A 56,557-nucleotide genomic window follows, 5' to 3' on the forward strand; every position below is an offset into this window, starting at 1 on the left:
GGCTGAACCGCGGGTCCTCCAGGACCTGCTTGCACAGCGCGTACGAGGAGACCAGCCAGGCGTCCGCGCCGGCGATCGTCCGCACCTTCGTCACGGGCGCGGCGCGCAGCGCGTCCAGCTCGGCGGGCAGCCGGGTCCCGTTCCAGTCGAAGGGAAAGGCGCGCGGCTCGCGCGCGGTCAGGGTGCTCATCGCGGATCTCCTTCGACGTCGGCGGTCGTGCCGGCGGGCATGGGCGCGGGCGTCACGATGCCGTGGCCCTGGTTGCGCGAGGCGCGCAGCCCGGAGCCCCGGGCGTACAGCAGATCGGCCAGTGGAAGCGCCTGGTGGTAGCAGTTCAGCGAGGAGGGCACCCCGAGGATCGCGGGCGTGTCCAGGAACAGCGGCACCTCGGCGCAGATGTACGCCCGGCACACCTCCCGCTGCCGCGCGGTGATCTCCTGCCCCGGATCGACCTTCCCCTTCAGGAAGATCCCGGTCAGCGCGTCGCACGTGTCCCGCACCACCGCGTCCCCGGCCACCGCCGCGAGCACCTGCCGGTGCAGCTCCCGGTACGCCGGGATCCCTCCGAACTCCGACATCCCGCGCGACCGCAGCCGCCGCCCGCCGGGATCCACGTCCGCCACGGCGGCCGCGACCTTCGCCCGCACCCCCCGCAGGTTCTTCACGGCCTTCCGCCGCGCCTCGTCGGCCCCGTAGCCGAGCGCCTCGTACATCTCCGCCACGTGCAGATCCGTGTGGACGAAGTCGACCTTCTCGAAGTGGTCCAACCCCCAGCGCGCCAGGTCGCGCAGTCGCTGGGCGGTGAAATAGCTGTTCCCCGGTGAGACGCCGATGACCACGTGCGCGCCCTCGTCGGCGATGACGCGGCAGTGGTCCGTATACGGCTGAAGTCTGAGCGTCTCCACAGGGGCAAGTGCCGCCTGAGTCACGTTCGGCAAATCCTCATCGCGCCACTAGTCCCAGCGGAGCCCTGTGCTCCGGGTGTGGCGGCCACGACGACGACACGTTAGCGATCGGTCGCGGAGGGTGAAACCGGTACTCGTAGGTACCTACGAGAGTTCGTCACCTGTTCGCACTCCTGTCGCATACGGGCGGGCGAGCGGGCGAGCGGGCGAGCGGGCGGGCGGGCACACGGCGAAGGCCGCCACCCCGTGCGGGGCGGCGGCCTTCGGTGCGACTTCGGTGCGAATCCGCGGCTTAGAGGTCGAAGTAGAGCTCGAACTCGTGCGGGTGCGGGCGCAGCTGGATCGGCGCGATCTCGTTCGTGCGCTTGTAGTCGATCCAGGTCTCGATCAGGTCGGAGGTGAAGACGCCGCCGGCCTGCAGGTACTCGTTGTCCTCCTCCAGGGCGGTGAGGACGGCCTCGAGGTTGGTCGGGACCTGCGGGACGCTCGCGTGCTCCTCGGGGGCGAGCTCGTAGAGGTCCTTGTCGATCGGCTCCAGCGGCTCGATCTTGTTCTTGATGCCGTCGAGGCCCGCGAGGAGCAGCGCCGAGAAGGCGAGGTACGGGTTCGAGGACGGGTCCGGCGCGCGGAACTCGACGCGCTTGGCCTTCGGGTTCGAGCCCGTGATCGGGATGCGCATGGCGGCGGAGCGGTTGCGCTGCGAGTACACCATGTTGACCGGGGCCTCGAAGCCCGGGACCAGGCGGTGGTACGAGTTCACCGTCGGGTTGGTGAAGGCGAGCAGCGACGGGGCGTGCTTGAGGATGCCGCCGATGTAGTAGCGGGCGGTGTCCGAGAGGCCCGCGTAGCCCGTCTCGTCGTAGAACAGCGGGTCGCCGTTCGACCACAGCGACTGGTGGACGTGCATGCCCGAGCCGTTGTCGCCGAAGATCGGCTTCGGCATGAAGGTCGCGGTCTTGCCGTTGCGCCAGGCGACGTTCTTCACGATGTACTTGAAGAGCATCAGGTCGTCGGCCGCGGCGAGCAGCGTGTTGAACTTGTAGTTGATCTCGGCCTGGCCGGCGGTGCCGACCTCGTGGTGCTGGCGCTCGACCTGGAGGCCGACGTTCTCCAGCTCCAGGGAGATCTCGGAGCGCAGGTCGGCGAAGTGGTCGACCGGCGGGGCCGGGAAGTAGCCGCCCTTGTAGCGGACCTTGTAACCGCGGTTGTTCTCCTCCGCACCGGTGTTCCAGGCGCCGGCCTCGGAGTCGATGTGGTAGAAGCCCTGGTTCGCGGAGGTCTCGAAGCGCACCGAGTCGAAGACGTAGAACTCGGCCTCGGGGCCGAAGTACGCGGTGTCGGCGATGCCGGTGGAGGCGAGGTACGCCTCGGCCTTCTTCGCGATGTTGCGCGGGTCACGGCTGTACTGCTCGCCCGTGATCGGGTCGTGGATGAAGAAGTTGATGTTGAGCGTCTTGTCGCGGCGGAAGGGGTCCACGCGCGCCGTCGACAGGTCGGCGCGCAGCGCCATGTCGGACTCGTGGATGGCCTGGAAGCCGCGGATCGACGAACCGTCGAAGGCGAGCTCCTCCGCAGGGTCGAAGGCCGTGGCCGGGATCGTGAAGTGCTGCATCACGCCCGGGAGGTCGCAGAACCGGACGTCGACCATCTTGACGTCGTTGTCCTTGATGAACTTGTTGACCTCGTCGGCGTTCTGGAACCCGTGCTTCTCGGACATCCAACTCCTCCTACTCCCGGCCCGGGGAGGGGCGGGGTTGCAGCTCGGTCGTCGTGCGGCCAGTGCGGTGGCTCACGCTGGACCCGACCATAGGCAGGCGGCATTTCTCAAGCATGACCCATTTGTTTCGTCGAAGTTAACCGGGCCGGGGGCATCGCGAGGCCTTCCCGGCGGCCGCGCGCACCCCGCCCACCCAGGCCGAAGTGATCAAAAACGGGCGCAGTACCGTGGTCGGGTGGACAACAGGCAAGCACTCGGATCATGGCTCTCCGGCCCGCGCGCCGCGGCCGAAGAAGCGGGCGTGGACTTCGGCTACCGCGGGCAGCAGCTCGGTCTGCCCGAGGAGGGGCCCGGCTCGATCGCCCGCCCCGGCCGCCGGATCGGCGCCCTCGCCGTCGACTGGGCGCTCTGCATGCTGATCGCATACGGTCTCATCACCCATCACTACGGACAGTCGACCGGCAACTGGGCCGTGCTCATCCTGTTCGTGCTGAGCGCGCTGACCGTCGGCACCGTCGGTGCCACGCCCGGCAAGCTGCTCTTCCGCCTCCGCGTGGTCTCCGTGCGCGGCGGCCGGCTGAACCCGCTCCGCGGGGTGCTCCGCTCCGCCCTCGTCTGCCTCGCCCTCCCGGCGCTCATCTGGGACCGCGACGGGCGCGGCCTGCACGACCGCCTCTCCGGCGCCGTCCAGCTCCGCGTCTGACTCGTATACGACAGCCGCAAGGTCATCGCGCGACCGCCGTACGGCCGCCTCCGCACGACCGCCGTACGGCCTCCGCGCGTCGTGCGCACGACAGCGAAAGGCGCCCCGGACCGATCTGGTCCGGGGCGCCTTTCGCTGTCGTGCGCACGCGTCGCGCGGGCTCAGCGCATCTTTCCGCCGCGCGGCATCCGCATGCCCTTCGGCATCGGGCCCTTCGGCAGCGGCATGTTGCTCATCAGGTCGCCCATCGCCCGCAGCCGGTCGTTGGCCGCGGTCACCTGGGGGCCGGCGAGGACGCGCGGAAGCTTCAGCATCTTCGTGCGGACCTTCTTCAGCGGCACCTGGCCGGCGTCCTCGTCGTTGCCGACGACGATGTCGGTCACCGGCACGTCGACGACGATCCGGGCCATCTTCTTCTTCTCGGCCGCGAGCAGCGACTTCACCCGGTTCGGGTTGCCCTCGGCGACCAGGACGATGCCGGCCCGGCCGACCGCGCGGTGCACGACGTCCTGGCTGCGGTTCATCGCCACGGCCGGGGTCACGGTCCAGCCGCGCCCGACGTTCTGCAGGACCGCCGCGGCGGCGCCGGGCTGGCCCTCCATCTGGCCGAAGGCCGCCTTCTCGGCGCGCCGGCCGAAGACGATCGCCATCGCCAGGAACGCGAGGACGAAACCGAGGATGCCCAGGTAGACCGGGTGACCGATCGCGAAGCCGATTCCGAGGAGGACACCGAGTACGACGATGCCCACGCCCGCGACGACGAGCCCGACCTTGGGGTCGGCCTTCCGGGTCATCTTGTACGTGAGGGCGATCTGCTTCAGTCGCCCGGGGTTCGCGGCGGCGTCAGCGCCGCCCGTGTTTGCCTTCCTCGCCATGTCCAGAAGTCTACGTGGCCCGGGATGTGCGGCAGGCCACGGCCTCCATCACGTTTTGGGCCTCCACGCGGTCCTTCGCGTGCCGCCGGTCCTCCAGGACGGACGTCCAGGCGTTGCGCCGGGCGGTGCGGTGGCCACGGGCGAGGAGCAGGGTCTCGACGGCCCTGAGGGCGTCGGTGACGGAGGGGAGCGCGTGGGCTCGGATGTGCGCGGCCTGCATGGGCGTGTGCCTCCGTGAGCGCTTGGTGGCGATGAGTGAGTACAGCCTCACAGACTGGTGTTACCAGGACGTGACTCATCGGTCAAACACTGATGAAACGTTGATGGGGTCGTCCGTACGGCATACGGACGACCCCATCGCACGAGAGCGGACGGCTCGGGCGGCTCAGACCGCCTGGGTGGCGTTGTCGACCGCGCCGCGGCGCTCGATCGCCTGCTGGTACAGCCGGCCCGCGCGGTACGAGGAACGGACCAGCGGGCCCGACATCACACCGGAGAAGCCGATCTCCTCGGCCTCCTCCTTCAGCTCCACGAACTCGTCCGGCTTGACCCAGCGCTCCACGGGGTGGTGCCGGACCGACGGGCGCAGGTACTGCGTGATGGTGATGAGCTCGCAGCCCGCCTCGTGCAGCTGCTGGAGGGCCTCGCTGATCTCCTCGCGGGTCTCGCCCATGCCGAGGATCAGGTTGGACTTCGTGACCAGACCGTAGTCGCGGGCCTGGGTGATGACGTCGAGCGAGCGCTCGTAGCGGAAGCCGGGGCGGATCCGCTTGAAGATCCGCGGCACCGTCTCGACGTTGTGCGCGAAGACCTCGGGGCGGGAGTCGAAGACCTCCGCCAGGAGCTCCGGCACCGCGTTGAAGTCGGGCGCGAGCAGCTCGACCTTGGTGCGGCCGGCGGCGCGCTCGGCGGTCTGCTGGTGGATCTGGCGCACGGTCTCCGCGTACAGCCAGGCGCCGCCGTCCTCCAGGTCGTCGCGGGCGACGCCGGTGATGGTGGCGTAGTTCAGGTCCATCGTGACGACGGACTCGCCGACGCGGCGCGGCTCGTCACGGTCGAGGGCCTGCGGCTTGCCGGTGTCGATCTGGCAGAAGTCGCAGCGGCGGGTGCACTGGTCGCCGCCGATGAGGAAGGTCGCCTCGCGGTCCTCCCAGCACTCGAAGATGTTGGGACAGCCCGCCTCCTGGCAGACCGTGTGCAGGCCCTCGCTCTTCACGAGACCCTGGAGCTTGTTGTACTCCGGTCCCATCTTCGCCCGGGTCTTGATCCACTCGGGCTTGCGCTCGATGGGGGTCTGGCTGTTCCTGACCTCCAGGCGCAGCATCTTGCGTCCGTCGGGTGCGACTGCGGACACATCGGCTCCTGTAGCTTCGATTCTTCGGCGTACACCAGGGTACGCCCGTTGCTTCCTATGCCTTCACCGTTGGCCAACCCGTGGCCATGGGTGGGCATTCCTCAGGCCGAGGCCCGCTCCGTCTCCGGCGCGCGCTCCGGGGCGGGGGCCGCCTCGCGCTCGATCTCCCGCGGCTTCAGCTCCGCGTTCTCCAGGACGTCCTTCAGGTGCTTCTCGACGACCGGGAGCACGTCCTCGATCGTGATGTCCCGGCCCAGCTCGTTCGCGAGCGAGGCGACGCCCGCGTCGCGGATGCCGCACGGGATGATCCGGTCGAACCAGGTGTTGTCCGGGTTCACGTTGATGGCGAAGCCGTGCATCGTCACGCCCTTGGCGACCCGGATGCCGATGGCCGCGAGCTTGCGGTCCTCGCGGCGCTGGCCGGCGTTGGACGGGGCGTACTCCGGGCCGTTGAGCCGCGGGTCGAACTCCTCGTCGGTCAGCCGCGGGTCGAAGTCCAGCGACAGTCCGCCGAGCTTCGGCCGCTCCTCGACCGGGTCGCCGAGCACCCACACGCCGCTGCGGCCCTCGACCCGGGTGGTCTCCAGACCGAATTCGGCGGCGGTGCGGATCAGCGCCTCCTCCAGACGGCGGACGTGGGCCACGACGTCGACCGGGCGGGGCAGCTTCATGATCGGGTAGCCGACCAGCTGGCCGGGGCCGTGCCAGGTGATCTTGCCGCCGCGGTCGACGTCGACCACCGGCGTCCCGTCGAGCGGGCGCTCGCTCTCCTCGGTGCGCCGGCCCGCGGTGTAGACGGGCGGGTGCTCCAGGAGCAGACAGGTGTCCTCGATCTCGTCCGCGAAGCGGGCGGCGTGCACCTCGCGCTGCTTGTCCCACGCCACCCGGTACTCGACGGCGTCCGCGCCGAAGCCCAGACGGACGAATCGCAGCTCACTCACGGCAATGCCTCCTCCTGGGTGCCGGAGCCGGGTTCCGGGGATCGTCCCGGGGCGGGAGCCGGCTCGGCACCATGCGTCAATCGCGCCCATGCCACTGTACGGCGGTACGCCGGACGGTCCTCCGGCAGGTGCGTGAGGGTCCCTACGTCCGCTGCGTCAGCGACCAGCCAATCCTCACACGATCGGATGAATGTAGGGCGAAGGTGGCGGTAAGGGCGGCTGGTGCCGCTAAATTCACGCCGTTCCATGAGGGCCACGAGGGTCCGTACGGGCTGCCACCCCGGGCCCGGAAGGCAGGAGACCGCACAGCTGATGACGGAACGACCCTCGCAGCGCATGCCGAACCGCCAGCTTGCCGCGCTCATCGCCGAAGCGGGCTTCTCCAACGCCGGGCTCGCCAGACGCGTCGACCAGCTCGGCCTGGAGCACGGGCTCGACCTGCGGTACGACAAGACCTCGGTGACCCGCTGGCTGCGCGGCCAGCAGCCGCGCGGCACCACCCCCGCCCTGATCGCCGAGGTCTTCACCCGCCGCCTCGGCCGCCGGCTCTCCGCCCAGGACCTCGGGCTCGACGCCTGCGCGCCGGTCTACGCGGGCCTGGAGTTCGCGGCGACGCCCGAGGAGGCCGTGGACATCGTCAGCGGCCTGTGGCGCAAGGACTCCGGCAGCCACGCCGAGCTGCGGAAGATCGCCTTCACCCCGGCCGGGCTCGTCGTGCCCAGCCGCGACTGGCTGATCGGGCGGGCCGACGAGCGGGTGGCGCGCGGCGACGCGGGCGCCCCGGACCCGCGGGTGCCGCTGCAGGGGCGCTACAGCGTGCCCCGCCAGCGCGGTACGGAACGCGGCGCCGGGCAGCGGGTCTCCGCCGGCGACATCGCCGCGCTGCGCTCGGTCGGCGAGCTGTTCCGCACCCTCGACCACGCGTACGGCGGCGGGCACGCCCGGCAGGCCCTCGTCCGCTACCTGGAGCACGAGGCCGAGCCGATGCTGCGCGGCACGTACGGGGAGACCGTCGGGCGCCGGCTCTTCGGCGCCGTCGCCGACCTCACCCGGCTCGCCGGCTGGACCTCGTACGACATCGCCGCGCACGGCCTGGCCCAGCGGTACTTCGTCCAGGCGCTGCGGCTCGCCCAGGCGGCCGGGGACCGGGCCTACGGCTCGTACGTCCTCATCACCATGAGCCACCAGGCCGTCTACCTCGGCCACGGCCGCGAGGCCGTCCAGCTCGCCCGGGTCGCCCAGCAGGGCGTCGGCGCCGCCGCCCCGCCCGTCGTCCAGGCCCTGCTGCACTCCGTCGAGGCGCGCGGGCACGGCGTCCTCGGCGAGTCGCGCGCCTGCGGGGCCTCGCTCGCCCGCGCCGAACGCGCCCTGGAGGCCGCCCGGCCCGGCGACGAGGTGCCCTACTGGGCCCGCTCCTTCGACGAGGCGCAGCTCGCCGACGAGTTCGGCCACTGCCACCGCGACCTCCAGCAGTACCGCGCCGCCGCCCAGCACGCCGAACGCGCCCTCCAGCTCCGCGGCCCCGGCTTCGCCCGCAGCCGCCTCTTCTGCCGCGTCGTCCTCGCCTCCGCCCGGCTCGCCCTCGGCGAGCTGGACCAGGCGTGCGCGCTGGGCGCCGAGGCGGCCCAGCAGGCGTCCGAGATGCGCTCGGCCCGCGCGGTCGAGTACATCCGCGACTTCGAACGCCGCCTGGAGCCGTACCGTGACGCACCGGCGGCCCGGACGTACCGGGACAGGGTGGCGGCGCTGGGATGAGCGGCACGGGGGCGGCGCCGGCGCGCGGTGCGCCGCGCGCTACGCGGCTTCCGCGCGTCGTGGCGCGGGTGCGCACGGCGTTCGCCCCGTGCCGCTGTACGGCCCACCCGCCCCGTGCCGCGGGTGCGCACGGCGCGGCCCCGTGCCGCTAAGAGGCCACCCCGCCCCGTAGCCGCGGGTGCGTGCGGCGCCACCCCGCCCCCTGGCCGCGGGTGCGCGCGCCGCCGCCCCGCCCGCTACGCGGCCTCCACGCCCCGCGCCGTGCTCCCCGTACCCACGCCCAGGTCCGCCAGCAGCGCCGTCGCCGCCCGGCGTGCCGTCGCCAGCGCGCCCGTCGGGGTGCCCGTGCCGCGGTGGTCGCCGCACACGTAGAGGCCGGCGAGGAGGCGGACGGGGCGCTCCGGGTCGAAGGGCGGGCGCATGAGGGGGAAGGCGTGCGGGGTGTGGTGGAGCGCGAGGAGCTCCCAGTCGTCCGTCGATACGCCGTAGAGCGTGGCCAGGTGCTTGCGGACGCGGCGCTCGGTGTCGTCGTCGGCCGGCGGGCCGCCGAGGACCGTCGAGGTGACGAGGACGCGGCCGGCGGGGGCCCGGGACGGGTCGACGGTGCTCATCACGGCGGTGTGGGCGACGGGGCCGGCCACGTCGGACTCCAGGAGCAGCACGGGATCGGCGGCCGGCGCGAGCGGCGCGGTGTGGTGCAGGACGGTCGCCGCGCGGTAGTCGGGCACGCACAGGCCCGGCACGAGCTCCGCCGCCGTCCGCCCGCCGGTCGCGACCACCACGGCGCGACAGCGGAAGACGCCGTGCTCCGCCGTCGTCACGCGCGAGATGGACGCCTCCGTGACCTGTACGCCGGTACGCACCGAGCCGGGCGGCAGCGCCGCCGCCAGCCGCTCCGCCAGCGCGCCCGAACCGCCCTCCGGCACGCCGAGCCGGCCCCGCGCGAAGGAGCGCAGCGCGAGGTCGGCGCGGCGGCTGGAGGTCGTCAGGTCCAGATCGCCGAGCAGCGCGGCGAGCAGCGGGCGGAGCACGCCCTGGACGGTGCGGCCGGGCAGCCGGGCGGTGAGCGCCTCGCGGGCGGTCCGCTCGGTGCGGGTGAGGAGCCGCTGGGCGGGCGTCGTGGCCAGCCGCACCAGGGACGCGCCGAGCCGCGCCTGGTCGAGCGAGACGGCCGGGTTGCGCGGGGCGCCGGCCAGCGCCCGCGCCACGCCGCGGGCCCCCCGTGGACTCCAGGGCGCGTGCGGCGCCCCCCACCTCCCGTACCGCCCGTCGCTGTGGACGAGGACCCCAGGGGCGAACGGGCGCAGCGGTACGCCCGCCGCCTCCGGTGCGGTGAACAGCGGGCCGACCCGGTCGAGCCGGAAGCCGTCCACGGTGTCGGTCGCCATCCGGCCGCCGACCCCCGGCTCGGCCTCCAGGACCGTGACCGAGAGCCCGGCCCCGCTCAGCTGATGAGCCGTCGCGAGACCCGCGATCCCGGCTCCCACGACGACGACGTCCGCGTTGTCGAGCACGTGCCCCTCCCCAGGTCGGTCGCTTCGTGTGGGGGCCTATGCCCCCAACACGCCCCCGGAATGCCAGAGTTCGCAAGAGACTAGGCAGCGCTCCCACGCGGGGAAGCCGCGCGTGCCCGGCGTGCACGCAGCACGGGGGAGCGCACGCCCCGGGCGCGCGCACGGACGCACACCACCCGGCCGGAACCGAACGCCCGCCGCGACCAGCGACGTCAGCGGGCGGCGGCCCGCACCGCCTCGTCGATCGTCGGGAAGGCGAAGTCGAAGCCGGACTCCAGCAGCCGCCCCGGCAGCACCCGCTGACTGCCGAGCACGTCCCCGGCGAACTCCCCGAGCGCCAACCGCAGCGCCGCCGCGGGCACGTGGCAGACCGTCGGACGCCGCAGCACCCGCCCCATCGCCGCCGTCACCTCGCGGTTGGTGACCGGCTCGGGCGCGGTCAGGTTCACCGGCCCGGCCAGCGAGGGCGTGTCGAGGACGTGCCGCAGCGCGGCCACCTCGTCGTGCAGCGCGATGAAGCTCCAGTACTGGCGGCCGTCGCCCATCCGCCCGCCGATCCCGGCCCGGAAGACCGGGAAGAGCCGCCCCCAGGCCCCGCCCTCACGGGCCACCACCAGGCCGGTGCGGGCGTACGCCACCCGGATCCCGGCCGCCTCGGCCGGCGCGGCCGCGGCCTCCCACTCCACGCACACCGACGGCAGGAAGCCCTCGCCCGCGGGCGCGCTCTCGTCCACGGCCCGGCTGCCGGTGTCGCCGTAGTAGCCGAGCGCCGTGCCGCAGACCAGCACCGCGGGCGGCTCGGCGAGCGAGGCGAGCGCCTCGGCGACCGCCCGGGTGCCGAGCACCCGGCTGTCCCGGATCTCCTTCTTGTACGCCTCGCTCCAGCGCCGCTCGCCGACGCCCGCGCCCGCCAGGTGCACCACCGCGTCGACGCCGGCCAGGCCGGCCGCGTCCACGTAAAGCCTGGCCGGATCCCACTCCACCTCGTCGGCGCGGCCGGCCGGCCGGCGCACCAGCCGCAGCACCTCGTGGCCGTCGGCGCGCAGGGAGCGCACGAGGGCGGAACCGATGAGTCCGGACGCGCCGGTGACGGCGATGCGCTGACGAGCCTGTCGCTTCATACGGCCATCCTGCCCCCACCGGCCCGGGCCGTGGCACAGTGGCCCGCATGATCGCGCCGGAGAATCCGCAGCACCCGGAGACACCCCGAGATCCGGAGATACCCCGAGATCCCGAGATGCCGCAGCACCCGGAAGCGCCCCGGCGGGGCGGGATCCGCGTCCGCGCCGCCACGGCCGCCGACGAGCCCGTGCTCGCCGCCCTCGACCGGGCCGTCTGGTCGCCGCTGCACGCCGTGCTCCCGGCGCCCGGGCCCGGCGAACCCTTCTTCGGCGAGGGGCACCCGCCCGAGCACTACCAGGTCGCGGAGGACCGGGGAACGGTGGTCGGCTACGTCCGGACCGTCCCGCCCACCCCGCTGTCCTGCAACGCCCACGTCCGCCAGATCCAGGGCCTCGCCGTCGCGTCCGCCGCTCGCGGCCGCGGGGTCGCCCGCCTCCTGGTGCGCGCCGCGATGGACCGGGCCCGCGCCGAGGGCGCCCGCCGCATCACCCTGCGGGTCCTCGGGCACAACGCCCCGGCCCGCGCGCTCTACGCGACCGAGGGCTTCACGGTCGAGGGCGTGCTGCCGGGCGAGTTCCTCCTGGACGGCGGATACGTGGACGACGTCCTGATGGGCCGCTCACTGCTCGGCTGACGCCGCGTCCGGCGCGAGCAGCCGCATGCCGCCCATGAGTTCGCGCAGGCACCGCACCGCGAGCTCGGCCGGCGCGCCCGCGCCCCGCAGCGGCGCGTCCGTCTCGGCCCAGGTCTCCAGGGCGAGCCGGATCGCGTCGGTGGCCGCGGCGGCGGCGAGCCGCAGTTCGAGCGGGTCCGCGCCGGGGCCGGCGAGCCGGGCGAGGACCTCGCGCAGCCGGTCCTCGGACTCCTGGTTGACCCGGTACCAGACGGCCCGCAGGGCGGGGTCGTGGTCGGCCGCGCGCAGCAGCCCGCGGGTCCAGCGCAGTCCTTCCTCGGCCTCCGCGCCCTCGGCGGCGAGCGACTCGGCGATGGACCGCTCCAGGGCGGTGGGCAGCGTGGTGCCGGGTCCGGTCGCGGCGAGGGCGTCCCGCCAGCGGTCGGCGCCGCCCGCGAGCAGCGGGGCGACGGCGTCCTGCTTGGAGCGGAAGTAGCGGTAGAAGGTGCGCAGCGCGACGCCGGCCCGCTGGGCGATGTCCTCGGCGGTGGTGTCGTCGGGCCCGCGCTCGGTGAACAGCTCGGCCGCCGCGCGGGCGATGTCGAGCTGGGTGGCGGCCTTGCGGCGCTCGGTCAGCGTCAGCGATCGGGGCGATCGGGGCTTCGTGCTCACCGACCCAGCGTACGCCCGCGACTGCCATGAGTGCACGTCGCGCAGGTGTGGCAAAACGTGCCACTTAGGCGTACGGTGGCCATACCCCCGGAAAGCTCGACATCGAGAGGTTGCCGTCATGAACGAGCCGAACCAGCCCACCCAGCTGACCCGCTACGAAGGACGCCGCGCGCTCGTCACCGGCGGTGGCTCCGGCATCGGCCAGGCCACCGTGCTCCGCATGCTCGCGGAGGGCGGCCGGGTCGTCGCCGCCGACATCAGCGAGGCCGGCCTCAAGGACACGATCGCCAAGGCCGGCGCCGCCGCCGACCGCCTCACCACCCTCGTCGTCGACATCGGCGACGAGACCTCCGTACGCGAGGGCGTCGCCGCCGCCGTCGAGGCCCTCGGCGGCCTGGACGTGCTGGTCAACGCGGCCGGCATCCTGCGCTCCTCGCACACCCACGAGACCAGCCTCGACGCCTTCGAGCAGGTCGTCCGCGTCAACCTCACGGGCACGTTCCTGATGATCCGCGAGGCGATCCCGGCGCTCCTGGAGGGCAACGGCTCCGCCGTCGTCAACTTCTCCTCCACCTCCGCGATGTTCGCCCACCCGTACATGGCGGCCTACGCGGCCAGCAAGGGCGGCATCCAGTCCATGACCCACGCGCTCGCCGCCGAGTACGCCAAGCAGGGCATCCGCTTCACCGCCGTGCAGCCCGGCTCCATCTCCTCCGGCATGACCGACGGCTCCGGCGCCTCCAAGCAGTCCATGGGCCCCGGCCTGCCCGAGGACACCGACTGGTCCCTCTTCGCCAAGCTCGCCCCCGCCCTCGGCCAGGGCTTCGCCGGCCCGGAGACGGTCGCCGGCGTCGTCGCGATGCTCGCGAGCGAGGACGGCCGGTTCATCACCGGCACCGAGATCCGCATCGACGGCGGAACTCACTTCTGATCCCCGCGGCCCCCTGAGCGCCCGCGAAGGCGCTCAGGGCCATGGACCGGTCCGGTTCGGCTCCGGCCCCCCTCCGTTATCCGGGGCCGAACCGGGCCCACAGCCGCGGGAAGCGGGCCGCGAGCACGCCGTCGTCGTCCAGGTCGAAGGGCGTGCCCAGCGGCTCCGGCGGCTGCGGCGGAATGCCCAGGTCCGGTGCCTCGGCGCCGGTCAGCCGCTCGTACGCCTCGTCCGCCGAGAAGCCGAGCTCCTCGCCGTCCCCGTCGATCTCCTCGTCGAAGTCCACGAGCAGCTCCGCCAGCGCGTCCGGCTCGTGCACCGCACCCTCGAAGACCTCCCGGCCCTGGCCGATCAGCCAGCAGCGGAAGTAGTCGAAGGAGTCGTCGCCCGCCCCGCCGAGCAGGACGGCCGCCGCACCCCACAGCTCCCAGGTGTACGCCCGGTTGTAGCGGGCCTCGAAATGGCGGGCGAAGTCGAGGACCGAGTCCGGGTCCAGCTCCGTCAGCCGGTCCACGAGCAGGTCGGCATGCTCCTCCGGGTCGCCTTCCGCGCGCTCCCGGGTGGAGTCGATGATCGCCCAGAACTCCGTCTCGTCCATCACGGGACAAGCATCGTGGGTCACGCGGTGCGACGCACCCGGAAACGGCTGAAATCAATCCGGACAGGAGATGTCGTCTTTCCCTGTCAGGCTGCCCGCATGATCAACGAGACGACCCATGAGACCCTCCATGAGACCTCCCGTGAGACCCCCCGCGGGACGACCCGTGAGGGCGCGCCCCTTGCCGGCCGCATCGCCCTCGTCGCCGGCGCCACCCGGGGCGCCGGGCGCGCCATCGCCGTCCAGCTCGGCGCCGCCGGAGCCACCGTGTACGTCACCGGGCGCACCACCCGCGACCGCCTCAGCGAGGTCGGCCGCGGCACCGAGACCATCGAGGAGACCGCGGAGCTCGTGACGGCCGCGGGCGGCACGGGCATCGCCGTCCCCACCGACCACCTGGAACCCGAGCAGGTCCGCGCCCTCGTCGACCGCGTCGACCGCGAGCAGGACGGCCGGCTCGACGTCCTCGTCAACGACGTGTGGGGCGGCGAGCACCTCATCGGCGCGTCCTTCGGCAAGAAGACCTGGGAGATCGGCCTCGCCGACGGCCTCAGGATGCTCGAACTCGGCGTGAAGACGCACCTGATCACCTCCCACGCCGTCCTGCCGCTGCTCACCCGCCGGCCCGGCGGACTCGTCGTCGAGATCACCGACGGCACCACCGCGTACAACGCCACCCGCTTCCGCGAGAACCTCTTCTACGACCTCGCCAAGAACGCCCCCATCCGGATGGCCTTCGGCCTCGCGAAGGAGCTGGCCGCCGCGGGCGGCACCGCCGTCTCCGTCAGCCCCGGCTGGCTGCGCTCCGAGCAGATGCTCGCGACCTTCGGCGTCACCGAGGCCACCTGGCGCGACGCGACCGCGAAGGTGCCCGACTTCGCCGTCTCCGAGTCGCCGGTGTACGTGGGCCGGGCCGTCGCCGCGCTCGCCGCCGACCCCGGCCGGGCGCGCTGGAACGGGCAGTCCCTGGACAGCGGCCGGCTCGCCAGGGAGTACGGCTTCACGGACGCGGACGGGTCGCGGCCGGACTCGTGGGGCTTCCTGCTCGCGAAGGAGGCCGACCCGGCCGTACGGGCCGAGGACTACCGGTAGAGCCTCAGCCGTAGAGCCCGGCGAGGCCCCGCGCGGCCTCCGCGAACCGCTCGCGGAGCGCCGCCGGGGCCAGCACCTCGACCTCGGGACCGAGCCCGAGCAGCTGCGAGAAGGCGACCTCCTCGCTCTCCACGGCGAGCGTCACCCGCCACCGTCCGCCCCCGCCCGCCCCGCCCGCCCCGCCCGCACCGGCTTCGTTCACCCCGGCCGTCCCGCCTGCCCCGCCCGCCCCGTCCACCCCTGCCGCACCGTGTGCCCCGGCCGCCGCACCGTCTTCGTGCACCCCGGCCGCGAGCGCCGCCTCCGCCGCCGCCCGGTCCGTGACGTACGGCAGTCGCCGCGCCCCCGCCGCCGTGAGCCGCAGCTCCACCTCGGCCCGCAGGATCGAACGCGCGAACTCCGCCGAGCGCTCCGTCCAGAACGCCGCCAGGTCGAACCCCGGGTCCCGCTCGAACCGCTCCTCCTCCACGGCCACCTCGGCGAACCGGTCCACCCGGTAGGTCCGGAACGAGCCGCCCGCGCGGGCGCACACGTACCAGACGCCGGCCTTCAGGACGAGCCCGTACGGCTGGAGCTCGCGCGCCACCTCCGCACCGTCCCCGCGCCGGTAGCGGGCCCGCACCGGGCGGTCGTCCCACACCGCGTCCGCGAGCGGCGCGAGCAGCTCCGGCGTCTGCGGCTCCTGGTACCAGGCCGGCGCGTCCAGATGGAACCGCCGCCCCGCCGCCTCCGGCGCGTCCCGCAGCGACGGCAGCAGCGCCGCCGACACCTTGAGCCGCGCCGCCGAGGCCGCGTCCGCGAGCCCCATGTCCCGCAGCGCCTGCGGCAGCCCGGACAGGAACAGGGCCTCCGCCTCCCCGCGCGCGAGCCCGGTCAGCCGCGTCCGGTACCCGCCGACCAGCCGGTAGCCCCCGGCCCGCCCCCGGTCCGCGTACACCGGAACCCCGGCCTCCGACAGCGCGAGCGCGTCCCGCGTGATCGTCCGCTCGGACACCTCCAGCTCGGCGGCGAGTTCGGCGGCCGTCATCGACGGCCGGGACTGGAGCAGAAGCACCAATTTGATGAGACGAGCGGCACGCATGGGGCAAGACTGCCATCCATACTGTGGCCCTGGAGGCGGACGACCACGGGGGGAGCGGCGATGCGGCAGGGCGCGTTACTCGAAGGCCGGTACGAACTGACGGGCAGCCTCGGCCAGGGCGGGATGGGCGAGGTCTGGGCCGCCCGCGACCAGAAGATGCAGCGCGAGGTGGCGGTCAAGTTCGTCAGCCGGACCGCGCGGGACGAGACGCTCCTCCTGCGCTTCCGCCGCGAGATCCGTGCCGCCGCGCAGCTGCCCGGCCGGTACACGGCCGTCGCCCATGACTGGGGCGCCGCCGAGATCGACGGCGTGCACATGCTCTACATGGTGATGGAGCGACTTCCCGGGCCCACGCTCCAGGAGGCCGTCAAGGCGGAGCGCCCGCGCTGGCGGACGGCCGTCTCCTGGGCACGGCAGGTGGCCGCGGCCCTCGACGGGGCCCACCGGCGCGGCATCGTCCACCGGGACGTCAAGCCCAACAACGTGATGTTCACCGAGGAGGGCGAGCTGAAGGTCCTCGACTTCGGCATCGCCAAGTTCTTCGGCGACACGCTCAGGGAAGGCGGCCTCACCCTCACCGGCCTTCCGCTGGGCACCCCCGCCTACATGTCGCCCGAGCAGGCCAAGGGCGTCCGCACCGTCGACCACCGCAGTGACCTCTACTCGCTGGGCGCGCTGCTGTACTTCCTGCTCACCGGCCGGGCGCCCGTCACCGGCGACAACGCGTGGGCGATCACGTACCAGGTGATCCAGGGCGAGATCCGCCCCGTCCACGAGCTCGTGCCCGAGATCCCGCACGAGCTCGCCGCGCTCGTCATGGAGCTCCTCGCCCGCGAGGCGGACGACCGGCCGGCCTCCGCGACGGTGGTCCTCAAGCGGCTCGACGGTTTCGGTGCCCCGGCCGCCGACCGGCTCCTCGACGACGCGCAGGCCTTCGCGGCCGAGCTGCGGGCCCGGACCGAGCGGGAGGTGGCGGCCGTACGCGCCGCGGCGCAGCGGGACGCCCAGCAGCTGCGCGAGCGTGCCGACCTCCTCTTCGAGGAGACCCGGACCAAGGCCGCCCAGGCCGCCATGGATTTCGAGACCAACCTGGCCAAGCGCCGCCAGCAGGCGGAGCGCGACCTGGCCGCCCGCCAGGCGAAGGCCGAGAAGCGGCTCGCCGAGATCGAGCACCGGGCCGAGGAGCTGCGCCTGGAGGCCGAGAAGCTGCGGACGGACGCGGAGCGCAGGGCCCGCACGATCGTGAACGAAGCGACGGCGCGGGCCGCCGAGCAGGAGGCGGCGACGGAGGGCGTGCGGGTCCGGCTGCACGAGGTCCGCGCGGAGATCACCGAGACCCTGGACCGCAGCATGTACCAGCCGGTCGACGCCCTCGGCGAGCAGCGGGCCCGCATCATCGGCCAGCTGACCGAGCTGGCCGAGATCCTGTCCACCCTGCCCGACCCGGCCTTTGCCGCCCGGCAGGGCGCGGACCCGCGCCAGGGCATGGACCTGGCGCAGGGCATCGACAGGCGTCTGGGGCAGGGCGCACAGCAGGACGTGTGGCCTGACCTTCAGCAGGAGGCGTGGCAGGGCCGACAGCAGTGAAGGGCCGCCGGTCCGTACGCGCGGGCGTACGGGCCGACGGCCCCTCGGACAAGCCGGTCGGGTGCGGCCTTACAGGCCGTACCGCTCCCGCGCCTCCTTCACCGACGTCGCCTGGACCTCGCCGCGGCGGGCGAGCTGGGCCAGGGCGGCGACGACGATCGACTGGGCGTCGACGCCGAAGTGGCGGCGGGCGGCCGCGCGGGTGTCGGACAGGCCGAAGCCGTCCGCGCCGAGCGAGCTGTAGTCCTGCTCGACCCACTGCGCGATCTGGTCCGGGACCTGGCGCATGTAGTCGGAGACGGCCAGGACGGGCGAGTCGACGCCCTCCAGGGCCTGGCGGACGAACGGCACCCGCTCCTCGCCGCGCAGCAGGGCCGCGTCGGCCTCCAGCGCGTCACGGCGCAGCTCGTTCCAGGAGGTGGCGGACCACACGTCGGCGGCCACGCCCCACTCGGCGGCGAGCAGCTGCTGGGCCTCCAGGGCCCAGTGGATCGCCGTGCCGGAGGCGAGCAGCTGGATGCGGGAGGCGTTCGCGGGCAGCTCCAGGCCGGCCGACTCGGCCGTGTTGAAGCGGTAGAGGCCCTTGATGATGCCCTCGTCGACGCCCGCGTGGCCCGGCTTGGCCGGCTGCGGCATGGGCTCGTTGTAGACGGTGAGGTAGTAGAAGACGTTCTGGTCCTCGCCCTCGGCCGCCTCGCCGTACATGCGGCGCAGGCCCTCCTTGACGATGGCCGCGACCTCGTAGGCGAACGCCGGGTCGTAGGTCAGCGCCGCCGGGTTGGTGGCCGCGATGACGGGCGAGTGGCCGTCGGCGTGCTGCAGGCCCTCACCGGTCAGGGTGGTGCGGCCGGCGGTCGCGCCGACGAGGAAGCCGCGGCCGAGCTGGTCGCCGAGCTGCCACATCTGGTCGGCGGTCCGCTGCCAGCCGAACATCGAGTAGAAGATGTAGAACGGGATCATGGCCTCGCCGTGCGTCGAGTACGCGGTCGACGCGGCGATGAAGTCGGCCATCGAGCCGGCCTCGGTGATGCCCTCGTTCAGGATCTGGCCGTTGACGGCCTCCTTGTAGTACATCAGCTGGTCGCGGTCGACAGGCTCGTACGTCTGGCCCTTCGGCGAGTAGATGCCGAGCGACGGGAACAGCGACTCCATGCCGAAGGTACGGGCCTCGTCCGGGACGATCGGGACCCAGCGCTTGCCGGTCTCCTTGTCGCGGACCAGGTCCTTGATCAGACGCACGAACGCCATCGTGGTGGCGACGTTCTGCGAGCCGGAGCCCTTGTCGAAGGAGGCGAAGGTCTTGTCGGCCGGGGCCGGCAGCGGGGCGACCGGGTGGACGCGGCGGGCCGGGGCGGGGCCGCCGAGGGCCGCGCGGCGCTCTTGGAGGTAGCGGACCTCGGCCGAGTCGGCGCCCGGGTGGCCGTAGGGGACCACGCCGTCGACGAACTGCGCGTCCGAGATCGGCAGGTCGAGCAGATCGCGCATCTGCTTGAACTCGTCCGACGTCAGCTTCTTCATCTGGTGGTTCGCGTTCTTCGACGCGAAGCCCTCACCGAGGGTGAAGCCCTTGACGGTCTGCGCCAGGATGACGGTCGGCGCGCCCTTGAACTCCAGGGCCGCCTTGTACGCGGCGTACACCTTGCGCGGCTCGTGGCCACCACGGGAGAGGTGGAAGCACTCGAGGATCTTGTCGTCGGACAGCAGCTGCGCCATCGCGACGAGCGCCGGGTCCTTGCCGAAGAAGTCCTGGCGGATGTAGGCGGCGTCGCGGGTCTGGTACGTCTGGACCTGCGCGTCCGGGACCTCGCGGAGGCGGCGGACCAGGGCGCCGGTGGTGTCGAGCGCGAACAGCTCGTCCCAGGCGTTGCCCCACAGGGTCTTGACGACGTTCCAGCCGGCGCCGCGGAACTGGGCCTCCAGCTCCTGCACGATCTTGAAGTTGGCGCGGACCGGGCCGTCGAGGCGCTGCAGGTTGCAGTTGATGACGAAGGTCAGGTTGTCCAGACCCTCGCGGGCGGCGAGCGCGAGGGCCGCCGTCGACTCGGGCTCGTCCATCTCGCCGTCACCGAGGAAGGCCCACACGTGGGAGGCGGAGACGTCCTTGATGGCGCGGTTGGTCAGGTAGCGGTTGAAGCGCGCCTGGTAGATCGCGGAGAGCGGGCCGAGGCCCATGGAGACGGTGGGGAACTCCCACAGCCAGGGGAGGCGGCGCGGGTGCGGGTAGGAGGGCAGGCCGTCGCCGCCGGACTCCTGCCGGAAGTTGTCGAGGTGCGACTCGTTCAGGCGGCCGTCGAGGAAGGCGCGGGCGTAGATGCCGGGGGAGGCGTGGCCCTGGATGTAGAGCTGGTCGCCGGAGCCGTCCCCCTCCTTGCCGCGGAAGAAGTGGTTGAAGCCGGTCTCGTAGAGCCAGGCCGCGGAGGCGAAGGTGGCGATGTGGCCGCCGACGCCGTGCTTGGCGCCGCGGGTGACCATCGCGGCCGCGTTCCAGCGGTTCCACGCGGTGATCTTCCGCTCCATCTCCTCGTCGCCGTCGATGACCGGCTCGGCGGAGGTGGGGATGGTGTTGAGGTAGTCCGTCTCCAGGAGCTTCGGCAGGGCGAGGCCCGCCGTGTCGGCGTGCTGGAGGGTGCGGCGCATCAGGTAGGCGGCCCGGTGGGGGCCGGCGGCCTTGGTGACGGCGTCGAGGGAGGCCGCCCACTCGGCGGTCTCCTCGGTGTCACGGTCCGGGAGCTGGTCGAGCTCGCTCGGAATCTTGCCTACGGGATCGGTCATGATCGCCGCCTTCCGGACAGATGGGGGTGGAGATAAAGGGGCCTTGTCTGGCAGGACCGGGCCGTGGGCCGGGGTACGGCCCGCCGAAGACTGTAAGCCGCCGATCGATGATCGATCAAAGTGTTCATGGGAAAAACTTTCCCTGAACGTCAAAGTAGGCACAGGGTGCCGCGAAAATGGGCACCGGGTGCCTTGTTTTCGCAGGTGAGCCCACTGATGAGGCCCTCTACGCACGAATGAGCGGGCCCGTCGGACACGGACCCGCTCATCTCCCCGCGTGGCCGGATCACGCCCTCGGCGCGCACCCGAGGACATGCGCCTTCACCAGCGCCCCGATGTTCGGGTCGCCCCGGCGGAACGCCTCCACCAGCTCCTGGTGCTCCTCCGCGTACGACTTCTGCACCGTGCCCAGCCAGCGGATCGACAGCGCCGTGAACACCTCGATGCCCAGGCCCTCCCAGGTGTGGAGCAGCACGCTGTTGCCGGCCGCCTTCACGAGCTCCCGGTGGAAGGCCACCGTGTGCCGCACCTGCGCCGTGCCGTCCGAGGCCGCGTCCGCCTCGTACAGCGCCGCCACGTGCGGCTCCAGGGCCGAGCAGTCGCTCGCGAGCCGGCCGGCCGCCAACTCCGCCGCGATCTGCTCCAGGCCCGCCCGGACGGGGTAGCTCTCCTCCAGGTCCGCCGCGGTGAGGTTGCGCACCCGGACGCCCTTGTTGGGCGCCGACTCGATCAGCCGCAGCGACTCCAGCTCCCGCAGCGCCTCGCGCACCGGGGTCTGCGAGACCTCCAGCTCCGTCGCGATCCGCCGCTCCACGATGCGCTCGCCCGGCTTCCAGCGGCCGCTGACGATGCCCTCCACGATGTGCTCGCGGATCTGCTCGCGCAGCGAATGGACGACGGGCATGGTCATGGGGGCAGCTCCAATAAAAGGGTGCGGCCCGAAGGGCCGCCACCAGGGGCGGCGGTCGGGCGACGGGAGGGCTCGACACCTAGACAATACGGCGGCGCCCCCGCCCGGAAACACATCCGGGCGGGGGCGCCGCTGGTGAGGCTTGTTACGTTGCCAAGCGGCAGCGTGTCCTCGGAGTGCCTTACAGGCCGAGGTCGACCTCGAACTCGCCGGCCTCCAGGATCGCCTTGACGGCCGTCAGGTAGCGGGCGGCGTCGGCGCCGTCCACCAGACGGTGGTCGTAGGAGAGCGTCAGGTAGGTCATGTCGCGGACGCCGATGACGGTGCCCTCGGCGGTCTCGATGACGGCCGGACGCTTGACCGTGGCACCGATGCCCAGGATGGCGACCTGGTTCGGCGGCACGATGATCGTGTCGAAGAGCGCACCGCGCGAGCCGGTGTTGGAGATGGTGAAGGTCGCACCGGACAGCTCGTCCGGCGTGATCTTGCTGGCGCGGACCTTGCCGGCCAGCTCGGCCGTGGCCTTGGAGATGCCGGCGATGTTCAGGTCGCCCGCACCCTTGATGACCGGCGTCATCAGACCCTTCTCGGAGTCCACGGCGATGCCGATGTTCTCCGAGTCGAAGTACGTGATGGTGCCCTCGTCCTCGTTGATCCGGGCGTTGATGACCGGGTGGGCCTTCAGCGCCTGGGCCGCCGCCTTCACGAAGAACGGCATCGGGGAGAGCTTGACGCCCTCACGGGCGGCGAACGCGTCCTTGGCACGGGCGCGCAGCTTCATCAGCTTGGTGATGTCGACCTCGACGACCGAGGACAGCTGGGCCTGGCCGTGCAGCGCCTTCATCATGTTGTCGCCGATGACCTTGCGCATGCGGGTCATCTTGACCGTCTGGCCACGCAGCGGGGAGACCTCCAGGACGGGGGTCTTCGGCGCGGCGGCGGCCGGAGCGGCGGCGACGGGAGCGGCGGCGGCGGCCTTCTTGGCCTCGGCGGCCGCGAGGACGTCCTGCTTGCGGATGCGACCGCCGACGCCCGAACCCTTGACGGACGCCAGGTCGACACCGTTCTCGGTGGCGAGCTTGCGGACCAGCGGGGTGACGTAGGCGCCGTCCTCGGCCGGCTGCGCGGCGGCGACCGGGGCGGGCGCGGCCGGAGCGGCGGCCGGAGCCGGGGTGACCGGGGCCGGGGCGGCCACCGGGGCGGCCGGAGCCGGGGCGGCGACCGGAGCGGCCGGGGCGGCCGGCGCGGGGGCCGGAGCCGGGGCCGGGGCCGGGGCCGGGGCGGCGGCGGGGGCCGGGGCGGCAGCCGGGGCCGGGGCGGCCGGGGCGGCACCCGCGGCACCGATGACGGCCAGCTTGGCGCCGACCTCGGCGGTCTCGTCCTCGCCGACGACGATCTCGAGCAGCACACCGGAGGCCGGGGCCGGGATCTCGGTGTCGACCTTGTCCGTGGAGACCTCGAGCAGCGGCTCGTCGGCCTCGACGGTCTCGCCGACCGACTTCAGCCAGCGGGTCACGGTGCCCTCGGTGACGGACTCGCCGAGCGCCGGCAGGACGACGTCGGTGCCCTGGGCGGCACCGGCGGGGGCGGCGGCCGGGGCCTCGGCGACCGGCGCCGGGGCGGCGGGGGTCTCGGCCACGGGGGCCGGGGCGGCGGCCGGAGCCGGAGCGGCGGCCGGCTCGGCGGCCGGGGCAGCGGCCGGGGCGCCGGTGCCGTCGTCGATGATGGCCAGCTCGGCGCCGACCTCGACCGTCTCGTCCTCGGCGACCTTGATGGAGGCCAGGATGCCCGAGGCGGGGGCGGGGATCTCGGTGTCGACCTTGTCGGTCGAGACCTCGAGCAGCGGCTCGTCGGCCTCGACACGCTCGCCCTCGGCCTTGAGCCAGCGGGTGACGGTGCCCTCGGTGACGCTCTCGCCGAGCGCCGGCAGGGTTACGGAAACCGACATGGTTTCAGTTGCTCCTAACGAATTGCGGAAAGTGGTCGTCGCGCCCTGTGATGACGTGAGCGTCAGTCGTGGGAGTGCAGAGGCTTGCCGGCGAGGGCCAGGTGGGCCTCGCCGAGCGCCTCGTTCTGCGTCGGGTGGGCGTGGATGAGCTGCGCGACCTCGGCCGGCAGCGCCTCCCAGTTGTAGATCAGCTGCGCCTCGCCGACCTGCTCGCCCATGCGGTCACCGACCATGTGGACGCCGACCACGGCACCGTCCTTGACCTGGACGAGCTTGATCTCGCCCGAGGTCTTCAGGATCTTGCTCTTGCCGTTGCCCGCGAGGTTGTACTTCAGGGCGACGACCTTGTCCGCGCCGTAGATCTCCTTGGCCTTCGCCTCGGTGATGCCGACGGAGGCGACCTCCGGGTGGCAGTACGTCACCCGCGGCACGCCGTCGTAGTCGATCGGCACGGGCTTCAGACCGGCGAGGCGCTCCGCGACCAGGATGCCCTCGGCGAAGCCGACGTGCGCGAGCTGGAGCGTCGGGACCAGGTCGCCGACCGCGGAGATCGTGGGCACGTTGGTCCGCATGTACTCGTCCACCAGGACGTAGCCGCGGTCCATCGCCAGGCCCTGCTCCTCGTAGCCGAGACCGGCCGAGACCGGGCCGCGGCCGATGGCGACGAGCAGCACCTCGGCCTCGAAGGTCTTGCCGTCGGCCAGGGTGACCTTGACACCGGTCTCGGTGTACTCGGCCGACTGGAAGAACGTGCCCAGGTTGAACTTGATGCCGCGCTTGCGGAAGGCGCGCTCAAGGATCTTGGAGCTGTTCTCGTCCTCGACCGGGACGAGGTGCTTCAGGCCCTCGATGACCGTCACGTCGGTGCCGAAGGACTTCCACGCCGAGGCGAACTCGACGCCGATGACACCGCCGCCGAGGATGATCGCGGACTCCGGGACCCGGTCCAGGGTCAGCGCGTGGTCCGAGGAGATGATCCGGTTGCCGTCGATCTCCAGGCCCGGCAGCGACTTCGGCACGGAGCCGGTGGCGAGGAGGACGTGACGGCCCTCGACCCGGCGGCCGTCGACGTCGACGGAGGTCGGGGAGGACAGGTGGCCGGTGCCCTCGATGTACGTCACCTTGCGGGACGCGACGAGACCCTGCAGACCCTTGTACAGGCCCGAGATCACGTCGTCCTTGTACTTGTGCACGGCCTTGATGTCGATGCCCTCGAAGGAGGCCTTGACACCGAACTGCTCCGCCTCGCGCGCCTGGTCGGCGACCTCGCCGGCGTGGAGCAGGGCCTTCGTCGGGATGCAGCCGTTGTGCAGGCAGGTGCCGCCGAGCTTGTTCTTCTCGATCAGTGCGACGTCCAGGCCCAGCTGCGCTCCGCGCAGCGCCGCGGCGTAACCGCCGCTACCGCCGCCGAGGATCACTAGGTCGAAAACGGTGCTGGCGTCGTTCGCCACGTCACGTCCTCCATGCATGTGCGCTCGTCGCCGGTCGTCCATGACCGGGCGGCGGCTCCGGGTGTCCGGCCGCATATTTGTCGGCCCTGTGGTGGGGGCCCTGTCCTGCCGAGAACCCATCTTCGCACTTGTTGACGGACGGCGGGACGCGGGGCCGCGCTCTGAGACGGCGGATGGTCCGTCCGGACGGGCTACGGACACGTACGAAGCTACGGATTTCGTCGCGGGCGAACGGGCGGGGAGGCACGGGGAAGGGCCGCGGAACGGGCGGGGCCGGGGGAGGGCCGGGGCGGGGCCGGAACGGGGACGACCCCGGCGGCCGAGGCCACCGGGGTCGTACGCGTCACAGCGGGCGGGTGCCTACAGCTCGCCGTCCGCGGTGAGCTCCGCGAGCCGCACCAGGGTGCGCACCGAGGAGCCGGTGCCGCCCTTGGGGGTGTAGCCGTACGGCGCGCCCTCGTGGAAGGCCGGGCCCGCGATGTCGAGGTGGGCCCAGGTGATGCCCTCGCCCACGAACTCCTGCAGGAAGAGACCGGCGACCAGGCCGCCGCCCATCCGGACGCCCATGTTGGCCATGTCGGCGGTGGGGGAGTCCATGGACTTGCGCATGTCCGCCGGGAGCGGCATCGGCCAGGACTGCTCGCCGACCTCGCCCGCGATCTCGTGGATCGCGGTCCGGTAGTCGTCGTCGTTGGCCATGATGCCGAAGGTGCGGTCGCCCAGGGCCAGCACCATGGCGCCGGTCAGGGTGGCCACGTCGACGATGGCGTCCGGGTGCTCCTCCGAGGCCCTGGTCAGCGCGTCGGCCAGGACCAGGCGGCCCTCGGCGTCCGTGTTGAGGACCTCGACGGTCTTGCCGCTGTACATGCGCAGCACGTCGCCGGGGCGGGTGGCCGAACCGGACGGCATGTTCTCGGCGAGCGCCAGCCAGCCGGTGACGTTGACCTCGAGGCCGAGGCGCGCGGCCGCGACGACGGCGGAGAACACGGCGGCGGCACCGCTCATGTCGCACTTCATCGTCTCGTTGTGGCCGGCCGGCTTCAGCGAGATGCCGCCCGAGTCGTAGGTGATGCCCTTGCCGACCAGGGCGAGGGTCTTCTCCGCCTTCGGGTGGGTGTAGGCGATGCGGACCAGGCGCGGCGGGTTCACCGAGCCGTTGCCGACGCCCAGGATGCCGCCGAAGCCGCCCTTGACGAGCGCCTTCTCGTCGAGCACCTGCACCTTGAGGCTGTGCTCCTTGCCGGCGGCCTGCGCGGCGGCGGCGAACGCGGCCGGGGTCAGGTCGTTCGGCGGCTGGTTGATCAGGTCGCGGGCGCGGTTGATCTCCTCGGCGACGGTCAGCGCGCGGTCCGCGGCGGCCTTGAACGCCTTGTCGCGCGGCTTGGCGCCGAGCAGGGCGACCTCGCCGAGCGGCTTCTTGCGGCCCTCGGCGTCCTGGTACGCGGTGTAGGCGTAGGCGCCGAGCAGCGCGCCCTCGGCGATCGCGGCCGCGTCCTCGGGGGAGCCGATCGGCAGCGCGAAGGCGGCCTTCTTGGCGCCGGCCAGGGCGCGGGCGGCGGTGCCGGCGGCGCGACGCAGCGCCTCGGCGTCGAAGCCCTCGCCGTCCTCGGGCGCGGAGCCCAGGCCGACGACGAGCACGACAGGGGCCTTGAGGCCGGCCGGCGAGGGAAGCTTGGTCGCCTCACCCTCTGCGCCGGTGGCGCCCAGAGTCTCCAGGACGGCGGCCAGACCGCCGTCGAACGCCTGGTCGACGGCCTCGGCGCCGGGGGCCACGACGAGCGTCTTCCCGGACTTCGCGGCGCCGACCACGACGGCGTCGGCGCGCAGCGTCGCCGCGCCGGCGGTGCTGAGAGTGAGAGCAGTCACGGTGGTGATTTCTCGCTTCCGTTGAGTGAGTGTGGCGGTCGAGGGATGGGCCGACCGTGCCCGCCGCATCGTATTTCGGCCCGATGAGCGCCAAGGCACGAGCCTACGCTCGCTCACCGCGTTCGATCACGGCGGCGGTGATTCACTCGTCCGTGGTGTCTCTATCTGGTTTACGCATCGGGGGGCCCGGCCCCGTTCCAGACTCGGCTCGCGTCACCGCACCGCGCCGGCCCGGCGTCCACTCCGCCGCGCCGTCGACCGTGCCATCCACAGCGACATCTCCACAGGTCACGCCGGTCCGGCGGGCCTGCCGAGGGGGGACACCCACCGATGGATTCCAGCCGCTCCCGCACGCCCGGAGCCGCCCGCCCCGCCGCGCGCGGAGCCCGCCCGTCCGCCCGCGGGGCCTCCCGGCTCGCGGCGCTCGCCGCCGCCGCACTGCTCGCCACGGTCGTCCCCTCGGCTCAGGCGGGCGCGGCCCCGGCCGCCCCGCGCGTCGACCTGACCGTGCTCGTCGTCGACGACGGCGGCGGCGCGGTCGAGGCGATCACCGCCGAGCTGGCCGGCTCCGGCGTCCCGTACCGCCGCATCGACCTGAACGATCCGAACCGGCCCGTGCTCACCGCGGCCTTCCTCGGCGACACCGTCGACGGCCGGCCGCGCGCGAAGTACCAGGGCGTCGTCCTGCCGCACGAGGCCGCCTTCGGCCCCGACTCCGCCGAGCAGGCCGCCCTCGCCGCGTACGAGCGGGGCTTCGGCATTCCGCAGGTCGACGCCTCCACCTGGGCCCACCCCGGCGTCGGCCTCGACTACACGACCGACGGCGGCTGGTCAGGCGTCCTCGACGGCGCCCGCGCCTACGTCACCCCGGCCGGCCACGCCGGGCCCTTCCGGGACCTGCGCGGAACCGTCACCTTCGACGACAACGACCCCGGAGTCTCCGAGAGTTACGGCTACGCGGGCCGCCCCCGGGCCGGCTACACCAGCTACCTCGACATGCCCGCCGCCGACGGCGGCCGGATGAGCCTGATCGGCGAGTACGCCCACGACGGACGGCGCGAACTCGTCGTCACCTTCGCCTCCAACCCGTACCAGCGGCAGTTCCGGGTGCTCGCCCGCGGCATCGTCGACTGGCTCACCCAGGGCGTCCACCTCGGCCAGAGCCGCGACTACCTCTCCGTCCACGTCGACGACGTCCTCGCCCCCGACGCCCGGTGGGACACGGTCCGCGACTGCACGCCCGGCGACAACGACTGCCCCGGCGGCGACGGCGCCGAGGAGAATCCCATCCGGATGACCGCCGCCGACGCCGCGTACGCCGCCGCCTGGCAGAAGTCCTCCGGCTTCCTCCTCGACCTGGTCTACAACGGCGGCCAGGGCGAGCAGTGGAAGACCGAGCACGGCGGCAGCGACCCGCTCGCCGCCCGGCTGCTCGCCGACCGGGCGCAGTACCGCTGGATCAACCACACCTACACCCACGCCTTCCTCGGCTGCGTCCAGGACACCACCACCGTCCCCTGGAGCTGCGCCAAGGACGCCTCCGGCGCGGTGAGGTGGACCAGCCGGTCCGAGATCTCCGCGCAGATCCGCGACAACCTCGACTGGGCCTACGGCAAGGGCGTCCCCGTCGACCGCGGCGAGCTCGTCACCGGCGAGCACTCCGGCCTGAAGACCCTGCCGCAGCAGCCCGCCGACAACCCCAACCTCGCCGGTGCCCTCGCCGACAACGGCGTGAAGTGGACCGCGAGCGACAACTCCCGCGAGCCGCGCCAGCGTTCCGTCGGCACCGGCACCGGCGCCGCCCGCACCGTGCCCCGCCACCCCATGAACGTCTACTACAACGCCGGCACCGCCGCCGAGATGACCGACGAGTACAACTGGATCTACACCTCCCGCGCCGACGGCGGCAGCGGCCTCTGCGAGAACGACCCGGCCTCCACCTGCCTGCCCGCCCCGCTCGACCCGGCCACCGGCTACGCCGCGTACATCGCGCCCCGCGAGGCCCGCACCGCCCTCGCCCACGTCCTCGGCAACGACCCGCGCCCGCACTACGTCCACCAGTCCAACCTCGCCGAGGAACGCCTGCTCTACCCCGTCCTCGACCAGGTCCTCGCCGACTACCGGGCCCTCTACGCCGACAACACCCCGCTGGTGAACCTCCGTCAGAAGGACGCCGGGACCGAGCTGAGCCGCCGCGCCGACTGGGCGCAGGCGCTCGCCGCCGGCCAGGTCACCGCCTACCGCATCGGCGACACCGTCACCGTCAAGGCCCCCGCCGGCGTCGCCGTCCCCGTCACCGCACCCGAGGGCACCCGCAGGCAACTCCTGCTCGGCACCGCCGCGTTCGGCACCCCGTACGCCGGCACCCGGTCCGCCTGGACCACGCCCGAACTGCTCCAGAGCGGCATCACGCTCAAGCTCCCGACGACCTGACCAGCCCGCCGTCCGGGGGGACACGCACATGCCGAGCAGCGGCCGTCACGTCACCATGCTCACCGAAGGCACCTACCCGCACGTCCACGGCGGCGTCAGCACCTGGTGCGACCAACTCGTCCGCGGCATGCCCGAGGTCGACTTCCACGTCCTCGCCCTCACCGGAAGCGGCCGCGAACCCGTCACCTGGGACCTGCCGCCCAACCTCACCGCCCACACCTCCTTCCCGCTCTGGGGCGCCGCCCCCGAGCGGGCCCGGTGCGCCCCGCGCGGCCGCGCCGCCCGCCGCTTCCTCGACGCCTGGGAGCGGCTGCTCCTCGCGATCCTCGACCCGGCGGCGGGCTGCGACTTCGGCGACAGCCTCCACGTCCTCGCCGGACTCGCCCGCGAGGGCCGGCTCACCACAGCCCTGCGCTCCGAGCGCGTCCTGCGCTCCCTGATGTGGATCTGGACCATGCCGCACCTGCCGACGGCCGCCGCCCGGCCCACCGTCCACGACGCCCTCACCGCCACCGACCTGCTCGAACACGCGCTGCGCCCGCTCGCCGCCCGGATACCCGAGGGCCGCGTCGCGCACGCCGTCTCCAGCGGACTCGCCACCCTGCCGGCGCTCGCCGCCCAGCACTTCGAAGGGACGCCCTTCCTGCTCACCGAACACGGCATCTACCTGCGCGAGCGCTACCTCGGCTACCGCACCGAGGCCCAGCGCTTCCCCGTCAAGGCCCTGCTCCTCGGCTTCTACCGCGAGCTCAACACCCTCGGCTACCGCAAGGCCGACCTCATCACCCCCTGCAACCGGTACAACCGGCGCTGGGAGGAACGCGGCGGCGCGCCCGCCGACCGCATCCGCACCGTCTACAACGGCGTCGACCCGGCCGCCTTCCCCTGGGCCGGCCCCGAGCCCGCCGCCCCCACCCTCAGCTGGGTGGGCCGCGTCGACCCCATCAAGGACCTGGAGACGCTCATCCGGGCCTACGCCATCTGCCGCGCCGAACTCCCCGAGCTCAGGCTCCGCCTCTTCGGCCCCGTCCCGGCCGGCAACGAGGACTACCGCACCCGCCTGGAGAAACTCGCCGCCGAACTCGGCGTCACCGACGGCGTCACCTTCGAGGGCCGCACCTCCGACGTCGCCGGCGCCTACGCCTCCGGCAACGTCGTCATGCTCTCCTCCATCAGCGAGGGCTTCCCCTTCTCCCTCATCGAAGCCATGTCCTGCGGCCGCGCCACCGTCTCCACCGACGTCGGCGGCGTCCGCGAGGCCGTCGGCGACACCGGCCTCGTCGTCCCGCCCCGCGAACCCGCCGTCATGGCCGCCGCCGTCACCGAGCTGCTGCGCGACGACACGCGCCGCGCCGACCTCGCCCGCCGCGCCCGGCAGCGCGTCGTCGACCGCTTCACCCTGCACCGCTCCGTCGACGGATTCCGCCGCATCTACCTCGAACTCGCCGGCCGCCGGCCCGGCCCGGTGGCGGAACCGGCCGACTGGACGGTCCGCCTGACGGACCCCTGGCGCACCGAACCGGCCGGAGGCGCCTGGGTATGAGCGGCTCCCTCTGGCTGAAGCAGCCCACCACCGGCGACGCCCTCCCGGCGATCCCGCGCCAGCGCACCGACTCCGCGCTCCCGCCCGACCCGCTCGACGCCCTCGCCGCCCGCCTCGACGCGCTCGCCGCCGTCGCCGTGCACCCCGACGAGATAGCCGCGATCCTCGAGTCGGACGGCATGACGGACGACCACATCCGGCTCACCTACGGCCGCGCCGACTCCTTCGCCCTCGCCGAGGACCTCTACGCCCGCACCGAGCGCCGCCACCCCGACCCCGAGGCACCGGCCGCCGGGCCCTGGCACACCGGGCTCGCCGGGTGTCTGCTGCGCGGCCTGGTGTTCGCGCTGCCCGGGCTCGCGTACGTGCTCGGCGCGCCGATCCTGGCCACCGGGCCGGGACGGTACGGGCTGCCGCCGGGGAGCGTGCCGCTGTTCGCGGGGGCGGTCACCGGCTGGGTGTGGAACCAGGCGCTCGCGCACCGCGCCTACGGCTGGCTCGGGCTCGGCGACCGGCCGGCCGCCGTACGGGCGCTGCTCACCGGCGCGCCGGCCGGGGCGCTCGCCGGCGCGGCCGTCGCGGTGGCGGCGGCCGCGCCGGGGGAGGGGGCGGCCGCGCTGTTCGGGGCCGGGCAGGCGGTGTACCTGGCGGCGGCGACCGTACTCCTCGTCCTCGGCCGCGAACGCGCCCTGCTCGCCGCCCTGCTGCCCCTCGCCGGCGCCGTCCCCGCCTTCCGCCACGACCTCCCGCAACCCCTGCGGGCCGCCCTGCTGCTCTGCTCGCTCGCCACGACGACCACCTTCGCCGCGGCCGCACTGGGCCGGGGGTCCGGCCGGGACGGGGGCGGGGGTTTCTCCGTCCTGCGCAGGAGGCTCGGGCGTGCGCGAGGTGGGGGCGTGTCCGTCCTGGGCCGGGGGTCCGGCCGGCGTGACGGGGGTGGGGGCTCCTCCGCACTGCGCAGGGGCCTCGGCCGGCGTGACGGGGGCGGGGGCTGGTCCGTCCTGGGCCGGGGCCCCGGCCGGCCCGCCGGGCGCCGGGGTTCCCCCGCGCCGCGCCCGGGACCGCGGGGCGCGGGCGCCGGGGGCCGCGCCGTGACGGGCGCGGGCCACGGCCGGCGGGCGCGGGGCGGGCCGCCGTTCGCGGCCTCGCTCCCGTACGGACTGTTCGGCCTCGGCAGCGGGCTGCTCGTGCTCGGTGTCGGCGCCGACGCCGTCATCGCGCTCAGCCTCTCCATGGGGCCGGCCGAGTGGCTGCTGCACCGCTTCCGGGGCGCCAGCCTGACCCGGCTGCGGCTGCTGACCACCGCGCGGGAGTTCCGCCGGGCGGTCACCGGCATGCTGGTCCGCTGCCTCGGCGGCTATCTCGTGCTGCTGCTCGCCCTCACGGTCACCGCGGGGGCGCTGTGGCCCGGCGCCGCCGCCGCGTCCGCGGGGCGGACCGGCGCGCTGCTGCTCGTCGGCGCGGTGCTGTGGCTGGGGCTGCTGCTCCAGGCCTTCGGCGCGGTGTCGAGCGCGGCGGTGGTGTGCCTGCTGGCCGCCGTCGCGCGGGCACTGGCCCCGGCGGCCGGGGCGGCCGCTGCGGGTCTGGCGGCGGCCGTGCTGTGCGTGCTGACCTGTGTCCTGCTGGTCCGACCGACCGCCCACCGCTCCTAGGGGACCGGACTGTGAGAAACCCGGAACCACCGCGATCCCTGATCCTGGTGCCGTTCTACGAGCACCCCGCCGACCGGCCCGACGAGTGGGCCGCCGTCGTCGCGGCCGCGCCCGTCCTCTACGGCGTCGTCCTCAACCCGGCGAGCGGGGCGGGCCGCGCCCCCGACCCGGCGTTCGCCGAGGTCGCCGCGCGGCTGCGGGCCGCCGGGGCGCGGGTCCTCGGCTACGCGGACACCGACTACGGCCGCCGCCCGCACGCCGAGGTCGTCGCCGACCTCGTACGGCACCGCGACTGGTACGGCGCCGACGGCGCGTTCCTCGACCAGGTGCCGACGGAACCGGCCGCGCTGCCGCACTACCGCCGACTCACCGTGGCCGCGCGGGCAGCGGGCGCCGCGACCCTGGTCCTCAACCACGGCGCCCACCCGGCCCCCGGCTACGAGGAACTCGCCGACCTCCTCGTCACCTTCGAGGGCCCCTGGGACGCCTACCGGGCCCTCGACCTGCCCGTCGCCGACCACTACTGCCACCTCGTCTACGCGGTCCCCGCCGACGCCCCGCCCCCGGCGACCCCGGTCCACTGCGCGGTCCCGGGCACGGGCGCGCATCCGTGGGGCACGCTGCCGCACACCCTGGAGCCCGTACGGTGACCCGACGCCCGCTGCCCCTGCTCGCCCTGCTGCTCCTGCTGCTCACGGCCTGCACCGCCGCCCCGCCGTCCCCCGACGACCCGGCCCCCGCCGAGCGCTGGCAGCCCCGGCCCGGCCTCGCCTGGCAGTGGCAGCTCAGCGGCCGCCTCGACCCGTCCGTGGACGTCCCCGTCTACGACATCGACGGCTTCGACCATCCGGCCACCACCGTCGCCGCGCTGCACCGCGCCGGCCGCAAGGTGATCTGCTACGTCTCCACCGGCTCCTGGGAGGACTTCCGCCCCGACGCGGCGAGGTTCCCCCGGTCCGTCCTCGGCAAGGGCAACGGCTGGCCCGGCGAGCGCTGGCTGGACATCCGCCGCACCGACCTCCTCGCCCCGCTCATGGCGGCCCGCCTCGACCTGTGCCGGGCCAAGGGCTTCGACGCGGTCGAGCCCGACAACATGGACGGCTACCGGAACGACACCGGCTTCCCCCTCACTGCCGCCGACCAGCTCCGCTACAACCGGCTCGTCGCCCGCCTCGCCCACGACCGCGGCCTCGCCGTCGCCCTCAAGAACGACCTCGACCAGATCCCCGACCTCCTCCCCGACTTCGACTTCGCGGTCAACGAGCAGTGCGCCCAGTACGAGGAGTGCGAGGCGCTCGCCCCGTTCGTGAAGGCGGGCAAGGCGGTCTTCCACGTCGAGTACGAGCTGGAGCCGGCCGCGTTCTGCCCGCAGGCGCGGAGGCTGGGCTTCGGCTCGATGCGCAAGCGGTACGAGCTCGACGCCTGGCGCCGGCCCTGCTGAGGCCCTGGTTCCTGTCCGACCCTGATCCGCCGGGCAGGCCCTAGCCCAGCGTCAGCGCCACCACGGCCACCGTCGCCGCCGTCTCCGCCACCGCGCCGAACACGTCGCCCGTCACCCCGCCGAAGCGGCGCACGCAGCGGCGCAGCAGCAGCTCCGACACGCCGAGCGCGGCGAGGGCCGCCAGGGCGTGGCGGAGGGCTTCGTACGGGGAGAACAGGGCGCCGGCCAGCGCGCACACCACGACGACCAGACCGGTCGTCAGGGCGGCGGACCGGACCGGGACCGTGGCGGCGACGATCGCGCCGAGGCCCTCGGGGCGGGCCGCCGGGACGCCTTCGCGGGAGGCGAGGGTGAGGGCGAGGCGGGCGACGGTGGCGGAGAGGACGGCGGCGACCGTGCCGTACGCCCAGCCCTCGGCGTACAGCCGGGAGAGCGCGGCGACCTGGGCGAGCAGGACGAAGAGCAGGGTGATGACGCCGAACGGGCCGATGTCGGACTGCTTCATGATCCGCAGGGCGTCCTCCGCCGGCTTGCCGCTGCCGAGGCCGTCGGCGGTGTCGGCGAGGCCGTCGAGGTGGAGGCCGCGGGTGAGCAGGGCGGGCACGGCGGCGGTGAGGACGGCGGCGAGCAGCGGGCCCGCGCCGAGGAACAGGGCCACGCCACCGGCCGCGGCCGCGCACATGCCTACGATGAGGCCCGCGAGCGGGGCGCAGAGCATCCCGGCGCGGGCCGCGTCACGGTCCCAGCGGGTGATGCGGGCGGGGAGCACGGTGAGGGTGCCGAAGGCGAATCGCAGGCCGTCCATCCGCGGAAGGGTAGTGCCCCGGCATCGCCGCTAGATTGGCGGCAACGGCAACAAAACGGCAGAAAACTGACCGATCGGCAGAGGGTGGCATGGGTCACTGGTTCTCGCGCAACATCGTCGAACCCGGGAAACTCCCGCTGTTCCTCGCCCTGACCGCCTTCGTGGTGACCTTCCTGGTCACCCGCACCATCACCCGGCTCATCCGGGCCGGCAAGGGCCCCTTCCGCAACGTCTCCTCGGGCGGGCTGCACATCCACCACGTGGTGCCGGGCGTCGTGCTCAGCGTGCTCGGCGGCTTCGGCGCGGTCGCCAGCGGCCGGCACGGGGTGGGGGCCGCCGGCTTCGCGGTGGTCTTCGGGGTGGGCGCCGGGCTCGTCCTCGACGAGTTCGCGCTGATCCTGCACCTCGACGACGTCTACTGGACGGACGCCGGCCGCAAGAGCGTCGAGGCCGTCGTCCTCACCGCCACCCTGGTGCTGCTCGTGCTCACCGGCTTCTCGCCGCTCGGCGTCAACGACATGTCGGCGCAGGAGCGCCAGGACCGCACGACCTTCATCCTGACCCTCGCCGTCAACTTCCTCTTCGTCCTGATGACCCTGGTGAAGGGGAAGATCCGGCTGGCCGTCTTCGGCACCTTCGTGCCGTTCATCGCGATCATCGGCGCCGTCCGGCTGGCCCGCCCGGGCTCCTGGTGGGCCCGCAGGTTCTACTCCCGCCGCCACCGGGCCCGCGCCCGCTCCCGGATCCGCGCCTACCGGCACGACAAGCGCTGGACCCGGGTGCGGCGCAGGTTTCAGGACTTGATCGGCGGCTTCCAGGAGCGCGTGCCCGGCCGCGGCGGCTCCACGTCGTCGAGCTGAGCCAGCGGGCCGCGCCGCGCGTCCCGCCACTCCTGGAAGGCGACCACCAGGAGGACGGCGGTGATGGCGACGATGTGCTCCTTGCCCGCCAGGTTGTTCTTGACCAGGACCTCGACGACCATCGCCACGATCACGGCCGTCCGGGTCCAGCGGGCCCGGTGGCGCCAGCACACGTACACCGCGAGGCCCACCACCGCCGCCGAGGGGCCGGTGTCCACGATCCGGGCGTCGGAGGCGGGCAGCCCCAGCGGGTTGTCGGGTCCGAGGGCAAGGCCGACGCGGGCGTACAGCGTGCCGGCCAGCGTCGCCGTGTAGGCGACGAGCAGGGTCCGCCACCGGCCCAGGCAGATCTCGGCGATCCCGAACACCAGCAGGACCTGCCCGAGCGCGCCCCACACCGGCAGGTCGAGCGCCGGGACGAAGAGGGAGAGCGGGGTGCGCAGCAGCGCCAGCCAGACCGGGTCCTCGGCCCGCACGAAGCCGATGTCGTGGACCGTCTGATAGCCCCAGTCCTGGTTCTGCACGATTTGGAAGAAGGAAATGAGGAAGACGGCGCCGATCGTCATCGGGATCGCGCGCCACCTCCGTAACGCGAGCGTCGTCCGTACGGTCCCGACGAGCGGGACCCACTCACGGCGCGCGAACGCTCTCACGGACGAGAGGTTCAACGTCTGCCCTCCAGATGCTTGCGGTGCAGCCACTTGGGCAGCCCCGGGGCCTCCAGGAAGCCCTCGGCACGGCCCGCGGCGAGGCCGATGCGCAGCAGGTCGGCGCTCTTCTCGAAGAGCATGAATCGGGGCTCCCAGATCGGTCGGTACTTGGCGTTGGCGCGGTACAGCGACTCGATCTGCCACCAGCGGGAGAAGAAACTGAGCAGTGAACGCCACATGCGCAGCACCGGTCCCGCACCGAGCTTCGAGCCACGTTCGAAGACGGATCGGAACATCGCGAAGTTGAGCGAGACCTGAGTGATTCCGATCTCCTTGGCGCGCTGCAGGAGTTCGATGACCATGAATTCCATCAGACCGTTCTCGGACTCCCGGTCCCGGCGCATCAGATCCAGGGACAGGCCCTTCGGGCCCCACGGCACGAACGACAGCAGCGCCCGTAGCTCGCCCTGCTCGTCGGAGCACTCCAGCATCACGCAGCGGCCGTCCTTCGGATCGCCGAGCCGGCCGAGCGCCATCGAGAAGCCGCGCTCGGTCTCGCCGTCCCGCCAGTCGTCCGCCTTGGTGAGCAGCGCGGCCATCTCGTCCGCCGGGATGTCCTCGTGGCGCCGGATCCGCACCGTGTAGCCGGCCCGCTTGACCCGGTTGAACGCCTGCCGGACCGTCCGCATGGCCCGCCCGTCGAGCGTGAACTCGTCGGTCTCCACGATCGCCTCGTCGCCCAGCTCCAGCGCGTCGAGCCCGTGCCGGGCGTAGATCTGGCCGGCCTCCTCGCTCGCGCCCATCACCGCCGGGATCCAGCCGTGCTCGCGCGCCTGGGCCAGCCACGGCTCGATCGCGCCGGGCCACGCCTCCGGGTCGCCGATCGGGTCGCCGGAGGCGAGGGAGACGCCGCCGACCACCCGGTAGGCGATCGCCGCCTTCTCGCTCGGGGACCAGATGACGCTCTTCTCGCGGCGCAGCGCGAAGTAGCCCAGCGAGTCGCGGTCGCCCTGCTTCTCCAGCAGCGCCCGCAGCCGGTCCTCGTCCTCCTCGGTGATCGCGTCGACGGCCCGCCGGGCGCGGAAGGCGGCGAACAGCACCGCGAACAGCAGCAGCGTCGACATCACGTTGATGACGACGTCGACCCAGCCGGGCGTGTTGATCGTCGCGTACGCCTTGTCGTCCGAGGCCAGCGTGATCAGCCGCAGCACGCCGTACTTCCAGCGCTCCAGGAAGGTCGAGGTGCCGGTGGCCGTGTTGGTGACGGTGACCAGGAGCGCGGCGAGCAGCGAGGTGACGAGCAGCCCGCCGACCGCGACCACCGCGGCCGCGAGCGGGTTGGAGCGGTCACCCTTGGCGTAGAACTCCTTGCGGCCGAGCAGCAGTGACGCGAAGAACGCGGCCGTCAGCGCCAGCGACACCCAGTTCTGGGCGTGCTGCCGGATCTCCGGGAAGATCATCACCAGGGCGAAGAGCAGCAGGAACAGCCCGCTCAGCACGACGTTGAGGATCCACGCGGCGCGCTTGCGGCGGCGCATGGTGACCGCCAGGAACAGCGTGAACACGCCGGACGCGAAGCCGGCGGTCAGCATGTACGGGGTGAAGAAGTTGTCCTCGTTGTGCCGGCGCAGGTCGTTGCCCAGCGAGACCCAGACGGCGCTCAGGAAATTGACGAAGGTGACGGCCCGCAGATACCAGACGGCGAAGGCGGCGCTGCGCCGCGATCGGACCGTGCTCTGAGGTGCTCCGGCAGTGGACAAACGGACTTCTCCCATGAAACGCGATGATATGGGGCGACACTCCGCCTGTCCGGGCCGGGGGCCGGGATCGGGCGGCGCACGCCTGCGGAGCGACCCGGACCCCGACCCCGTCGAGATCGAGCCCTAGTCGTTCGTCCCCGAGCCGGCCGCCGCGGGCTCCGCCGGAGCGGAGGCCTCCGGCAGCTCCGCCGCCAGGGCCGCCGCCGCGCGGACCAGGGGGAGCGCGAGCAGCGCGCCGGTTCCCTCGCCCACAGTGACGCCGTGGTCGAGCAGGGGGTTGAGCGCCATCCGGTCCAGCGCCTTCGCCTGGGCCGGCTCGCCGCTCACCTGTCCCGCCAGCCACCAGTCAGGCGCCCGGAACGCCGCCCGCTGCGCCACCAGCGCGCAGGCCGCGCCCACGACGCCGTCCAGGATCACCGGCATCCGGCGCACCGACGCCTGGAGCAGGAAGCCCGTCATCGCCGCCAGGTCCGGCCCGCCGACCGCCGCCAGCAGCTCCAGCTGGTCGCCGAGGACCGGGCGGGCCCGGCGCAGCGAGTCACGGATCGCGGCGCACTTGCGCATCCAGGCCAGGTCGTCGATCCCGGCCCCGCCGCGGCCGGTCACCACCGAGGCGTCCGTCCCGCACAGCGCCGCGATCAGCGTCGACGCCGGCGTCGTACCGCCCACGCTCAGATCGCCGAGCACCACGAGATCGGTGCCCGAGTCGGCCTCCTCGTCGGCGATCGCGATGCCCAGCTCCAGGGCCGCCAGCGCCTCCGCCGCGCTCTGCGCGTCCTCCAGGTCGATCCGGCCCGTACCGCGCCGCACCCGGCGCCGGGTCACCTCGGCCGGCAGCAGCTCCGGATCGCAGTCCAGACCCGCGTCCACCACCCGCACCGGCACGCCCTGCGCCCGGGCCAGCACCGCGACCGGGCTCGCGCCGTCGAGCACGGCACGCACCAGCTCGTACGCGCTGCCCGCGACCCGCCCCGACACGTCCAGCGAGGCCACCCCGTGGTCGCCCGCGAACAGCACCACCTTCGGCTGCTCCACCGGCCGCACCGGCACCCGGCCCTGGGCCGCCGCCAGCCACTCGCCCAGCTCGTCGAGCCGCCCGAGCGCGCCGGGACGCAACGAGAGCCGCTCCCGGCGCTCCTCGGCGTCGCGCCGGATCCCCCCGTCGGGGCGCTCGATCAGATCGGAGAAGTCGTCGAGGTTCAAGGTTGCTTCCGCCTAGTGACGTCAATCGGTCGTGGGGCACACGCATGGGTGGTCGATCGTTCGAACCCTACCGCTAGCCCCTGAGCACCAGGGCCTGTCCCGCGACCACCAGGAGCACCTGCTCGCACTCGTCGCCGAAGGCCGCGTTGAGCCGCCCCAGCTCGTCCCGGAAGCGCCGCCCCGACGCCGTCGCCGGGACCACGCCCGACCCGACCTCGTTCGTCACCGCGACGAGCGTGCGCCGGGTCGCCCGCACCGCCGCCACCAGCTCCGCGACCCGCTCGGCCAGCGCGTCCCGCCCGGTGTCCGCCCAGGTCGCGTCGTCCCAGGCGCCGACCCGGTCCATGGCGTCCGTCAGCCACAGCGACAGACAGTCGACCAGCAGCGGCGGGCCCTCGGCCGCGAGCAGCGGGACGAGATCGGTCGTCTCCTCCGTACGCCAGGAGCCCGGCCGCCGGTCCCGGTGCAGGCCCACCCGGTGCGCCCACTCCGGGTCGCCCTCGCGGGTGCCGCCGGTCGCCACGTACACGACCTCGGGGAAGGTCTCCAGGCGCCGCTCGGCCTCCACCGACTTGCCCGACCGGGCGCCGCCGGTGACCAGCGTGCGGCGCGGCACCTCGGGCACGGCGTGGTACTCGCCGACGTACAGCGTCGTGCCGTCCGGCACCGCCCGCGCGCCCGCCGCCGCGAGCCGCCGGTCCAGCTCGGCGCCGGTCGGCGCGTCGTGGTCCAGGTGCACCGCGACCACGTCCGTGCCCGGGCCGACCGCGCCGGTCGACCGCAGCCGGGCCAGCCCGTCCGGACGGCCCGTCACGTCCGCCACCACCATGTCGTACGGGCGCCGGTGATCGTCCGTCAGCCCGGCCGGGGCGCCGCCCGGCGGCAGGTAGAGCAGCCGCTCGCCGTCCGCCGACGTCACCTCGTACCCGGTGCCCGGCGAGTCCATCGGCACCGCCCGCACCCGGTGCCCGCTGATCAGCGTCAGCTCCCGCCCGTCCGGCACCCGGCCCGCCGCCGGCAGCCCCGCCGGCACCTCCAGGGCCGGACCGTCGTGCGGATGCGTCAGCAGGACCTGACGTACGCCGACCAGCGAATGCCCCGAACGCGCGGCGGCCAGCGCGGCCCCCGGCGTCAGATCGAGCAGCAGCGCCCCGTCCACGAGCAGCGACGTCGCCGCCCGCGCCTGTTTCCCCCGCGACAGCGCGCACACCGCGCAGGGGCAGTCGGGACGGGGGAGTCCGAGGGGCGCTCCGGTGCCGAGCAGAGTCAGTTCCACGTAACGATCCTCCCGTGTCGCCGCAACCCGTGCGCGCCCGGCTACGCTGTGGGCAGGAAACCGATCATCCGGTGAGCCCCAGGATCCCCAGGAGGCGGACATGGCATGGACGTGGCGGTTCGAGAATTCCGACGGCACGGAGGTCGCTCCGTCGGTGGCCCCCGAAGAGTTCACCACCCAGGGCGACGCCGAGTCCTGGCTCGGTGAGAACTGGCGCGACCTGCTGGACGGCGGCGCGGACCAGGTGACGCTGTCGGAGGACGGGGCGAAGATCTACGGCCCGATGCCCCTCAACGCGGAGGGCTAGGGCCAGGGCGCCCGGCGACGGGGGAGGGGGCGCGGGCCTGACGGGCCCGCGCCCCCTTTCCGTGCTGCCGGCGGCGCCGCGCCGGTCACCTCGGCGCCAGGAACTGCGTCGCCGCCAGCTCCCCGTACAGCTCGTCCCCCGCCACCAGCTCCCCGTGCGTGCCCACCGCCCGCACCCGGCCCGCCTCCATGACGACGATCCGGTCGGCGAGCGTGACCGTGGACAGCCGGTGGGCCACGACGAGCACCGTGGTCTCCTTCGCGACCTCCGCCACCACGTCCCGCAGCGCCAGCTCGTTGACCGCGTCCAGCTGCGAGGTCGCCTCGTCGAGCAGCAGCAGCCGGGGCTTGCGCAGCAGCGCGCGGGCGATGGCGACGCGCTGCCGCTCGCCGCCCGAGAGCTTGGAGCCGCGGTGGCCGACGACGGTCTCCAGGCCGTCGGGCAGCCGTTCCACCAGGGCGTCGAGACGGGCCCGTACCAGCACCTGCCCGATCTCCTCCTCACTGGCGCCGGGCGCGGCGAAGGTCAGGTTCTCGCGCAGGGTGCCCGACAGGACGGGCGCGTCCTGCTCCACGTACCCGATGGCGGCCCGCAGCTCGTCGAGCGGCCACTCCCGTACGTCACGGCCGTCGACCAGGACCCGGCCGCCGGTCGTCTCGTAGAACCGCTCGACGAGCCCGAAGAGGGTGGTCTTGCCGGCGCCCGACGGGCCGACGAAGGCGGTCATGCCCCGGCCGGGCACGGCGAAGGAGACGCCCTGGTGCACGGGCGGCAGGTCGTCGCGGTAGCGGAAGGAGACCTCGTCGAAGACGACGGACGCGGGCCCGCGTCCCCTCTCCCGCGCTTCGCCCGGCTCCCGCGCCTCGCCCGCCGCTACGGCCCCCGCCGCCCCCAGTGCCTCGACGTCCAGCGCCTCGGCCTCCAGGATCCGCGCGACCGCCGCCGAGCCCACCTGGAACTGCGTCGCCGCCTCCACCAGCTTCGAGATCGGCTCGATCAGGTAGAACAGGAAGAGCAGGAAGGCGATGAGCGAGGAGATCGTGGTGGCCCCCGACGCCACCCGCGCGCCGCCGATCCCGAGCACCGCCAGGAACGACACCTGCACCGCGAGCCCGATCGAGGAGCCCGCGAGCGACTGCCACTTGGCGGACTTCACGCCGTGCCGCCAGGCCTCCTCCGCCGCCGCGTCCACCACCGCCGTCTCCCGGGCCTCCGCGCCCGACGCCTTGATCGTGCGGAACGCCCCGAAGGCCCGCTCCAGGACCGTGGAGATCTCGCCGACCGCCTCCTGCGAACGCCGGGTCGCCGCCGCGATCCGGGGCATGAGCACGGCCACGGCCCCGCCGATCAGCACGATCACGCCGAGCGTGACGCCGAGCAGCACCGGATCCATGAAGCCCATCAGGACCAGCGTGGCGACGAAGGAGAGACCGCCGGTGGCCGCCGACACGACGGACTGGGTGGTGACGGCCCGCAGCAGCGTGGTGTCCGAGGTGATCCGGGACATCAGATCGCCCGGCTGCGTCTTCTCCACCTCCGCGAGGCGCAGCCGGAGCAGCCGCCCGATCAGCGAGCGCCGGGCGGCGAGGACCACCGACTCGGCGGTGCGCTCCAGGACGTACGAGCCGAGCGCCTCGACCGCCGTTCCGAAGACCACGAGGCCGGTCAGGACGAGCAGCACGGCGGTGATCGGCTCGTCGTGGCCGAGCCGGTCCACCAGCGTCTTCGCGGCGAGCGGCTGCGCGAGCCCGCTCGCCGCGCCGATCAGCGCCAGGAGCGCGCCGAGCGCGACGGCGGCCCGGTGCGGCCGGAAGTGGCCGTAGAGCGCACGCCAGACCTGACGGGCGGGAACGGCGGGCGTGGCGGAGGGGGCGGGGACGGCTTCGGTGCGGGTCACACCGGTCAGGACGCGCGGGAGCGGCGGTCACCTGACCGCCGCTCCCGCGCAATCGTGTTCGTACGAACTGTTCGTACGGGCCGTTCGTACGGGTACTAGCCGCGCACCCCGCACAGGTGCAGCAGCCCGGCGATCCGCCGGTACGGGTCGCTCCGGCCCGCCCGGTCCTCCGCCGTGAGCAGCCGCTCCAGCTCGTCCGCGGCCGGCAGGCCCACGTCGCCCGGGAGGCCGTCGGTGAAGACCCGCACGCCGTACCAGGCGTGCAGTGGGGCCGCGATCCCGGCGAGGGTCGAGGTGAGCTCGTCGAGGCGGTCGGCGCGCACCTTCGTGCCGTTGCGGTCGGTGTACGCGTCGGACTCGAAGGCGCCGAGCGCGCCCGCCCAGTCCCCGGCGAGGCCCGGCCGCATGGCCAGCGCCTCCGCGTTGCGCACCACCAGGGAGAGCAGGCCGCCGGGGGCCAGCATCCGGGCCAGGCCGGCGAGCAGGGCGTCCGGCTGGTCGGCGTACATGAGCACGCCGTGACACAGGACGACGTCGAAGCTGCCGGGCAGGAAGTGCACGCCGGTCTCGCGGCCGTCGCCCTGGAGGAGCCGGACCCGCTCGCGGATGCCGGCCGGTTCGGTGGCGAGGGACTCGCGCGCGGCGGTGAGCAGCTCGGGGTCGGCCTCCAGGCCGGTCACGGTGTGTCCGGCGCGGGCGAGGCGCAGCGCCTGGGCGCCCTGGCCCATGCCCGCGTCGAGGATCCGCAGCCGCTGGCCCACCGGGTAGCGGGCGGCTATCTGCTCGTCGAGCTGGCGGGCGACGAGCTCCTGGCGGATCGTGTCGCGCAGCCCGCCGGGCACCACCGGCCAGTGGCCCACCAGGGGCAGCACCTCGGCGGCCCCGGCGGCGCTCATCGCCCCGGTACCCGCCTCGGCCGTCACCGGCTCGGCGTCCGGCTCCGCGACCGCTGCCGATACCGGCTCCGCGGCCAGGTCCGGGGTCGGTTCCACGGCCGGGATCGGGTCCACAACCGGGTCCGGGATCGGCACCGCGGCCGGGTCCGGTCCCGGACCCGTCACCGGGCCGGGGCCCGAAGGGTCCGCGCTCAGGGCCGCTCTCCGCGCTTGACCTGCGGCTTCGGCAGCCGCAGCCGGCGCATCTGGAGCGAGCGCATCAGGGCGTACGGGATCGCACCGCGCGTCGGCTGGTTCGGGAAGCGCTGCTTCAGCTGCTTGCCGAGCCGGATCCAGATGCCGATCGAGTCGATGACGATCAGGACGATCACCGCGGCCCACAGCAGCAGCGAGATGTTCTGCAGCGCGCGGTTGGTGTTGCCGAACAGCGACAGCACCAGGATCACCACGGCGATCGGCAGGAAGAACTCGGCGACCACGAACCGCGAGTCGATGTAGTCGCGGACGAAACGCCGCACCGGTCCCTTGTCGCGGACCGGCAGGTAACGCTCGTCGCCGCTGGCCAGCGCCTCGCGCTGCTTGGCGAGATCCACACGGCGCGCCTCGCGCTGCCGCTTCATGGCCTCCTTGCGATCGGCCGGCGCGGACTGCGCGCGGCGGCGCTGCGACTGCGCGTCGCTCCGCTTGGGAGTCGGGCGGCCCTTGGGGGCCTGCGGGTCGCGGGGCTGCTTGGAGAGGTCCGCCGTCACCTGCTCGGTGGGGGCCTTCTCATCCTTCGAACGGCTACGGAACACAAGGCCAAGCGTACGGGGTGGATGGTGTGGGACCCAGCACGGGCGGGAACGATCCGCTAACGGCCTGCGTCCCTGGCCTTGGAACACCGTGGAAATCGGTGGGACACCGGGGAATCCACTACTCCCTGGGCGGGAGGAGGGATGATCCTCACTCGTCCTTGGGGAGGAGCACATCGGGCCCCGAACAGTGCGGTAATGGAGACATGAACCGTACTGTGGTTCATGTTGGGTGCTGGAGCCGAGTCCGTCAGAAGGGGGCGCGCGAAGCCCATGAGCGGTGTGATGAAGCGTATGGGGATGATCTTCCGCGCGAAGGCAAACAAGGCCCTCGACCGGGCCGAGGATCCGCGCGAGACCCTCGATTACTCGTACCAGAAGCAGCTGGAGCTGCTGCAGAAGGTGCGCCGGGGCGTCGCCGACGTGGCGACCTCCCGCAAGCGCCTGGAGCTGCAGCTGAACCAGCTCCAGGGCCAGTCCGCCAAGCTGGAGGACCAGGGCCGCAAGGCGCTGGCGCTGGGCCGCGAGGACCTGGCGCGTGAGGCGCTGTCCCGCAAGGCCGCGCTCCAGCAGCAGGTGAGCGACCTGGAGGTGCAGCACCAGACGCTGCAGGGCGAGGAGGAGAAGCTCACCCTCGCCGCGCAGCGGCTGCAGGCCAAGGTCGACGCCTTCCGCACCAAGAAGGAGACGATCAAGGCCACGTACACGGCGGCCCAGGCGCAGACCCGGATCGCCGAGTCGTTCTCCGGCATCTCGGAGGAGATGAGCGACGTCGGCCTCGCGATCCAGCGGGCCGAGGACAAGACCGCCCAGCTCCAGGCACGGGCCGGCGCGATCGACGAGCTGCTCGCCTCCGGCGCGCTCGACGACCAGTCGGGCCTGGCCAAGGACGACCTCCAGGCCGAGCTGGACCGGATCTCCGGCGGTTCGGACGTCGAGCTGGAGCTCCAGCGGATGAAGGCCGAGCTGGCCGGCGGACCCTCCGCGCAGCAGCAGGCCATCGAGGGCGGCAACGGCCAGAGCCAGAACCAGTCGCAGCAGCAGTCCCACCCGCGCTACGAGAAGTAGGCGCCCCTTCGCAGCAGGAGGACGGCACGTCATGATCGTACGGATCATGGGGGAGGGCCAGGTCAGCCTGGCCGACAGTCACTTCGCCGAGCTCAACGCGCTCGACGACGAACTCCTGGCCGAGATGGAGTCGGGCGACGAGGCCGGCTTCCGCCGGACCCTCGGCGCCCTGCTCGACAAGGTGCGGGAGCTCGGCACGCCGCTCCCGGACGACGCCCTGGAGCCCTCGGAGCTGATCCTTCCGTCCCCGGACGCGGCCCTCGACGAGGTCCGCGAGATGCTCTCCGGCGAGGGCCTCATCCCCGGCTGACCGCCCGCACGACAGCCCGGCACGACAGCACGGCACGGACCACCGGTGGTGCCCCGTCCTCCGCACAGGGACGGGGCACCGTCGTCTGCGGACCCCGTACCGTCTTCTGTCGTGACGACCAACGGCATCCTGCTCGCGCGGACCCGGGACCGCCTGCGGGCCCATCCGCTCGCCTTCGACGCCGGGCTCGCGGTGCTCGTGTTCGTGGCCATGCTGCTCGCCTCCTTCACCGACCCGCACGGCAGCCCCGAGGGGCCCACCTTCGGCGACCGGACGCCCACCGCCGGCGGGATCGTCCTGATGCTGTGCGGGGCGTCCGCGCTGGTCCTGCGCCGCCGCCGGCCCATCGCGGTGCTCGCCGCCACCTCCGCGTTCGCCCTGGTCGAGCTGGTCGGCGACGCCCGGCCGGCGCCCGTCGCGATGGGCGCCGTCATCGCGCTCTACACCGTCGCCTCGCGCACCGACCGGCCCACCACCTGGCGGCTCGGCCTCGCCACCATGGCGCTGCTGACCGGCACCGCCATGTTCTTCGGCGGCACGCCCTGGTACGCCCAGGAGAACGTGGGCGTCTTCGCCTGGACCGGGATGGCCGCGGCCGCCGGCGACGCCGTGCGCAGCCGCCGGGCGTTCGTCGACGCGATCCGGGAACGGGCCGAGCGCGCCGAGCGCACCCGCGAGGAGGAGGCCCGGCGGCGGGTCGCCGAGGAGCGGCTGCGGATCGCCCGCGACCTGCACGACGTCGTCGCCCACCACATCGCCCTGGTCAACGTGCAGGCGGGCGTCGCCGCCCATGTCATGGACAAGCGGCCCGACCAGGCCAAGGAGGCCCTCGCGCACGTCCGCGCCGCCTCCCGCTCGGCCCTCGACGAGCTGCGCGCCACCGTCGGGCTGCTCCGCCAGTCCGGCGACCCGGAGGCGCCGACCGAGCCGGTGTCGGGCCTCGCCGTCCTCGACGACCTGCTGGCCACCTTCCGCAACGCGGGCCTGCCGGTGGAGCTGACCCGCACCGACGCCGGCGCCGCGCTGCCGGCGGCCGTCGACCTCGCCGCCTACCGGATCATCCAGGAGGCGCTGACCAACGTCCGCAAGCACGCCGGCGCCGACGCCCGCGCCGAGGTGAGCGTGCTCCGCGTGGGCCGCACGGTCGAGATCACCGTCCTCGACGACGGCGCCCCGCCGCCCGCGATCCCCGGACAGGCGGGCGCGGACGGCGGGATCCACGGCGGCGGCCACGGCCTGCTCGGGATGCGCGAGCGGGTCATCGCGCTCGGCGGCACGCTCACCGCCGCACCCCGCTACGGCGGCGGCTTCCGGGTGCAGGCGATACTGCCCGTGACCGGCCGCACGGGGGAGGACCACGGATGACCCGGACCGAGGAGACGGGCCCGATCCGGGTGCTGCTCGCCGACGACCAGGCCCTGCTGCGCAGCGCCTTCAAGGTCCTGGTGAACTCCGAGCCCGACATGGAGGTCGTCGCCGAGGCCGCCGACGGCGCCGAGGCGGTGGCCCGGGCCCGTGACGAACGGCCCGACGTCGTCCTCATGGACATCCGCATGCCCGGGACGGACGGCCTCGCCGCGACCCGGCTGATCACCGCGGACCCGGAGCTCGCCGCCGTACGGATCGTCATGCTGACCACCTTCGAGGTCGACGAGTACGTGGTGCAGTCGCTGCGCGCCGGCGCCTCCGGCTTCCTCGGCAAGGGCGCCGAGCCGGAGGAGCTGCTCGGCGCCATCCGGATCGCGCACGGCGGCGAGGCGCTGCTCTCGCCGGCCGCCACCAAGGGCCTGATCGCCCGCTTCCTCGCGCAGGGCGGCGGCGCCGACCCGGACCGCGAGACGGCGCCGTCGTACGCCGAGCGCCTTGCCGCGCTGACCGCCCGCGAGCGGGAGGTGCTCGTCCTGGTGGCGGGCGGGCACTCCAACGACGAGATCGCCGAGCGGCTCGACGTCAGCCCGCTCACCGTCAAGACGCACGTCAACCGGACCATGGCCAAGCTGGGCGCCCGCGACCGGGCCCAACTGGTGGTCACCGCGTACGAGTCGGGGCTCGTCCGTCCAAGGGTGGAGTGACGGGCGGCTCCGGCGTACTCCAGACGCGGTATGCGCGCCGTAAGGAAGTGGGACCGGGGGCCGAGGATCCGGCCGCGTTCATGGCCGAAGGTAGAGGCGGGCATCTCTGGGTCCGTCACGTCCGGCCCGGTCGCCCGCCTGCCGCGTACGCCACAGAAGAGAGTCCCCATGTCCTGGCTGTCCAGATTCAGCCTCGCGCAACGGGCCCTGATCGGGCTGATGTCCCTCGTCGCGCTCCTCTTCGGAGCGATAGCCGTCCCGCAGCTGAAGCAGCAGCTGTTCCCGTCCATCGAGCTGCCGATGGTCTCGATCCTCGCCCCCTACCAGGGCGCGTCCCCGGACGTGGTCGAGAAGCAGGTCGTCCAGCCGCTGGAGAACAACCTCAAGGCCGTCGACGGCATCAAGGGCATCACGTCCACCGCCTCCGAGGGCAGCGCCGTCATCATGGCCAGCTTCGACTACGGGGACGAGGGGACCAAGCAGCTCGTCGCCGACGTCCAGCAGGCCGTCAACCGGGCCCGCGCCCAGCTGCCGGACTCGGTCGACCCGCAGGTGGTGGCCGGTTCCACCGACGACATCCCGACGGTCGTGCTCGCCGTCACCTCCGACAAGGACCAGCAGGCGCTCGCCGACCAGCTGGACCGGACCGTCGTCCCCGTCCTGGAGGACATCGACGGCGTCGCCCAGGTCCGCGTCGACGGCGTCCGCGACCTCCAGGTCTCCGTCACCCCGGACGAGCGCAAGCTCGCCGCGGCCGGCCTGAGCCCGATGAAGCTCACCGAGGCCATCCGCAACGGCGGCGGCACCATGCCCGCCGGTTCCTTCTCCGAGGCCGGCAAGAGCCGCACCGTCCAGGTCGGCGGCGGCTACACCTCGCTCCAGCAGATCCAGGACCTGCGGATCAAGCCCGAGAAGGGCAAGGCGGTCCGCCTCGGCGACGTCGCCACCGTGAAGCAGGAGGAGGCCACCGCGGTCTCCCTGACCCGCACCAACGGCAAGCCCAGCCTCGCCGTCCTGGCCACCATGGACAAGGACGGCAGCGCCGTCGCCATCTCCGACGCGGTCAAGGACAAGCTGCCCCAGCTGCGCAAGGACCTCGGCTCGGGCGCCGAGCTGACCGTGGTCTCCGACCAGGGCCCGGCCGTCGCCAAGTCGATCTCCGGCCTCACCACCGAGGGCGCGCTCGGCCTCCTCATGGCCGTCCTCGTCATCCTGGTCTTCCTGGCCTCGCTGCGCTCCACCCTGGTCACCGCGGTCTCCATCCCGCTCTCGGTCGTCCTCGCCCTGATCGTGCTGTGGACCCGCGACCTCTCCCTGAACGTGCTGACGCTCGGCGCGCTCACCATCGCCATCGGCCGGGTCGTCGACGACTCGATCGTGGTCCTGGAGAACATCAAGCGGCACCTCGGCTACGGCGAGGAGCGGCAGACCGCGATCGTCACCGCGGTCCGGGAGGTCGCCGGCGCGGTCACCTCCTCGACCCTCACCACCGTCGCCGTCTTCCTGCCGATCGGCCTGGTCGGCGGCATGATCGGCGAGCTGTTCGGCTCCTTCAGCCTCACCGTCACCGCGGCCCTGCTCGCCTCGCTGCTGGTCTCCCTGACGGTCGTCCCGGTCCTCTCGTACTGGTTCCTGCGCGCCCCCAAGGGCACCTCCGAGGACCCGGAGGAGGCCCGCCGCGCCGCCGAGGAGAAGGAGACGAGGAGCCGTCTGCAGCGCGCGTACGTGCCGGTGCTGCGCTTCGCCACCCGGCGCCGCGCCACCAGCATCGTCATCGCCTTCGTGGTCCTCTTCGGCACCTTCGGCATGGCGCCGCTGCTGAAGACCAACTTCTTCGACCAGGGCGACCAGCCGGTCCTGACGGTCAAGCAGAAGCTGGCCCCGGGCACCAGCCTCGCCGCCTCGGACGAGGCCGCGAAGAAGGTCGAGAAGGTCCTCGCCGGCACCAAGGGCGTCAAGGACTACCAGGTCACCGTCGGCTCCTCCGGCTTCATGGCGGCCTTCGGCGGCGGCACCGGCGCCAACCAGGCCTCGTACCAGGTGACCCTGGAGGACTCCGCCTCGTACGAGAAGACCCGCGACGCCCTGCACGAGGCCTTCGGCAAGCTCGACGGCATCGGTGACACCACCGTCGCCGCCGGGGCCGGCTTCGGCAACCAGGACCTCAGCGTGGTCGTCAAGGCCGCCGACCCGGCGACCCTGAAGAAGGCCTCCCAGCAGGTCCAGGACGCCGTCGCCCAGCTCAAGAACGTCACCGACGTGCAGAGCGACCTGTCCCAGTCGGTGCCGCGGATCTCGGTCCGGGCCAACGAGAAGGCGGCCGACGCCGGCTTCGACGACACCACCCTCGGCATGGTCGTGGCCCAGGCGGTGCACGGCACCCCGGCGGCCAAGGCGGTCCTCGACGACACCGAGCGGGACGTCCTGATCACCTCCGCGCACCCGGCCACCACCCTGGCCGAGCTGAAGGCGCTGCCGCTCGGCCCGGTCACGCTCGGCGACATCGCGCACGTCGACCTGGTGCCCGGCCCGGTCTCCATGACCCGGATCGACGGCGCCCGCGCGGCGACGATCTCGGCCAAGCCGACCACGGACAACACCGGCGCGGTGAGCGCCGAGCTCCAGACGAAGATCAACGCGCTGGACCTGCCCGACGGCGCCACCGCCTCCATCGGCGGCGTCTCCCAGGACCAGTCCGACGCCACCGGCAAGATGGGCCTGGCGATGCTCGCCGCCGTGGCGATCGTCTTCATGCTCCTGGTCGCGACCTTCCGCTCGCTGATCCAGCCGCTGATCCTGCTGGTCTCCATCCCGTTCGCGGCCACCGGCGCCATCGGCCTGCTGGTCGCCACCGGCACGGCGATGGGCGTCCCGGCGATGATCGGCATGCTGATGCTCATCGGCATCGTGGTCACCAACGCGATCGTCCTGATCGACCTGATCAACCAGTACCGGGCCCAGGGCCTCGGCGTGATCGAGGCCGTCGTCGAGGGCGGCCGGCACCGGCTGCGCCCGATCCTCATGACGGCCCTGGCGACGATCTTCGCCCTGCTCCCGATGGCGCTCGGGGTCACCGGCGAGGGCGGCTTCATCGCCCAGCCGCTGGCCGTGGTGGTGATCGGCGGTCTGATCACCTCGACGCTGCTGACCCTGCTGCTCGTGCCGACGCTCTACGCGATGGTGGAGCTCCGCAAGGAGCGCCGCGCGAAGAAGAAGGCGGCGAAGCGGGAGAAGAAGGCGGCCGGCGACACCCCGGTCCCGCCGCAGACGAAGGAGCCGGCCGCGGTCTGATCCGTACGGACCCGCGCACGGCATTATGACGAAGGGGCGCCCCGCATCGCGCGGGGCGCCCCTTTCGCATGTCCGTACGAGGAATCGTTACGGCAGCGCCAGCATCCGCTCCAGCGCGAGCTTGGCGAACGCCTCCGTCTCCTTGTCGACCTCGATCCGGTTGACCAGGTTGCCCTCGGCGAGGGACTCCAGGGTCCACACCAGGTGCGGCAGGTCGATCCGGTTCATGGTCGAGCAGAAGCAGACCGTCTTGTCGAGGAAGACGATCTCCTTGCCCTCGGGGGCGAAGCGGTTCGCCAGGCGGCGGACCAGGTTCAGCTCGGTGCCGATCGCCCACTTCGAGCCGGCCGGGGCCGCCTCCAGGGCCTTGATGATGTACTCCGTGGAGCCCACGTAGTCGGCCGCGGCGACGACCTCGTGCTTGCACTCGGGGTGGACGAGCACGTTGACGCCCGGGATGCGCTCGCGCACGTCGTTGACCGAGTCCAGGCTGAAGCGGCCGTGCACCGAGCAGTGGCCGCGCCACAGGATCATCTTCGCGGCGCGCAGCTCCTCGGTGGTGAGCCCGCCGTTCGGCTTGTGCGGGTTGTAGACCACGCAGTCGTCCAGGGACATGCCCATGTCGCGGACGGCGGTGTTGCGGCCCAGGTGCTGGTCCGGCAGGAAGAGCACCTTCTCGCCCTGCTCGAAGGCCCAGTCCAGGGCCTTCTTCGCGTTGGACGAGGTGCAGATCGTGCCGCCGTGCTTGCCGGTGAACGCCTTGATGTCGGCCGAGGAGTTCATGTACGAGACGGGCACGACCTGCTCGGCGATGCCGGCCTCGGTCAGCACGTCCCAGCACTCGGCGACCTGCTCGGCGGTGGCCATGTCGGCCATCGAGCAGCCCGCGGCCAGGTCCGGCAGCACGACCTTCTGGTCGTCACCGGTCAGGATGTCCGCGGACTCGGCCATGAAGTGCACGCCGCAGAAGACGATGTACTCGGCCTCCGGCTTGGCGGCGGCGTCACGCGCGAGCTTGAAGGAGTCGCCGGTGACGTCGGCGAACTGGATGACCTCGTCACGCTGGTAGTGGTGGCCGAGGACGAAGACCTTGTCCCCGAGCTTCTCCTTGGCGGCGCGGGCACGCTCCACCAGGTCCGGGTCGGAGGGCGACGGGAGGTCGCCGGGGCACTCCACGCCGCGCTCGCTCTTGGGGTCGGCCTCCCGGCCGAGCAGCAGGAGGGCGAGCGGCGTCGGCTGGACGTCCAGGGGCTGGGCGGTGGTCACGTCACGCACCCTTTCTGCATCTGAGGTGAGCCTCGTAAAGCCTTTTCGTCTAAATGACGCTATCTATCATAACCGGTTCACGTCACTTTGACGATGTCCATAGTGTCGATGTGACGAATTCGCCTTCCGCGTCGGTGGACAGCGTGTGCGAGCATGAAAAGAGGTAAAAGACGCGCCCCGGCCCCGTCCGCCCCGGAATGAATCCGCGGCCGTGCCGGTTGCAACGTCGGCAAGCAGTCTCCGTACAACCCGGGAGAGATGTAGATGTCCGTATCGGACGAGACCAGCACCGTCACCGACGGCATCATCCTGACCGACGCCGCCGCGGCCAAGGTCAAGGCCCTGCTCGACCAGGAAGGCCGCGACGACCTGGCTCTGCGCGTCGCCGTTCAGCCCGGTGGCTGCTCCGGCCTGCGCTACCAGCTGTTCTTCGACGAGCGCTCGCTCGACGGCGACGTCGTCAAGGACTTCGATGGCGTCAAGGTCGTCACCGACCGCATGAGCGCCCCGTACCTGGGCGGCGCGCAGGTCGACTTCGTCGACACCATCGAGAAGCAGGGCTTCACGATCGACAACCCGAACGCCACGGGTTCCTGCGCCTGCGGCGACAGCTTCAGCTAAGCCGTAGCGCTCGGCCGTACGTACGCGAGAGGGCGGCACCCACACCGTGGGTGCCGCCCTCTCGCGCGTCCAGGGCCCGCGACCGGGGCCTGGCGACCGGGGCCTGCGACCGGGGCCTATCCGCGGGGCTACGACCGGGGCACGGGCTGTCCGCTCGCCCCGTCCACCACCGCCCGGCCGTCCAGCGGTGCGTCCAGCGTCACCGTCTTCGTGATCTCCACGGCGATCGCGATGCACGCCTTGCCGGGCTCCGTCGGCTGCTCGGCGATCCGCACGGTCACCTCCCGCGGGGTCTCGTCCGCCGTGACGGTGTACGTGCTGCACACCCCGCCCCAGAAGGTCACCGACAGCTGCCGGCCGCTCGCGTCCGCCTTGTACGCGCTGATCTGCCGCTCCGCCTTCGCCGGCGGCGCCGACTGAGCCGGTGCCGTCAGATACCGGGGCTCCACCGCCGTCCGCACCACCGTGTACGGCTTCGCGCCGGCCTGCTCCCGTGCCTCGAACAGCCACGCCGGCACCAGGGACACCTCGCCGCCCACGTCCTGCGCGGCCAGCCCGAAGACGGCGCCCGTGACCGTGACCACATGCGGCTTCGGCGCCGGGCAGGGGGAGTCCGCCCGGCTCGGGTCGCCCTCGCCCTGCGCCTTGCCCGCCGGCGGGTCGATCGCGCAGCCGCCGATCCCGGCCGCTCCGGTGCCCTTCTCCGCCCGGTTCAGCTCGTCCAGCGCCTGCTGCGCCCCGATCACCGGATACGCGGCGCCCTTGGCCGGCTCGACCAGCCGCCCGCTCCCGGCCACCACGGAGCCGTCGGGGCCCACCTGGATGCCGGTCGACCAGCCGTACGTGGGCAGGCCGTCGACGACCGGGTCGGCGTTGACCACCCGTACCGAGCCGTTCATGATCTGGGTCGCGTCCAGCTTGGCGTCGTCCTGGCCGATCGCCTTGAGGACCGGCGCCACCGCCGCCTTCGCCGCCGCCTCGCTCACGGGAGAACCGCCGCCCGCCGGGGGCTTCGCCTCGCCCGGCGGCGGGCACTCCTTGCCCTTGAGACAGGTGTCGCCGACCGGGCCGCCGTCGTGGCGGCTGATCGTCCAGCTCCCCGGCGCCCGCTCCGACACGTCGAGCCGCAGCCCGTTCGTGTCCTTCTCCGGCGTCAGCTGCCACACCCCGGACACCAGCCGGGGCGTGCCGGCCAGCCCGAGGGCCCGGGCCAGCCGGGTCACCTCCGCCGAGGTGACCCGGCCCTCGGGCCGGTGGACAGCGGCCGAGGAGGGCCCATGGGGGAGGGGGCCCCGGACCCGGTAGACGGTCCCGCCGGAACCGCCCGGGTCGGGTTCGCCCGGCGCGATCCCCGGACCGCCGCCCTGCTTCGGCGCCGAGGGCGCCGACGTGCCTCCGGCACCGGCACCGCCACTGGCACCGGTACTGCCACCGCCACCGCCGTCGCCGTTGGCCGTGGCGGCGTAGTACACGCCTCCGCCGCCCACGAGGAGCACCGCCGCCGCCACCGAGGTGACAAGAAACGGACGCTTCCCCGAACGCGCGGTCCGCGTCTGTGGACTGCTCACCATTCGCTCCTTCCCAAGGACATCCCTGGGACGGGAACGACGGTCAACCGGTTCCGGTTCTGGTGTCAGATCCCGTACTCGGGTGTCGCGGCGATCAGCCGGGCCGACGCGGCCGGCACGCGTACGCCGTGGATCAGCGCAGGTGAGACCGGAGCGGCGGCCGGCACGGAGTCGGGGACCCAGTGCGGGGCCATCCGCGCGCCGTCCCCGCACAGCTCGGCGAGGCTGAACTCGGACTCCTGGGGCTCACGAGGAGCGGGGTACTCGGTCATGGCGGCACGGTACGCACGCCCGGGCGCCGGGGAAAAGACCTACTCTGGGGTAGTTTCCGCTGTTCGGCTTCCGCCCCCGCACCCGGTAGCGTGAACTGTCATTACCGTCCTTCCCCACGGGAGCATCCAGCCGTGCGTATCGCAGTCACCGGCTCCATCGCCACCGACCACCTCATGACCTTCCCGGGCCGGTTCGCCGACCAGCTCGTGGCGGACCAGCTGCACACGGTCTCGCTCTCCTTCCTCGTCGACAACCTCGACATCCGACGGGGCGGCGTGGGCCCGAACATCTGCTTCGGAATGGGCCAGCTCGGCGGCAACCCGATCCTGGTGGGCGCGGCCGGTTACGACTTCGACGAGTACCGTGCCTGGCTCGACCGGCACGGCGTCGACACCACCTCGGTCCGCATCTCCGAGGTCCTGCACACCGCCCGCTTCGTCTGCACCACGGACAAGGACCACAACCAGATCGGCTCCTTCTACACCGGCGCCATGAGCGAGGCCCGGCTGATCGAGCTCAAGGCCGTCGCCGACCGCGTGGGCGGCCTCGACCTGGTCCTGATCGGCGCCGACGACCCCGAGGCGATGCTCCGCCACACGGAGGAGTGCCGGACCCGCGAGATCGCCTTCGCCGCCGACTTCTCGCAGCAGATCGCGCGGATGGACGGCGAGGAGATCCGCACGCTGCTCGACGGCGCCACCTACCTCTTCTCCAACGAGTACGAGAAGGGCCTCATCGAGTCGAAGACCGGCTGGACCGACGAGGAGATCCTTAGCCGCGTCGGCCACCGGGTCACCACCCTCGGCTCGCGCGGTGTGCGCATCGAGCGTGTCGGCGAGGACCCGATCGAGGTCGGCTGCCCGGAGGAGGACGCCAAGGTCGACCCGACCGGCGTCGGCGACGCCTTCCGCGCCGGCTTCCTGACCGGTCTCGCCTGGGGCGTCGGCCTGGAGCGCGCCGCCCAGGTCGGCTGCATGCTCGCCACCCTGGTGATCGAGACCCTGGGCACCCAGGAGTACACCCTGCGCCGCGCCAACTTCATGGAGCGCTTCACCAAGGCCTACGGCGAGGACGCCGCCGCCGAGGTCCAGGCGCACCTCTCCTGACGCACGGCTTCTCGCGGGAGCCCCGGGGCGCACGCCCCGGGGCTCCCGCGCGTTCAGGACACACGCCGCACCACGTACGCCGTCCCGCCCTTCGGCGACGGCTCCTCGCCCACGTACTCCTGCCCCCGCATCTCGCACCACGCCGGGATGTCCAGGCGCGCCGCCCCGTCGTCCGAGAGGACGGTGACCGTGCCGCCCACCGGGACGTCGCCGATCACCTTGGCGAGCTCGATGACCGGGATCGGGCAGCGCCGGCCGAGGGCGTCGACCACGAGGGTGCCGGCCGCCGCCACCGGAGGTGAGGTCATCGCCGCCGGGACGCCGAGCCGCTCGCGCACCGAGGACACCACACCCGGCAGGACGGCCAGGAAGCGGTCCACGTCCTCCTCCGCCGTGCCCGCCGGCAGCGACACCCGGACGTTGCCCTCGCTCAGCACGCCCATCGCGCGCAGCACATGGCTGGGCGTCAGCGTCGAACTCGTGCACGAAGAACCGGACGAAACGGAGAAACCCGCCCGGTCCAGCTCGGCCAGCAGCGTCTCCCCGTCGACATAGAGACAGGAGAACGTGACGAGGTGGGGCAGCCGGCGCACCGGATCGCCCACCACCTCCACGTCCCCCACCAGTTCCGGCACCCGTGCCCGGATCCGGTCCACCAGCACCCGCAGCCGCGCCGACTCGGCCGCGGCCTGTGCCCGCACCGCCCGCAGCGAGGCCGCCGCCGCCACGATCGCCGGCAGGTTCTCGAAGCCCGGCGCGCGCCCCGACTCCCGTTCGTCCGACGGGCCTTGCGGCGCGAACCGGACCCCCTTGCGCACCGCGAGCAGCCCGACGCCCGCCGGACCGCCCCACTTGTGCGCGCTCGCCGCGAGCAGCGACCAGCCCTCCGGCACCGGCCCCCAGCCCAGCGACTGCGCCGCGTCCACCAGCAGCGGCACCTGTGCCGCCCGGCAGGCCGCCGCCACCTCGGCCACCGGCTGCTCCGTGCCCACCTCGTGGTTGGCGGACTGCAGACAGGCGAGGGCGGTGCGGGAGTCGAGCGCCGCCGCGAAGACCTCCG

General features: G+C 73.2%; 49 protein-coding genes (2 of these 49 cut by a window edge). 20 read left to right on the forward strand and 29 right to left on the reverse strand.

Annotated features, from left to right (window positions below; genetic code table 11):
• From ACFYU9_RS10000 to glnA, 3 genes are all read right to left on the reverse strand, one after another.
• On the reverse strand, positions 1-190 hold the 5' end (the start) of the coding sequence (locus ACFYU9_RS10000; RefSeq protein WP_389344041.1) for a cytochrome P450. 1,004 nt of this gene lie to the left of the window's left edge; the window shows 190 of its 1,194 coding nt (coding positions 1-190); its start codon is at positions 188-190; its stop codon lies beyond the left edge, outside the window.
• Positions 187-906 (reverse strand): tRNA-dependent cyclodipeptide synthase, encoded by a 720-nt coding sequence (locus ACFYU9_RS10005; protein ID WP_389344043.1) that lies wholly within the window; start codon positions 904-906, stop codon positions 187-189. Before ACFYU9_RS10005 ends, ACFYU9_RS10000 begins: the two co-directional genes overlap by 4 nt.
• A 292-nt stretch (positions 907-1,198) precedes the next feature.
• On the reverse strand, positions 1,199-2,623 hold the full coding sequence (glnA, locus tag ACFYU9_RS10010; RefSeq protein ID WP_389205468.1) for a type I glutamate--ammonia ligase: 1,425 nt from the start codon (positions 2,621-2,623) through the stop codon (positions 1,199-1,201).
• A gap of 235 nt (positions 2,624-2,858) precedes the next feature.
• On the opposite strand from glnA, the gene ACFYU9_RS10015 reads away from it, so the two are divergent.
• On the forward strand, positions 2,859-3,326 hold the full coding sequence (locus ACFYU9_RS10015) for an RDD family protein (protein WP_389344045.1): 468 nt from the start codon (positions 2,859-2,861) through the stop codon (positions 3,324-3,326).
• 161 nt (positions 3,327-3,487) lie between these two features.
• Here ACFYU9_RS10015 and ACFYU9_RS10020 read toward each other — a convergent pair whose 3' ends face one another.
• The 4 genes from ACFYU9_RS10020 to lipB form a co-directional block, all read right to left on the reverse strand.
• Positions 3,488-4,201, reverse strand: a complete 714-nt coding sequence (locus ACFYU9_RS10020) for a DUF4191 domain-containing protein (protein ID WP_389205463.1) — start codon at positions 4,199-4,201, stop codon at positions 3,488-3,490.
• Between the two features lie 10 nt (positions 4,202-4,211).
• On the reverse strand, positions 4,212-4,421 hold the full coding sequence (locus tag ACFYU9_RS10025; protein ID WP_389205461.1) for a hypothetical protein: 210 nt from the start codon (positions 4,419-4,421) through the stop codon (positions 4,212-4,214).
• Between the two features lie 165 nt (positions 4,422-4,586).
• Positions 4,587-5,555 (reverse strand): lipoyl synthase, encoded by a 969-nt coding sequence (lipA, locus tag ACFYU9_RS10030; protein WP_389205459.1) that lies wholly within the window; start codon positions 5,553-5,555, stop codon positions 4,587-4,589.
• A 101-nt stretch (positions 5,556-5,656) separates the two neighbouring features.
• Entirely contained in the window at positions 5,657-6,496 is an 840-nt protein-coding gene (gene lipB, locus ACFYU9_RS10035; RefSeq protein ID WP_389205458.1) for a lipoyl(octanoyl) transferase LipB, read from the reverse strand.
• 312 nt (positions 6,497-6,808) lie between these two features.
• Here lipB and ACFYU9_RS10040 point away from each other — a divergent pair, with 312 nt between their 5' ends.
• Entirely contained in the window at positions 6,809-8,251 is a 1,443-nt protein-coding gene (locus ACFYU9_RS10040) for a regulator (protein WP_389344047.1), read from the forward strand.
• Between the two features lie 236 nt (positions 8,252-8,487).
• Here the strand turns inward: ACFYU9_RS10040 and ACFYU9_RS10045 are convergent, their stop codons facing one another.
• Together ACFYU9_RS10045 and ACFYU9_RS10050 are read right to left on the reverse strand one after the other, a co-directional pair.
• The gene (locus ACFYU9_RS10045) at positions 8,488-9,765 is read right to left on the reverse strand and encodes an FAD-dependent oxidoreductase (RefSeq protein WP_389344049.1); all 1,278 of its coding nucleotides are present in this window, start codon (positions 9,763-9,765) and stop codon (positions 8,488-8,490) included.
• Between the two features lie 212 nt (positions 9,766-9,977).
• Entirely contained in the window at positions 9,978-10,886 is a 909-nt protein-coding gene (locus ACFYU9_RS10050) for a TIGR01777 family oxidoreductase (RefSeq protein WP_389344051.1), read from the reverse strand.
• A gap of 116 nt (positions 10,887-11,002) precedes the next feature.
• On the opposite strand from ACFYU9_RS10050, the gene ACFYU9_RS10055 reads away from it, so the two are divergent.
• Entirely contained in the window at positions 11,003-11,521 is a 519-nt protein-coding gene (locus ACFYU9_RS10055) for a GNAT family N-acetyltransferase (protein ID WP_389344158.1), read from the forward strand.
• Here ACFYU9_RS10055 and ACFYU9_RS10060 read toward each other — a convergent pair.
• A complete protein-coding gene (locus ACFYU9_RS10060) occupies positions 11,507-12,172 on the reverse strand; it encodes a TetR/AcrR family transcriptional regulator (protein WP_389205448.1) in 666 nt (221 codons plus the stop codon). The genes ACFYU9_RS10055 and ACFYU9_RS10060 overlap by 15 nt on opposite strands.
• Positions 12,173-12,290: 118 nt before the next feature.
• On the opposite strand from ACFYU9_RS10060, the gene ACFYU9_RS10065 reads away from it, so the two are divergent.
• Complete coding sequence (locus ACFYU9_RS10065; protein WP_389205447.1) at positions 12,291-13,103, forward strand: SDR family NAD(P)-dependent oxidoreductase; 813 nt, start codon at positions 12,291-12,293, stop codon at positions 13,101-13,103.
• A gap of 76 nt (positions 13,104-13,179) precedes the next feature.
• On the opposite strand, the gene ACFYU9_RS10070 is transcribed toward ACFYU9_RS10065, so the two are convergent.
• Positions 13,180-13,701: a DUF4240 domain-containing protein gene (locus ACFYU9_RS10070; RefSeq protein ID WP_389206703.1), complete on the reverse strand. Its 522-nt coding sequence runs from the start codon at positions 13,699-13,701 to the stop codon at positions 13,180-13,182.
• A gap of 99 nt (positions 13,702-13,800) precedes the next feature.
• On the opposite strand from ACFYU9_RS10070, the gene ACFYU9_RS10075 reads away from it, so the two are divergent.
• Positions 13,801-14,793: an SDR family oxidoreductase gene (locus ACFYU9_RS10075; protein ID WP_389344053.1), complete on the forward strand. Its 993-nt coding sequence runs from the start codon at positions 13,801-13,803 to the stop codon at positions 14,791-14,793.
• A 4-nt stretch (positions 14,794-14,797) separates the two neighbouring features.
• Here ACFYU9_RS10075 and ACFYU9_RS10080 read toward each other — a convergent pair whose 3' ends face one another.
• Complete coding sequence (locus tag ACFYU9_RS10080) at positions 14,798-15,874, reverse strand: helix-turn-helix transcriptional regulator (protein WP_389344055.1); 1,077 nt, start codon at positions 15,872-15,874, stop codon at positions 14,798-14,800.
• A 60-nt stretch (positions 15,875-15,934) separates the two neighbouring features.
• Here ACFYU9_RS10080 and ACFYU9_RS10085 point away from each other — a divergent pair, with 60 nt between their 5' ends.
• Entirely contained in the window at positions 15,935-17,461 is a 1,527-nt protein-coding gene (locus tag ACFYU9_RS10085) for a protein kinase (protein WP_389344057.1), read from the forward strand.
• A 69-nt stretch (positions 17,462-17,530) separates the two neighbouring features.
• Here the strand turns inward: ACFYU9_RS10085 and aceE are convergent, their stop codons facing one another.
• The 5 genes from aceE to ACFYU9_RS10110 all read right to left on the reverse strand — a co-directional run bounded on the left by aceE (position 17,531) and on the right by ACFYU9_RS10110 (position 26,408).
• Positions 17,531-20,233: a pyruvate dehydrogenase (acetyl-transferring), homodimeric type gene (gene aceE / locus ACFYU9_RS10090; protein WP_389205440.1), complete on the reverse strand. Its 2,703-nt coding sequence runs from the start codon at positions 20,231-20,233 to the stop codon at positions 17,531-17,533.
• A gap of 286 nt (positions 20,234-20,519) precedes the next feature.
• Positions 20,520-21,143, reverse strand: a complete 624-nt coding sequence (locus tag ACFYU9_RS10095) for a GntR family transcriptional regulator (protein ID WP_389205438.1) — start codon at positions 21,141-21,143, stop codon at positions 20,520-20,522.
• A 181-nt stretch (positions 21,144-21,324) separates the two neighbouring features.
• On the reverse strand, positions 21,325-23,091 hold the full coding sequence (sucB, locus tag ACFYU9_RS10100; RefSeq protein ID WP_389344059.1) for a 2-oxoglutarate dehydrogenase, E2 component, dihydrolipoamide succinyltransferase: 1,767 nt from the start codon (positions 23,089-23,091) through the stop codon (positions 21,325-21,327).
• Between the two features lie 62 nt (positions 23,092-23,153).
• Positions 23,154-24,542 carry a dihydrolipoyl dehydrogenase gene (lpdA, locus tag ACFYU9_RS10105; RefSeq protein ID WP_389205434.1) on the reverse strand — a complete coding sequence of 463 codons (1,389 nt, stop codon included), beginning with the start codon at positions 24,540-24,542 and terminating at the stop codon, positions 23,154-23,156.
• A 360-nt stretch (positions 24,543-24,902) separates the two neighbouring features.
• Positions 24,903-26,408: a leucyl aminopeptidase gene (locus ACFYU9_RS10110; protein WP_389205432.1), complete on the reverse strand. Its 1,506-nt coding sequence runs from the start codon at positions 26,406-26,408 to the stop codon at positions 24,903-24,905.
• A 330-nt stretch (positions 26,409-26,738) separates the two neighbouring features.
• Here ACFYU9_RS10110 and ACFYU9_RS10115 point away from each other — a divergent pair, with 330 nt between their 5' ends.
• The 5 genes from ACFYU9_RS10115 to ACFYU9_RS10135 are packed head-to-tail and all read left to right on the forward strand — an operon-like array spanning position 26,739 to position 33,477.
• Positions 26,739-28,841, forward strand: a complete 2,103-nt coding sequence (locus ACFYU9_RS10115; RefSeq protein WP_389344061.1) for a hypothetical protein — start codon at positions 26,739-26,741, stop codon at positions 28,839-28,841.
• Positions 28,842-28,869: 28 nt separating this feature from the next.
• On the forward strand, positions 28,870-30,384 hold the full coding sequence (pelF, locus tag ACFYU9_RS10120; protein WP_389344063.1) for a GT4 family glycosyltransferase PelF: 1,515 nt from the start codon (positions 28,870-28,872) through the stop codon (positions 30,382-30,384).
• Positions 30,381-32,036: a hypothetical protein gene (locus ACFYU9_RS10125; protein ID WP_389344065.1), complete on the forward strand. Its 1,656-nt coding sequence runs from the start codon at positions 30,381-30,383 to the stop codon at positions 32,034-32,036. Before pelF ends, ACFYU9_RS10125 begins: the two co-directional genes overlap by 4 nt.
• A gap of 38 nt (positions 32,037-32,074) precedes the next feature.
• The gene (locus tag ACFYU9_RS10130) at positions 32,075-32,686 is read left to right on the forward strand and encodes a spherulation-specific family 4 protein (protein WP_389206701.1); all 612 of its coding nucleotides are present in this window, start codon (positions 32,075-32,077) and stop codon (positions 32,684-32,686) included.
• Positions 32,683-33,477 (forward strand): endo alpha-1,4 polygalactosaminidase, encoded by a 795-nt coding sequence (locus ACFYU9_RS10135; protein ID WP_389205424.1) that lies wholly within the window; start codon positions 32,683-32,685, stop codon positions 33,475-33,477. The genes ACFYU9_RS10130 and ACFYU9_RS10135 overlap by 4 nt, the downstream gene beginning before the upstream one ends.
• A 40-nt stretch (positions 33,478-33,517) precedes the next feature.
• Here ACFYU9_RS10135 and ACFYU9_RS10140 read toward each other — a convergent pair whose 3' ends face one another.
• Positions 33,518-34,282, reverse strand: a complete 765-nt coding sequence (locus tag ACFYU9_RS10140; RefSeq protein WP_389344067.1) for an adenosylcobinamide-GDP ribazoletransferase — start codon at positions 34,280-34,282, stop codon at positions 33,518-33,520.
• A gap of 89 nt (positions 34,283-34,371) precedes the next feature.
• Between ACFYU9_RS10140 and ACFYU9_RS10145 the strand changes: the two genes are divergently transcribed.
• Positions 34,372-35,142 (forward strand): hypothetical protein, encoded by a 771-nt coding sequence (locus ACFYU9_RS10145; protein ID WP_389344069.1) that lies wholly within the window; start codon positions 34,372-34,374, stop codon positions 35,140-35,142.
• Here ACFYU9_RS10145 and ACFYU9_RS10150 read toward each other — a convergent pair.
• The 4 genes from ACFYU9_RS10150 to ACFYU9_RS10165 all read right to left on the reverse strand — a co-directional run bounded on the left by ACFYU9_RS10150 (position 35,076) and on the right by ACFYU9_RS10165 (position 40,031).
• The gene (locus ACFYU9_RS10150; protein ID WP_389344071.1) at positions 35,076-35,795 is read right to left on the reverse strand and encodes a hypothetical protein; all 720 of its coding nucleotides are present in this window, start codon (positions 35,793-35,795) and stop codon (positions 35,076-35,078) included. The genes ACFYU9_RS10145 and ACFYU9_RS10150 overlap by 67 nt on opposite strands.
• Before the next feature lie 11 nt (positions 35,796-35,806).
• Positions 35,807-37,567, reverse strand: coding sequence for a phosphatidylglycerol lysyltransferase domain-containing protein (locus ACFYU9_RS10155; RefSeq protein ID WP_389344073.1), 1,761 nt, complete (start codon positions 37,565-37,567; stop codon positions 35,807-35,809).
• A 108-nt stretch (positions 37,568-37,675) separates the two neighbouring features.
• Positions 37,676-38,755, reverse strand: coding sequence for a nicotinate-nucleotide--dimethylbenzimidazole phosphoribosyltransferase (cobT, locus tag ACFYU9_RS10160; RefSeq protein ID WP_389344074.1), 1,080 nt, complete (start codon positions 38,753-38,755; stop codon positions 37,676-37,678).
• A 73-nt stretch (positions 38,756-38,828) separates the two neighbouring features.
• Positions 38,829-40,031 (reverse strand): bifunctional adenosylcobinamide kinase/adenosylcobinamide-phosphate guanylyltransferase, encoded by a 1,203-nt coding sequence (locus ACFYU9_RS10165; RefSeq protein ID WP_389205410.1) that lies wholly within the window; start codon positions 40,029-40,031, stop codon positions 38,829-38,831.
• A gap of 100 nt (positions 40,032-40,131) precedes the next feature.
• On the opposite strand from ACFYU9_RS10165, the gene ACFYU9_RS10170 reads away from it, so the two are divergent.
• The gene (locus ACFYU9_RS10170; protein WP_389205408.1) at positions 40,132-40,338 is read left to right on the forward strand and encodes a hypothetical protein; all 207 of its coding nucleotides are present in this window, start codon (positions 40,132-40,134) and stop codon (positions 40,336-40,338) included.
• A gap of 85 nt (positions 40,339-40,423) precedes the next feature.
• Here ACFYU9_RS10170 and ACFYU9_RS10175 read toward each other — a convergent pair whose 3' ends face one another.
• From ACFYU9_RS10175 to ACFYU9_RS10185, 3 genes are all read right to left on the reverse strand, one after another.
• Positions 40,424-42,235 (reverse strand): ABC transporter ATP-binding protein, encoded by a 1,812-nt coding sequence (locus ACFYU9_RS10175; protein ID WP_389344076.1) that lies wholly within the window; start codon positions 42,233-42,235, stop codon positions 40,424-40,426.
• Positions 42,236-42,330: 95 nt separating this feature from the next.
• Positions 42,331-43,131, reverse strand: a complete 801-nt coding sequence (locus tag ACFYU9_RS10180) for a class I SAM-dependent methyltransferase (RefSeq protein WP_389206699.1) — start codon at positions 43,129-43,131, stop codon at positions 42,331-42,333.
• A 191-nt stretch (positions 43,132-43,322) separates the two neighbouring features.
• Positions 43,323-43,925 (reverse strand): DUF3043 domain-containing protein, encoded by a 603-nt coding sequence (locus tag ACFYU9_RS10185; protein ID WP_389205404.1) that lies wholly within the window; start codon positions 43,923-43,925, stop codon positions 43,323-43,325.
• A 270-nt stretch (positions 43,926-44,195) separates the two neighbouring features.
• Here ACFYU9_RS10185 and ACFYU9_RS10190 point away from each other — a divergent pair, with 270 nt between their 5' ends.
• The 5 genes from ACFYU9_RS10190 to ACFYU9_RS10210 all read left to right on the forward strand — a co-directional run bounded on the left by ACFYU9_RS10190 (position 44,196) and on the right by ACFYU9_RS10210 (position 50,663).
• Positions 44,196-44,990 (forward strand): PspA/IM30 family protein, encoded by a 795-nt coding sequence (locus tag ACFYU9_RS10190; RefSeq protein ID WP_389205402.1) that lies wholly within the window; start codon positions 44,196-44,198, stop codon positions 44,988-44,990.
• A gap of 31 nt (positions 44,991-45,021) precedes the next feature.
• Positions 45,022-45,300 (forward strand): hypothetical protein, encoded by a 279-nt coding sequence (locus ACFYU9_RS10195; RefSeq protein ID WP_389205400.1) that lies wholly within the window; start codon positions 45,022-45,024, stop codon positions 45,298-45,300.
• 111 nt (positions 45,301-45,411) lie between these two features.
• Entirely contained in the window at positions 45,412-46,665 is a 1,254-nt protein-coding gene (locus ACFYU9_RS10200) for a sensor histidine kinase (protein WP_389344078.1), read from the forward strand.
• A complete protein-coding gene (locus tag ACFYU9_RS10205) occupies positions 46,662-47,372 on the forward strand; it encodes a response regulator (RefSeq protein ID WP_389344080.1) in 711 nt (236 codons plus the stop codon). Before ACFYU9_RS10200 ends, ACFYU9_RS10205 begins: the two co-directional genes overlap by 4 nt.
• 168 nt (positions 47,373-47,540) lie before the next feature.
• Entirely contained in the window at positions 47,541-50,663 is a 3,123-nt protein-coding gene (locus ACFYU9_RS10210; protein WP_389344082.1) for an efflux RND transporter permease subunit, read from the forward strand.
• Between the two features lie 87 nt (positions 50,664-50,750).
• On the opposite strand, the gene nadA is transcribed toward ACFYU9_RS10210, so the two are convergent.
• Positions 50,751-51,938: a quinolinate synthase NadA gene (gene nadA / locus ACFYU9_RS10215; RefSeq protein ID WP_389205392.1), complete on the reverse strand. Its 1,188-nt coding sequence runs from the start codon at positions 51,936-51,938 to the stop codon at positions 50,751-50,753.
• Between the two features lie 255 nt (positions 51,939-52,193).
• Here nadA and erpA point away from each other — a divergent pair, with 255 nt between their 5' ends.
• Positions 52,194-52,550, forward strand: a complete 357-nt coding sequence (gene erpA, locus ACFYU9_RS10220; protein ID WP_389205390.1) for an iron-sulfur cluster insertion protein ErpA — start codon at positions 52,194-52,196, stop codon at positions 52,548-52,550.
• 128 nt (positions 52,551-52,678) lie between these two features.
• Here the strand turns inward: erpA and ACFYU9_RS10225 are convergent, their stop codons facing one another.
• Both ACFYU9_RS10225 and ACFYU9_RS10230 read right to left on the reverse strand, forming a co-directional pair.
• On the reverse strand, positions 52,679-54,121 hold the full coding sequence (locus tag ACFYU9_RS10225; protein WP_389344084.1) for a hypothetical protein: 1,443 nt from the start codon (positions 54,119-54,121) through the stop codon (positions 52,679-52,681).
• Positions 54,122-54,183: 62 nt separating this feature from the next.
• Positions 54,184-54,390 carry a hypothetical protein gene (locus tag ACFYU9_RS10230; RefSeq protein WP_389205387.1) on the reverse strand — a complete coding sequence of 69 codons (207 nt, stop codon included), beginning with the start codon at positions 54,388-54,390 and terminating at the stop codon, positions 54,184-54,186.
• Positions 54,391-54,522: 132 nt separating this feature from the next.
• On the opposite strand from ACFYU9_RS10230, the gene ACFYU9_RS10235 reads away from it, so the two are divergent.
• The gene (locus ACFYU9_RS10235; protein ID WP_389205385.1) at positions 54,523-55,497 is read left to right on the forward strand and encodes a carbohydrate kinase family protein; all 975 of its coding nucleotides are present in this window, start codon (positions 54,523-54,525) and stop codon (positions 55,495-55,497) included.
• A 53-nt stretch (positions 55,498-55,550) separates the two neighbouring features.
• Here the strand turns inward: ACFYU9_RS10235 and ACFYU9_RS10240 are convergent, their stop codons facing one another.
• Positions 55,551-56,557, reverse strand: the 3' portion of a protein-coding gene (locus tag ACFYU9_RS10240) for a cysteine desulfurase/sulfurtransferase TusA family protein (protein WP_389205383.1). It continues 382 nt past the right edge of the window; the window shows 1,007 of its 1,389 coding nt (coding positions 383-1,389); the start codon falls outside the window, past its right edge; its stop codon occupies positions 55,551-55,553.

It is taken from the genome of Streptomyces sp. NPDC004327, from assembly GCF_042873935.1.
Lineage (GTDB): Bacteria > Actinomycetota > Actinomycetes > Streptomycetales > Streptomycetaceae > Streptomyces.

Excerpts from the sequence above, each read along its gene's own strand:
- ACFYU9_RS10145 (WP_389344069.1), top strand. The coding sequence starts at position 34,372 with ATGGGTCACTGGTTCTCGCGCAACATCGTCGAACCCGGGAAACTCCCG.
- ACFYU9_RS10055 (WP_389344158.1), top strand. The coding sequence starts at position 11,003 with ATGCCGCAGCACCCGGAAGCGCCCCGGCGGGGCGGGATCCGCGTCCGC.
- ACFYU9_RS10125 (WP_389344065.1), top strand. The coding sequence starts at position 30,381 with ATGAGCGGCTCCCTCTGGCTGAAGCAGCCCACCACCGGCGACGCCCTC.
- ACFYU9_RS10025 (WP_389205461.1), bottom strand. The coding sequence starts at position 4,421 with ATGCAGGCCGCGCACATCCGAGCCCACGCGCTCCCCTCCGTCACCGAC.
- ACFYU9_RS10190 (WP_389205402.1), top strand. The coding sequence starts at position 44,196 with ATGAGCGGTGTGATGAAGCGTATGGGGATGATCTTCCGCGCGAAGGCA.
- ACFYU9_RS10065 (WP_389205447.1), top strand. The coding sequence starts at position 12,291 with ATGAACGAGCCGAACCAGCCCACCCAGCTGACCCGCTACGAAGGACGC.
- ACFYU9_RS10230 (WP_389205387.1), bottom strand. The coding sequence starts at position 54,390 with ATGACCGAGTACCCCGCTCCTCGTGAGCCCCAGGAGTCCGAGTTCAGC.
- ACFYU9_RS10115 (WP_389344061.1), top strand. The coding sequence starts at position 26,739 with ATGGATTCCAGCCGCTCCCGCACGCCCGGAGCCGCCCGCCCCGCCGCG.
- erpA (WP_389205390.1), top strand. The coding sequence starts at position 52,194 with ATGTCCGTATCGGACGAGACCAGCACCGTCACCGACGGCATCATCCTG.
- ACFYU9_RS10155 (WP_389344073.1), bottom strand. The coding sequence starts at position 37,567 with ATGGGAGAAGTCCGTTTGTCCACTGCCGGAGCACCTCAGAGCACGGTC.
- ACFYU9_RS10140 (WP_389344067.1), bottom strand. The coding sequence starts at position 34,282 with ATGGACGGCCTGCGATTCGCCTTCGGCACCCTCACCGTGCTCCCCGCC.
- ACFYU9_RS10050 (WP_389344051.1), bottom strand. The coding sequence starts at position 10,886 with ATGAAGCGACAGGCTCGTCAGCGCATCGCCGTCACCGGCGCGTCCGGA.
- ACFYU9_RS10180 (WP_389206699.1), bottom strand. The coding sequence starts at position 43,131 with ATGAGCGCCGCCGGGGCCGCCGAGGTGCTGCCCCTGGTGGGCCACTGG.
- ACFYU9_RS10225 (WP_389344084.1), bottom strand. The coding sequence starts at position 54,121 with ATGGTGAGCAGTCCACAGACGCGGACCGCGCGTTCGGGGAAGCGTCCG.
- aceE (WP_389205440.1), bottom strand. The coding sequence starts at position 20,233 with ATGACCGATCCCGTAGGCAAGATTCCGAGCGAGCTCGACCAGCTCCCG.
- ACFYU9_RS10085 (WP_389344057.1), top strand. The coding sequence starts at position 15,935 with ATGCGGCAGGGCGCGTTACTCGAAGGCCGGTACGAACTGACGGGCAGC.
- ACFYU9_RS10210 (WP_389344082.1), top strand. The coding sequence starts at position 47,541 with ATGTCCTGGCTGTCCAGATTCAGCCTCGCGCAACGGGCCCTGATCGGG.
- glnA (WP_389205468.1), bottom strand. The coding sequence starts at position 2,623 with ATGTCCGAGAAGCACGGGTTCCAGAACGCCGACGAGGTCAACAAGTTC.
- sucB (WP_389344059.1), bottom strand. The coding sequence starts at position 23,091 with ATGTCGGTTTCCGTAACCCTGCCGGCGCTCGGCGAGAGCGTCACCGAG.
- ACFYU9_RS10195 (WP_389205400.1), top strand. The coding sequence starts at position 45,022 with ATGATCGTACGGATCATGGGGGAGGGCCAGGTCAGCCTGGCCGACAGT.
- ACFYU9_RS10075 (WP_389344053.1), top strand. The coding sequence starts at position 13,801 with ATGATCAACGAGACGACCCATGAGACCCTCCATGAGACCTCCCGTGAG.
- ACFYU9_RS10020 (WP_389205463.1), bottom strand. The coding sequence starts at position 4,201 with ATGGCGAGGAAGGCAAACACGGGCGGCGCTGACGCCGCCGCGAACCCC.
- ACFYU9_RS10040 (WP_389344047.1), top strand. The coding sequence starts at position 6,809 with ATGACGGAACGACCCTCGCAGCGCATGCCGAACCGCCAGCTTGCCGCG.
- ACFYU9_RS10170 (WP_389205408.1), top strand. The coding sequence starts at position 40,132 with ATGGCATGGACGTGGCGGTTCGAGAATTCCGACGGCACGGAGGTCGCT.
- ACFYU9_RS10080 (WP_389344055.1), bottom strand. The coding sequence starts at position 15,874 with ATGCGTGCCGCTCGTCTCATCAAATTGGTGCTTCTGCTCCAGTCCCGG.
- ACFYU9_RS10070 (WP_389206703.1), bottom strand. The coding sequence starts at position 13,701 with ATGGACGAGACGGAGTTCTGGGCGATCATCGACTCCACCCGGGAGCGC.
- ACFYU9_RS10095 (WP_389205438.1), bottom strand. The coding sequence starts at position 21,143 with ATGACCATGCCCGTCGTCCATTCGCTGCGCGAGCAGATCCGCGAGCAC.
- ACFYU9_RS10205 (WP_389344080.1), top strand. The coding sequence starts at position 46,662 with ATGACCCGGACCGAGGAGACGGGCCCGATCCGGGTGCTGCTCGCCGAC.
- pelF (WP_389344063.1), top strand. The coding sequence starts at position 28,870 with ATGCCGAGCAGCGGCCGTCACGTCACCATGCTCACCGAAGGCACCTAC.